Source organism: Pseudomonas sp. FP818, from assembly GCF_030687335.1.
Classification (GTDB): Bacteria; Pseudomonadota; Gammaproteobacteria; order Pseudomonadales; family Pseudomonadaceae; genus Aquipseudomonas; species Aquipseudomonas shahriarae.
The window spans coordinates 3,704,343-3,755,419 of the sequence record NZ_CP117427.1 but is presented as its reverse complement, the minus strand read 5'-3'; the positions used below and the strand labels follow the sequence as shown (position 1 = coordinate 3,755,419).

Annotated in this window: 77 protein-coding genes, 1 tRNA gene and 1 pseudogene (2 of these 79 cut by a window edge); 48 read left to right on the top strand and 31 right to left on the bottom strand. The window is 60.1% G+C overall.

What is annotated here, in order from left to right:
* The 4 genes in view from PSH80_RS16895 to PSH80_RS16880 are tightly spaced (at most 14 nt apart) and all read left to right on the top strand, a layout consistent with a single transcriptional unit that may run on beyond the window.
* Positions 1-1,536, top strand: the 3' portion of a protein-coding gene (locus PSH80_RS16895) for a type VI secretion system tip protein VgrG (protein WP_198799576.1). The gene continues 486 nt to the left of window position 1, outside the view; only the last 1,536 of its 2,022 coding nucleotides appear in the window; its start codon lies off the left edge, out of view; its stop codon occupies positions 1,534-1,536.
* Entirely contained in the window at positions 1,536-2,366 is an 831-nt protein-coding gene (locus PSH80_RS16890) for a DUF4123 domain-containing protein (protein WP_057438502.1), read from the top strand. The genes PSH80_RS16895 and PSH80_RS16890 overlap by 1 nt, the downstream gene beginning before the upstream one ends.
* Positions 2,363-3,142 (top strand): hypothetical protein, encoded by a 780-nt coding sequence (locus PSH80_RS16885; RefSeq protein ID WP_169990059.1) that lies wholly within the window; start codon positions 2,363-2,365, stop codon positions 3,140-3,142. Before PSH80_RS16890 ends, PSH80_RS16885 begins: the two co-directional genes overlap by 4 nt.
* A gap of 14 nt (positions 3,143-3,156) precedes the next feature.
* The gene (locus PSH80_RS16880; protein ID WP_305417609.1) at positions 3,157-5,307 is read left to right on the top strand and encodes a lipase family protein; all 2,151 of its coding nucleotides are present in this window, start codon (positions 3,157-3,159) and stop codon (positions 5,305-5,307) included.
* 9 nt (positions 5,308-5,316) lie between these two features.
* Here PSH80_RS16880 and codA read toward each other — a convergent pair whose 3' ends face one another.
* The 7 genes from codA to PSH80_RS16845 form a co-directional block, all read right to left on the bottom strand.
* Positions 5,317-6,552 carry a cytosine deaminase gene (gene codA / locus PSH80_RS16875; RefSeq protein ID WP_057438504.1) on the bottom strand — a complete coding sequence of 412 codons (1,236 nt, stop codon included), beginning with the start codon at positions 6,550-6,552 and terminating at the stop codon, positions 5,317-5,319.
* Between the two features lie 28 nt (positions 6,553-6,580).
* Positions 6,581-7,780, bottom strand: coding sequence for a PucR family transcriptional regulator (locus PSH80_RS16870; RefSeq protein WP_120733554.1), 1,200 nt, complete (start codon positions 7,778-7,780; stop codon positions 6,581-6,583).
* On the bottom strand, positions 7,777-9,045 hold the full coding sequence (codB, locus tag PSH80_RS16865; RefSeq protein ID WP_057959086.1) for a cytosine permease: 1,269 nt from the start codon (positions 9,043-9,045) through the stop codon (positions 7,777-7,779). Before codB ends, PSH80_RS16870 begins: the two co-directional genes overlap by 4 nt.
* Before the next feature lie 205 nt (positions 9,046-9,250).
* Entirely contained in the window at positions 9,251-9,874 is a 624-nt protein-coding gene (locus tag PSH80_RS16860; RefSeq protein WP_057959087.1) for an NUDIX hydrolase, read from the bottom strand.
* Positions 9,875-9,992: 118 nt separating this feature from the next.
* On the bottom strand, positions 9,993-10,349 hold the full coding sequence (gene queD / locus PSH80_RS16855; RefSeq protein WP_003190259.1) for a 6-carboxytetrahydropterin synthase QueD: 357 nt from the start codon (positions 10,347-10,349) through the stop codon (positions 9,993-9,995).
* 63 nt (positions 10,350-10,412) lie between these two features.
* A complete protein-coding gene (locus PSH80_RS16850) occupies positions 10,413-10,625 on the bottom strand; it encodes an AlpA family transcriptional regulator (protein WP_060772666.1) in 213 nt (70 codons plus the stop codon).
* Positions 10,622-10,849, bottom strand: a complete 228-nt coding sequence (locus PSH80_RS16845) for a hypothetical protein (protein ID WP_076964339.1) — start codon at positions 10,847-10,849, stop codon at positions 10,622-10,624. The genes PSH80_RS16850 and PSH80_RS16845 overlap by 4 nt, the downstream gene beginning before the upstream one ends.
* Positions 10,850-10,964: 115 nt before the next feature.
* Between PSH80_RS16845 and PSH80_RS16840 the strand changes: the two genes are divergently transcribed.
* Positions 10,965-11,207: a hypothetical protein gene (locus PSH80_RS16840; protein ID WP_060772936.1), complete on the top strand. Its 243-nt coding sequence runs from the start codon at positions 10,965-10,967 to the stop codon at positions 11,205-11,207.
* Positions 11,208-11,242: 35 nt separating this feature from the next.
* Here PSH80_RS16840 and PSH80_RS16835 read toward each other — a convergent pair whose 3' ends face one another.
* The 7 genes from PSH80_RS16835 to PSH80_RS16805 form a co-directional block, all read right to left on the bottom strand.
* The gene (locus PSH80_RS16835; protein ID WP_143007568.1) at positions 11,243-11,509 is read right to left on the bottom strand and encodes a hypothetical protein; all 267 of its coding nucleotides are present in this window, start codon (positions 11,507-11,509) and stop codon (positions 11,243-11,245) included.
* Positions 11,506-12,252, bottom strand: a complete 747-nt coding sequence (locus PSH80_RS16830) for a morphogenetic protein (RefSeq protein ID WP_305417602.1) — start codon at positions 12,250-12,252, stop codon at positions 11,506-11,508. The genes PSH80_RS16835 and PSH80_RS16830 overlap by 4 nt, the downstream gene beginning before the upstream one ends.
* On the bottom strand, positions 12,249-12,677 hold the full coding sequence (locus tag PSH80_RS16825; protein ID WP_305417600.1) for a hypothetical protein: 429 nt from the start codon (positions 12,675-12,677) through the stop codon (positions 12,249-12,251). The genes PSH80_RS16830 and PSH80_RS16825 overlap by 4 nt, the downstream gene beginning before the upstream one ends.
* 46 nt (positions 12,678-12,723) lie before the next feature.
* Positions 12,724-13,143, bottom strand: a complete 420-nt coding sequence (locus PSH80_RS16820) for a hypothetical protein (protein WP_305417598.1) — start codon at positions 13,141-13,143, stop codon at positions 12,724-12,726.
* 131 nt (positions 13,144-13,274) lie between these two features.
* Positions 13,275-13,586, bottom strand: a complete 312-nt coding sequence (locus PSH80_RS16815; RefSeq protein WP_154906925.1) for a DUF4406 domain-containing protein — start codon at positions 13,584-13,586, stop codon at positions 13,275-13,277.
* Complete coding sequence (locus tag PSH80_RS16810; RefSeq protein ID WP_305417596.1) at positions 13,583-14,020, bottom strand: hypothetical protein; 438 nt, start codon at positions 14,018-14,020, stop codon at positions 13,583-13,585. Before PSH80_RS16810 ends, PSH80_RS16815 begins: the two co-directional genes overlap by 4 nt.
* A gap of 45 nt (positions 14,021-14,065) precedes the next feature.
* Positions 14,066-14,878, bottom strand: coding sequence for a DNA cytosine methyltransferase (locus PSH80_RS16805; protein WP_305420613.1), 813 nt, complete (start codon positions 14,876-14,878; stop codon positions 14,066-14,068).
* A 72-nt stretch (positions 14,879-14,950) separates the two neighbouring features.
* On the opposite strand from PSH80_RS16805, the gene PSH80_RS16800 reads away from it, so the two are divergent.
* Positions 14,951-15,118 (top strand): hypothetical protein, encoded by a 168-nt coding sequence (locus PSH80_RS16800; protein WP_305420675.1) that lies wholly within the window; start codon positions 14,951-14,953, stop codon positions 15,116-15,118.
* Here PSH80_RS16800 and PSH80_RS16795 read toward each other — a convergent pair whose 3' ends face one another.
* The 14 genes from PSH80_RS16795 to PSH80_RS16730 all read right to left on the bottom strand — a co-directional run bounded on the left by PSH80_RS16795 (position 15,119) and on the right by PSH80_RS16730 (position 22,943).
* Positions 15,119-15,244, bottom strand: coding sequence for a hypothetical protein (locus tag PSH80_RS16795; protein ID WP_273507579.1), 126 nt, complete (start codon positions 15,242-15,244; stop codon positions 15,119-15,121). It lies immediately after the preceding gene.
* A 31-nt stretch (positions 15,245-15,275) separates the two neighbouring features.
* Positions 15,276-15,509, bottom strand: coding sequence for a hypothetical protein (locus PSH80_RS16790; protein WP_305417591.1), 234 nt, complete (start codon positions 15,507-15,509; stop codon positions 15,276-15,278).
* Positions 15,510-15,666: 157 nt separating this feature from the next.
* A complete protein-coding gene (locus PSH80_RS16785) occupies positions 15,667-16,926 on the bottom strand; it encodes an RNA-directed DNA polymerase (protein WP_305417589.1) in 1,260 nt (419 codons plus the stop codon).
* Positions 16,927-17,137: 211 nt separating this feature from the next.
* The gene (locus tag PSH80_RS16780) at positions 17,138-17,494 is read right to left on the bottom strand and encodes a four helix bundle protein (protein ID WP_092235990.1); all 357 of its coding nucleotides are present in this window, start codon (positions 17,492-17,494) and stop codon (positions 17,138-17,140) included.
* Between the two features lie 54 nt (positions 17,495-17,548).
* Positions 17,549-18,169: a DUF1566 domain-containing protein gene (locus tag PSH80_RS16775; protein ID WP_305417587.1), complete on the bottom strand. Its 621-nt coding sequence runs from the start codon at positions 18,167-18,169 to the stop codon at positions 17,549-17,551.
* A gap of 79 nt (positions 18,170-18,248) precedes the next feature.
* Positions 18,249-18,860, bottom strand: a complete 612-nt coding sequence (locus tag PSH80_RS16770; protein ID WP_305417585.1) for a DUF1566 domain-containing protein — start codon at positions 18,858-18,860, stop codon at positions 18,249-18,251.
* Positions 18,861-18,917: 57 nt separating this feature from the next.
* Positions 18,918-19,247 (bottom strand): hypothetical protein, encoded by a 330-nt coding sequence (locus PSH80_RS16765; RefSeq protein ID WP_305417583.1) that lies wholly within the window; start codon positions 19,245-19,247, stop codon positions 18,918-18,920.
* Between the two features lie 69 nt (positions 19,248-19,316).
* A complete protein-coding gene (locus PSH80_RS16760; RefSeq protein ID WP_305417581.1) occupies positions 19,317-19,787 on the bottom strand; it encodes a hypothetical protein in 471 nt (156 codons plus the stop codon).
* Positions 19,784-20,332, bottom strand: a complete 549-nt coding sequence (locus PSH80_RS16755; RefSeq protein ID WP_305417579.1) for a hypothetical protein — start codon at positions 20,330-20,332, stop codon at positions 19,784-19,786. The genes PSH80_RS16760 and PSH80_RS16755 overlap by 4 nt, the downstream gene beginning before the upstream one ends.
* Entirely contained in the window at positions 20,329-21,195 is an 867-nt protein-coding gene (locus PSH80_RS16750; protein ID WP_305417577.1) for an ATP-binding protein, read from the bottom strand. Before PSH80_RS16750 ends, PSH80_RS16755 begins: the two co-directional genes overlap by 4 nt.
* Positions 21,196-21,205: 10 nt before the next feature.
* Complete coding sequence (locus PSH80_RS16745) at positions 21,206-21,352, bottom strand: hypothetical protein (RefSeq protein WP_305417576.1); 147 nt, start codon at positions 21,350-21,352, stop codon at positions 21,206-21,208.
* A gap of 8 nt (positions 21,353-21,360) precedes the next feature.
* The gene (locus tag PSH80_RS16740; RefSeq protein WP_305417574.1) at positions 21,361-22,437 is read right to left on the bottom strand and encodes a hypothetical protein; all 1,077 of its coding nucleotides are present in this window, start codon (positions 22,435-22,437) and stop codon (positions 21,361-21,363) included.
* A 51-nt stretch (positions 22,438-22,488) separates the two neighbouring features.
* Positions 22,489-22,716: a hypothetical protein gene (locus tag PSH80_RS16735; protein ID WP_305417572.1), complete on the bottom strand. Its 228-nt coding sequence runs from the start codon at positions 22,714-22,716 to the stop codon at positions 22,489-22,491.
* A complete protein-coding gene (locus PSH80_RS16730) occupies positions 22,716-22,943 on the bottom strand; it encodes a hypothetical protein (protein WP_305417570.1) in 228 nt (75 codons plus the stop codon). The genes PSH80_RS16735 and PSH80_RS16730 overlap by 1 nt, the downstream gene beginning before the upstream one ends.
* Between PSH80_RS16730 and PSH80_RS16725 the strand changes: the two genes are divergently transcribed.
* Entirely contained in the window at positions 22,942-23,169 is a 228-nt protein-coding gene (locus PSH80_RS16725; RefSeq protein WP_305417569.1) for a hypothetical protein, read from the top strand. The two genes, PSH80_RS16730 and PSH80_RS16725, sit on opposite strands and share 2 nt — an antisense overlap.
* 416 nt (positions 23,170-23,585) lie before the next feature.
* Here the strand turns inward: PSH80_RS16725 and PSH80_RS16720 are convergent, their stop codons facing one another.
* The 3 genes from PSH80_RS16720 to PSH80_RS16710 all read right to left on the bottom strand — a co-directional run bounded on the left by PSH80_RS16720 (position 23,586) and on the right by PSH80_RS16710 (position 25,778).
* Positions 23,586-23,828 (bottom strand): hypothetical protein, encoded by a 243-nt coding sequence (locus PSH80_RS16720; protein ID WP_305417568.1) that lies wholly within the window; start codon positions 23,826-23,828, stop codon positions 23,586-23,588.
* Positions 23,829-24,057: 229 nt separating this feature from the next.
* Positions 24,058-24,297, bottom strand: a complete 240-nt coding sequence (locus PSH80_RS16715) for a hypothetical protein (RefSeq protein ID WP_305417567.1) — start codon at positions 24,295-24,297, stop codon at positions 24,058-24,060.
* Positions 24,298-25,052: 755 nt separating this feature from the next.
* Complete coding sequence (locus PSH80_RS16710; RefSeq protein ID WP_305417566.1) at positions 25,053-25,778, bottom strand: S24 family peptidase; 726 nt, start codon at positions 25,776-25,778, stop codon at positions 25,053-25,055.
* A gap of 109 nt (positions 25,779-25,887) precedes the next feature.
* Here PSH80_RS16710 and PSH80_RS16705 point away from each other — a divergent pair, with 109 nt between their 5' ends.
* The 41 genes and pseudogenes from PSH80_RS16705 to PSH80_RS16505 form a co-directional block, all read left to right on the top strand.
* Complete coding sequence (locus tag PSH80_RS16705; protein ID WP_198865701.1) at positions 25,888-26,115, top strand: helix-turn-helix transcriptional regulator; 228 nt, start codon at positions 25,888-25,890, stop codon at positions 26,113-26,115.
* A gap of 29 nt (positions 26,116-26,144) precedes the next feature.
* Complete coding sequence (locus PSH80_RS16700; protein ID WP_040267807.1) at positions 26,145-26,339, top strand: hypothetical protein; 195 nt, start codon at positions 26,145-26,147, stop codon at positions 26,337-26,339.
* Positions 26,340-26,358: 19 nt separating this feature from the next.
* On the top strand, positions 26,359-26,604 hold the full coding sequence (locus PSH80_RS16695; protein ID WP_305417565.1) for a hypothetical protein: 246 nt from the start codon (positions 26,359-26,361) through the stop codon (positions 26,602-26,604).
* A complete protein-coding gene (locus tag PSH80_RS16690) occupies positions 26,601-27,359 on the top strand; it encodes a GIY-YIG nuclease family protein (protein ID WP_305417564.1) in 759 nt (252 codons plus the stop codon). The genes PSH80_RS16695 and PSH80_RS16690 overlap by 4 nt, the downstream gene beginning before the upstream one ends.
* Positions 27,359-28,279, top strand: coding sequence for a hypothetical protein (locus PSH80_RS16685; RefSeq protein WP_305417563.1), 921 nt, complete (start codon positions 27,359-27,361; stop codon positions 28,277-28,279). The genes PSH80_RS16690 and PSH80_RS16685 overlap by 1 nt, the downstream gene beginning before the upstream one ends.
* Positions 28,254-29,030 carry a hypothetical protein gene (locus PSH80_RS16680; protein ID WP_305417562.1) on the top strand — a complete coding sequence of 259 codons (777 nt, stop codon included), beginning with the start codon at positions 28,254-28,256 and terminating at the stop codon, positions 29,028-29,030. Before PSH80_RS16685 ends, PSH80_RS16680 begins: the two co-directional genes overlap by 26 nt.
* Positions 29,027-29,491, top strand: coding sequence for a hypothetical protein (locus PSH80_RS16675; protein ID WP_305417561.1), 465 nt, complete (start codon positions 29,027-29,029; stop codon positions 29,489-29,491). The genes PSH80_RS16680 and PSH80_RS16675 overlap by 4 nt, the downstream gene beginning before the upstream one ends.
* Entirely contained in the window at positions 29,488-29,724 is a 237-nt protein-coding gene (locus PSH80_RS16670) for a hypothetical protein (RefSeq protein ID WP_305417560.1), read from the top strand. The genes PSH80_RS16675 and PSH80_RS16670 overlap by 4 nt, the downstream gene beginning before the upstream one ends.
* Positions 29,721-30,137 (top strand): recombination protein NinB, encoded by a 417-nt coding sequence (locus tag PSH80_RS16665; protein WP_305417559.1) that lies wholly within the window; start codon positions 29,721-29,723, stop codon positions 30,135-30,137. The genes PSH80_RS16670 and PSH80_RS16665 overlap by 4 nt, the downstream gene beginning before the upstream one ends.
* Positions 30,137-30,388 carry a hypothetical protein gene (locus PSH80_RS16660; RefSeq protein ID WP_060765658.1) on the top strand — a complete coding sequence of 84 codons (252 nt, stop codon included), beginning with the start codon at positions 30,137-30,139 and terminating at the stop codon, positions 30,386-30,388. The genes PSH80_RS16665 and PSH80_RS16660 overlap by 1 nt, the downstream gene beginning before the upstream one ends.
* Complete coding sequence (locus tag PSH80_RS16655) at positions 30,385-30,975, top strand: recombination protein NinG (protein ID WP_305417558.1); 591 nt, start codon at positions 30,385-30,387, stop codon at positions 30,973-30,975. Before PSH80_RS16660 ends, PSH80_RS16655 begins: the two co-directional genes overlap by 4 nt.
* Positions 30,972-31,574: a hypothetical protein gene (locus tag PSH80_RS16650; RefSeq protein WP_262381556.1), complete on the top strand. Its 603-nt coding sequence runs from the start codon at positions 30,972-30,974 to the stop codon at positions 31,572-31,574. Before PSH80_RS16655 ends, PSH80_RS16650 begins: the two co-directional genes overlap by 4 nt.
* Before the next feature lie 108 nt (positions 31,575-31,682).
* Positions 31,683-31,768 (top strand) — tRNA-Ser (locus PSH80_RS16645).
* A 348-nt stretch (positions 31,769-32,116) separates the two neighbouring features.
* Complete coding sequence (locus PSH80_RS16640) at positions 32,117-32,635, top strand: hypothetical protein (RefSeq protein WP_170060539.1); 519 nt, start codon at positions 32,117-32,119, stop codon at positions 32,633-32,635.
* A 145-nt stretch (positions 32,636-32,780) separates the two neighbouring features.
* A complete protein-coding gene (locus PSH80_RS16635) occupies positions 32,781-33,113 on the top strand; it encodes a phage holin, lambda family (protein ID WP_054898887.1) in 333 nt (110 codons plus the stop codon).
* Positions 33,114-33,166: 53 nt separating this feature from the next.
* Entirely contained in the window at positions 33,167-33,430 is a 264-nt protein-coding gene (locus tag PSH80_RS16630) for a hypothetical protein (RefSeq protein ID WP_170045026.1), read from the top strand.
* On the top strand, positions 33,427-33,642 hold the full coding sequence (locus tag PSH80_RS16625; RefSeq protein WP_170045027.1) for a hypothetical protein: 216 nt from the start codon (positions 33,427-33,429) through the stop codon (positions 33,640-33,642). Before PSH80_RS16630 ends, PSH80_RS16625 begins: the two co-directional genes overlap by 4 nt.
* Positions 33,643-33,700: 58 nt before the next feature.
* A pseudogene (locus PSH80_RS16620) lies at positions 33,701-33,784 on the top strand (hypothetical protein); the annotation flags it as partial.
* A 114-nt stretch (positions 33,785-33,898) separates the two neighbouring features.
* The gene (locus tag PSH80_RS16615) at positions 33,899-34,282 is read left to right on the top strand and encodes a hypothetical protein (RefSeq protein WP_233092167.1); all 384 of its coding nucleotides are present in this window, start codon (positions 33,899-33,901) and stop codon (positions 34,280-34,282) included.
* Positions 34,257-35,537, top strand: a complete 1,281-nt coding sequence (locus PSH80_RS16610) for a terminase large subunit domain-containing protein (protein ID WP_170045029.1) — start codon at positions 34,257-34,259, stop codon at positions 35,535-35,537. The genes PSH80_RS16615 and PSH80_RS16610 overlap by 26 nt, the downstream gene beginning before the upstream one ends.
* Entirely contained in the window at positions 35,534-37,339 is a 1,806-nt protein-coding gene (locus PSH80_RS16605; protein ID WP_305417557.1) for an anti-CBASS protein Acb1 family protein, read from the top strand. The genes PSH80_RS16610 and PSH80_RS16605 overlap by 4 nt, the downstream gene beginning before the upstream one ends.
* A complete protein-coding gene (locus tag PSH80_RS16600; protein WP_305417556.1) occupies positions 37,336-38,466 on the top strand; it encodes a DUF2213 domain-containing protein in 1,131 nt (376 codons plus the stop codon). Before PSH80_RS16605 ends, PSH80_RS16600 begins: the two co-directional genes overlap by 4 nt.
* A gap of 13 nt (positions 38,467-38,479) precedes the next feature.
* Complete coding sequence (locus PSH80_RS16595; protein ID WP_305417554.1) at positions 38,480-38,959, top strand: hypothetical protein; 480 nt, start codon at positions 38,480-38,482, stop codon at positions 38,957-38,959.
* A 1-nt stretch (position 38,960) separates the two neighbouring features.
* Positions 38,961-39,923 (top strand): DUF2184 domain-containing protein, encoded by a 963-nt coding sequence (locus PSH80_RS16590; protein WP_305417553.1) that lies wholly within the window; start codon positions 38,961-38,963, stop codon positions 39,921-39,923.
* Positions 39,924-39,935: 12 nt separating this feature from the next.
* A complete protein-coding gene (locus PSH80_RS16585) occupies positions 39,936-40,322 on the top strand; it encodes a hypothetical protein (RefSeq protein ID WP_305417552.1) in 387 nt (128 codons plus the stop codon).
* Between the two features lie 49 nt (positions 40,323-40,371).
* Positions 40,372-40,893 (top strand): DnaT-like ssDNA-binding protein, encoded by a 522-nt coding sequence (locus PSH80_RS16580; RefSeq protein WP_305417551.1) that lies wholly within the window; start codon positions 40,372-40,374, stop codon positions 40,891-40,893.
* Positions 40,890-41,945 carry a hypothetical protein gene (locus PSH80_RS16575; protein WP_169956924.1) on the top strand — a complete coding sequence of 352 codons (1,056 nt, stop codon included), beginning with the start codon at positions 40,890-40,892 and terminating at the stop codon, positions 41,943-41,945. The genes PSH80_RS16580 and PSH80_RS16575 overlap by 4 nt, the downstream gene beginning before the upstream one ends.
* The gene (locus PSH80_RS16570) at positions 41,945-42,331 is read left to right on the top strand and encodes a hypothetical protein (protein ID WP_170045036.1); all 387 of its coding nucleotides are present in this window, start codon (positions 41,945-41,947) and stop codon (positions 42,329-42,331) included. Before PSH80_RS16575 ends, PSH80_RS16570 begins: the two co-directional genes overlap by 1 nt.
* 11 nt (positions 42,332-42,342) lie before the next feature.
* Positions 42,343-42,768, top strand: a complete 426-nt coding sequence (locus tag PSH80_RS16565) for an HK97 gp10 family phage protein (RefSeq protein ID WP_169956939.1) — start codon at positions 42,343-42,345, stop codon at positions 42,766-42,768.
* A complete protein-coding gene (locus PSH80_RS16560) occupies positions 42,765-43,181 on the top strand; it encodes a phage tail terminator-like protein (RefSeq protein ID WP_169956926.1) in 417 nt (138 codons plus the stop codon). The genes PSH80_RS16565 and PSH80_RS16560 overlap by 4 nt, the downstream gene beginning before the upstream one ends.
* A 71-nt stretch (positions 43,182-43,252) precedes the next feature.
* Complete coding sequence (locus PSH80_RS16555) at positions 43,253-43,909, top strand: phage tail protein (RefSeq protein WP_305417550.1); 657 nt, start codon at positions 43,253-43,255, stop codon at positions 43,907-43,909.
* Between the two features lie 3 nt (positions 43,910-43,912).
* Positions 43,913-44,296, top strand: coding sequence for a phage tail assembly chaperone (locus PSH80_RS16550; protein ID WP_169956928.1), 384 nt, complete (start codon positions 43,913-43,915; stop codon positions 44,294-44,296).
* 62 nt (positions 44,297-44,358) lie between these two features.
* Positions 44,359-44,610, top strand: coding sequence for a DUF1799 domain-containing protein (locus tag PSH80_RS16545; protein WP_198831183.1), 252 nt, complete (start codon positions 44,359-44,361; stop codon positions 44,608-44,610).
* 87 nt (positions 44,611-44,697) lie between these two features.
* On the top strand, positions 44,698-45,120 hold the full coding sequence (locus PSH80_RS16540) for a hypothetical protein (protein ID WP_198831184.1): 423 nt from the start codon (positions 44,698-44,700) through the stop codon (positions 45,118-45,120).
* Positions 45,121-45,141: 21 nt separating this feature from the next.
* The gene (locus PSH80_RS16535; RefSeq protein ID WP_198831185.1) at positions 45,142-45,471 is read left to right on the top strand and encodes a hypothetical protein; all 330 of its coding nucleotides are present in this window, start codon (positions 45,142-45,144) and stop codon (positions 45,469-45,471) included.
* 57 nt (positions 45,472-45,528) lie between these two features.
* The gene (locus tag PSH80_RS16530) at positions 45,529-48,462 is read left to right on the top strand and encodes a phage tail tape measure protein (protein WP_305417549.1); all 2,934 of its coding nucleotides are present in this window, start codon (positions 45,529-45,531) and stop codon (positions 48,460-48,462) included.
* Between the two features lie 2 nt (positions 48,463-48,464).
* A complete protein-coding gene (locus PSH80_RS16525) occupies positions 48,465-48,803 on the top strand; it encodes a phage tail protein (RefSeq protein ID WP_170045043.1) in 339 nt (112 codons plus the stop codon).
* A gap of 10 nt (positions 48,804-48,813) precedes the next feature.
* A complete protein-coding gene (locus PSH80_RS16520) occupies positions 48,814-49,563 on the top strand; it encodes a phage minor tail protein L (protein WP_181125181.1) in 750 nt (249 codons plus the stop codon).
* A 2-nt stretch (positions 49,564-49,565) separates the two neighbouring features.
* Positions 49,566-50,321, top strand: coding sequence for a C40 family peptidase (locus PSH80_RS16515; protein WP_181125180.1), 756 nt, complete (start codon positions 49,566-49,568; stop codon positions 50,319-50,321).
* Positions 50,318-50,896, top strand: a complete 579-nt coding sequence (locus PSH80_RS16510; protein ID WP_181125179.1) for a tail assembly protein — start codon at positions 50,318-50,320, stop codon at positions 50,894-50,896. Before PSH80_RS16515 ends, PSH80_RS16510 begins: the two co-directional genes overlap by 4 nt.
* Positions 50,897-50,953: 57 nt before the next feature.
* Positions 50,954-51,077: the 5' portion of a phage tail protein gene (locus PSH80_RS16505; protein WP_305417542.1), read on the top strand. It continues 3,551 nt past the right edge of the window; 124 of the gene's 3,675 nt are visible here — the first part of the coding sequence; its start codon is at positions 50,954-50,956; the stop codon falls past the right edge of the window.

The window sequence follows — 51,077 nt, the reverse complement described above, 5'->3', positions numbered from 1 at the left end:
GAGGAGGAGGGGATTCACTACCACTTTCGCCACAGCCCGGACGCCCATGTATTGGTGTTTGGGGATGACCAGACGGTGTTCCGTCGCCTGCCTGCACAGCGTTATCGCCCTGCCAACGGGCCGGCCGCCGAGGCACGGGTGATCCAGCGTTTCGATGTGCGCCTGGCGACGCGCAGCCGCCAGGCAGTGCGCCGTGATCACGACTTCGAGCATCCTTCACGGCGTTTGCAGGAACACGCCGGGGCTGCATCGGTGCTGCCTCTTGAGGACTACCATTACCCCGCCGGGTTTACCGGCCATGCGCGGGGTGTGCAATTGGCGCGTCGCAGCCTGGAGCGCCATCAGCGCGACCGTCACCGGGCCTTGGGCAAGAGTGATCAACCGGCGTTGTGCAGTGGTCATTTCCTGCCGTTGCACGATCACCCGCAGCCTGCCTGCAATGACTTGTGGCTGCTTACGTCGGTGCGTCACGAGGGGTATCAACCCCAGGCGCTGGAGGAGGCGATGCCCGCTGGCGACAGGTTCCAGGGCTATCGCAACCGCTTCAACGCCACGCCCTGGCGTGCGATCCACCGCCCGGCGCTCAAGCATCCCAAGCCAACCATTACCGGCAGCCAGACAGCCACTGTGACGGGCCCGGTGGGCGAGGAGGTGCATTGCGATGCCTACGGCCGGGTGAAGGTGCGTTTTCACTGGGATCGCCTGGACAAGGCCAGTGATAAAAGCAGTTGTTGGGTACGGGTGGCCTCCGGCTGGGCGGGCGACGGTTTTGGCGCGATCATGACGCCCCGGGTCGGCATGGAGGTGCTGGTGACCTTCCTGGAGGGCGACCCGGACCGGCCATTGATCAACGGTTGTCTGCCCAATGCGCGGCACATGCCGCCTTATCCACTGCCGCAACACAAGACCTGCAGCGTATTGCGCAGTCGCAGTTCCCCCGGTGGTGCGGGCGGCAACGAACTGCACCTGGAGGACCGCCTGGGTGAAGAGCTTATCTACCTGCGGGCCCAGCGGGACTGGCAGCAGCAGGTAGGCCGTGACAGCCACCTGGAAGTCGGCGGGGAGCGGCGGGAAACCATTCGCGGCCCGAGCACGGTGCGCCTGGAAAGCGCCGAACAGCGACATGTCAGTGGTGATCGCAAGGTGGTCCTGGGGGCGAGCGATCACCTCCAGGTGCAGGGCGATAGCCTGGCCTATATCGGCCAGGCCCTGGTGATCGAGGCAGGGCAACAGGTGCATCTCAAGGCGGGTGCCAGCCTGGTGATCGACGCTGGCGCGCAGTTGAGCCTCAAGGCCGGAGGCGAGCATGTGCTGATCCAGGCCGGTGGGATCTTCAGCAGCCGCCCGATTACCCAGGGTGGCCAACCGGCCGTTGCGCGCTCGGCCAGCCCTGCGGGTGCGGCCGTCAGCGGTGCGGAAATTTCAGCGGCCCAGGCTGTCGTCATGAGCATGGCCCGGCAACTGGATGCGGACTTCTGCCCGGTATGTGAACGCTGCCGCGAAGGCGTGTGCGACATCCGCGGGAGGGCGGCCTGATGCTGCGTACACCGGGCCAATGGATGACCCAACAGCAGCAGGCAGGACGCCGGCTGTGTTTGATTCTTGAGGGAAACAGCAACGCCCGTCAGCCGCTGATGGCGCCTCGCAACCTGGGGCAATGTTGCAGCCTTTACGGTGGCAGTGCAGTGGCGGCACTGGCGGCTGACGGGCCGGTGATCCTGCTTGTGGAGCAGTTCGATGAGCCTGCGCTTGTGGGGTTGCTCGAGCACCCTGAGATGAACTGGGGCTGGCTGGGCAGCTTGCCCGACGCGGACCTGGGCGACGTCATCGAGCATTGGCAGGCGCGGATGCTGGTGGGGCCACCGGGCAATCAGGCCCTGTACCGTTTCCACGACAACCGCACCCTGGGGCGTGCGCTGACCAGCGTGCCGGTAGCGCAATGGCCGGCCTATCTCGGGCCACTGATCAGCGTCTGCTACTGGCACGAAGAGCAATGGTGCTGCGCCAACAACCCAGCGCCCGGAAAGTACCCGATACCCGACCCCGCTCCTTGGCTCAACATCCCCAACCCCCAGGCCTCGGCCATTTTGCAGGCGAATATCCTGCGCTACCTGCTGGCCGAACACAGCGAAAGCCTTGCGGCGTTGGTCGAGTTCCAGGATCCAGGGGGATGGCTGGCCCAGGTACTGGACGAGGCCCGCAGTTGGCAATGGTACGGCGCTCTGCAACTGGAGTTTTTGGTGGTGCGGCGTTTGGCAGAGGCAACCGGGCCCAGGGTGATTCAGTGGCAGCCGCTGAAGGGGGAGGCGCCGGAGGAACACTTCAGGCGGGTGGCTGAGCAGTGGCGCACGTTGGGGCAAGCATGAGTAACCAGGCGTGTGGAGTTCTGCTGGTGCTGGGTATGGCCTGGACATCGGGGTGTGCGGTGGTGCCCGTTGATCGCTTTACCTTGGAGGTGGATTTGCCAGCCAATTTCCGCGTTAAAAGCGCCGCTAACTACAGCCCCGCAGCAGGTGAACGTTGCACCTTGCCTTGGCGTCGAGGCAAAAGGCCCGAGCGGAAGATTTTTAGTGTTCCCTACAGCCCGGTAGCCAGCCGCGTGACCCAGGCGCTGCCCCTGACTGAAACAGTCGAGGGCTGCCCGTTGGTATTGCGCAGCGTGGAGTTTGATTTTTATGCGCGGTGGGGCGCGCGCGATACGGATGTTGGCGGAGATATTGCGGCTATCCATATTCAGGATCGTTTAGACGCGGATGGGCCGGGGAGGCCTGAGTCGGGGGTGCTGGAGTTGCAAGCACGATGCAGGTGGTTCTTTCGCACAGTGGGGCCGGTGCATGCGATCAGGAAAATCCTCATGTGCAGATCAGTGGACGCAAATGGGCTTTCAAGTAAAGCGTCGGCAGGCGGCGCTGTGCAACGAGATCGACTGGCGGGGCAAAAACTCAGGCTGGTGTTGAACCTGTCTGACGAAGAGCTACCTGCCTTTGACGATAACTGGGTAGCTGTTCCAAACGGCTGGAGGCGGTGCCAGGGTGAGAGTTTCGAAGATATGTTCGCGTACTGCCGGGGCAATACGACCGACTTCAAACCTATAAAAATGCCTGATGGACGTATCTGTGATGTTTATCCAACGTGTAACTAACAGGGAGTGAAGTCATGGAGTTGGAGGCATGGAAGCAGGAGTTTTTCAGTGACAAGATGCCGGCGTGCCCACGGCGAGGGCACTGGGTGAGTTTTTGTTTGATCGATGAAACCGGCAATGGCAAGAATTATGGGGGGCTGCCGTACTCGTTCCATGACAGTGCCGGGCAACAATACAGCGGTAGATTGAATGGAGAGGGCTTCGCCAAAATAACGGATTTTTATTGTGGTCCTGTGGTGCTTACGTTGGATGAGCCCTATGCCGGGACAGAAGCACCGTATCACCGACTGGCGACGCGCCTGACTTACAAACTACCCATCACCGAACTTCAGGTTCGCGCCGAACGAAGCGAGTTTTCTACCGGGGATGGCCAGCGTCTTGAGGGCAACCCAGCAAGGCGACAAGCCGATCGGTTCTACCAGGTCGAAGTGCGCGATCTGGTTCGCCATGTTGGCCACCTGCCACCGCTGGCGCCACGGTCTCACGGCCCCCAGCCACATGCCCTGAAAATGATGGCCGACCTTGGGTTTGGCCCACCCCAGCCCGAGTTGTCGGGCGTGGTGCTGTTCCCCAACCAGCACACGGCGCTGGAAGTCCGACCCCTGCGGGCACTGCGCCCGATGCTGTCGAGGGACGACGAATTCTGTGCCTTGAACCTGTACCAACTGGCATTGATGGCGACCTTGAGTTACTGCCGTTTTGGCCAGGAGCCGGCCACTCACCCGCAAGATGAAGTCCATTTTCCTCTGGACCCCAGCATCGGCCATCTATTTGCTGAAAAACTCGCGGGGTATCAGCAGGCCTGGAGGGTCGATGCCGAGCAAGTCCGGCGTTTTTACCCGCTGTATGAGGATGTCCCATACTCGCGGCGTTTCGAGATCCTGCCCTTCGACCCTCAGTTGTATCCGCAGAACAGTCCGCAGCTGGAGGCGAGGCAGGAGCATCCGGCACGCCTGCATTTTTTCGATGACGAAGAGCAGGGTACGGATACCCAGGCCTTTATCAGCCATCACGATGAAGTGGTGCTGATTGCGGTGCGGGGCACGGCCAGTGCGGCGGATGGCCTGCGTGACGCGAATGCCCACCAGGTACCTTTCGCGGACGGCATCGGTAAGGTCCATGAAGGCTTTTACCAGGCGTACCGTGCCTTGCGTGACTTTGTATTGCGCTATCTGGATCAGTTCTACAGCGGCCAACGCATCGTGATTTGTGGCCACAGCCTGGGTGGGGCCATCGCTTTGTTGCTGGCCGAGGGACTGCGCCGGGTCAAGGATGCCGGCTACAACGTGCTGCTGTACACCTACGGTGCCCCGCGCGCCGCCGATGCTGAATTCACAGGGGGAGCGGCTGCCCTGGTTCACCATCGTATAGTCAACCACAATGATCCGGTCCCCAGCGTGCCGGCGACCTGGATGAACACCACGGCCAAGCTATGGGTGCCGGGCGCCGTGACCTTATTCGGCGCGCCCGCGCCGGGAGGCCTGTTGTTTGCTGCGGGGCTGGTGCGGCTCGGTGGCCAGCCCTATCGGCATCACGGCGAGCAGCAACACTTCATGCCGATCATCCTGGCGGACGGCACACAGTCCTCGGTGCTGTGGCAGCCCGGTTGTGCGTCGGTGCAGGAGGCGGCGTGTAATCACGCTTTGCGTTTGCACGGCGATATGCCCGAGCGTGACAACCTGCTCAAGCAACTGTTCCAGGCCAGCCAGCACTTCATGGTCGCCAGCTACGTGCCGGCGGCGTGGGCCACGTTACGCCGCTGGCAACAGACACTGGATACCCGCGGCTCCCTGGTGACGGCACGGGAATACGCATTGATCGACCACGCGCTGAGCACCCTGCGCCGACAACTGCAGGACAAACGGCTTGAGCTGCACCGTCGCAGCCCGGCGAACGGACGCGGCCATGAGCATTACGATGCCTTGACCGCTGAAATCGACCGATTGCAAACCAGTCGCCAGCGTCTGGAAAGCCTGCGCTGGCGCCGTGTGGAAGGGCGCGATGTATACGGCAGTCACGCTTCATCCTCAAACCTGCAACCCAGCCTGGCTCGTTGGTTCAGCCACCCGGAAAACCATGAGTTGCCCCAGGTGGCAAGCATCCCGCCGGCCTTCGAGGGCGATCGGGACAAGGGCCAGACACTGGACCTGGACTCGATCGTTTAGCCTCGCGGGTTACAAAAATGTCACCTGCGCTGGCTGGCGTTTCATCAACACTTTGCCGTTGCGGATCGAATACAGCGCCAGGCCCTGGCTGCGAATGACTTCATAGTCGCTGTTTGCCGACAGGATCAGCAGGTTCGCCGGTCGCCCGGGCTCCAGGCCGTAGCGGTCGCCCAGGGCCATGGCTTTGGCGCTGTTGTCGGTGACCAGGTCCAAGGCCCTTTGCAGGTTGCTGTAGCCGAGCATATGGCAGATATGCAGCCCGGCCTCGAGCACCCGCAGGATATTGCCGTTGCCCAGTGGATACCAGGGATCGACGATGGAGTCCTGGCCAAAGCAGACGTTCATGCCGGCCTCCAACAGTTCGTTGACCCGGGTCACACCCCGGCGTTTCGGGAAGTTGTCGAAGCGGCCTTGCAGGTGAATGCTTTCGGTGGGGCAGGAAACAAAACTGATGCCCGAGTGGCCCAGCAGGCGGAACAGCTTGGCGCAGTAGGCATTGTCGTAGGAACCCATGGCCGTGGTGTGGCTGGCGGTGACCCGGCTGCCCATATCGCGACTGCGGGCTTCTTCGGCCAGCACTTCGAGGAAGCGCGAGTGCGGGTCGTCGGTTTCATCGCAATGCACGTCGACCAGGCAGCCGGTGCGTTCGGCCAGGTCCATAAGGAACTTGACCGAGCTGACCCCTTGGTCGCGGGTGTACTCGAAATGGGGAATGCCGCCCACCACATCGGCGCCCAGGCGAATGGCTTCTTCCATCAGTTCGCGGCCATTGCGGTAGGACTCGATGCCTTCCTGGGGAAACGCCACGATCTGCAGGTCGATCAGGTGGCCGCTCTCCTGGCGGACTTCGAGCATGGCCTTGAGTGCGGTCAAGTCCGGGTCGGTGACATCCACGTGGGTGCGCACATGCTGGATACCATGGGCCGCCAGGGCCTGGATGGTCTGCTTGGCGCGGGTCTTGGTGTCCTCCTGGGTGATGGTGGCCTTGCGCTCGCCCCAGCATTCGATCCCTTCAAACAGCGTCCCGCTCATATTCCAGCGCGGCTCGCCGGCGGTGAGGGTGGCGTCGAGGTGGATATGCGGCTCGACAAATGGCGGTACCACCAGGTTGCCAGCGGCGTCCAAGTCGTCCGGCCCCAGGGTCGGCGCGGCGGTTTGTGGGGTAATGCTGGCGATCCGGCCATGTTCCAGGTGCAGATCATGCAGGCCTTCACGGTTGCGCAGGCGGGCGTTGATGATATGCATGGGCAAGTTCCTCTTGGGCAAAAAGCAATCAGGCAGACAGCCGCCAGATCATCAGCGCGACGCCGATGTCCAGACGGTCATTGGGGTTGTCCAGCGACAGCCCGCACAGGGCCTCGATGCGCTGGACGCGATGGGTCAGGGTGTTGCGGTGGACCGCCAACCGCAGGGCAGCAGCCACAAGGTTACCATTGTCCAGGAACCACGCTTGCAGGGTCGGCATCAGGCTCGGGCCGTGACGTTGATCATGGCGCAGCAGGGGCCCCAGGCGTTCCTGGAGAAACTGGTCGAGCAACCCGCGATCGCGCACTGCGCTCAGTAGCTTCAGCACCCCGAGTTCATCGTAGACACAGATACCGGCATGTTCACCAAAGCGCCGGGCGACCGCCAGCGCCTGGCGCGCTTCATCCAGGGCCTGGGCCAGGCCGGCTGGCGGATGTTTTGCCGCGCTCAAGCCGATGCACAGCTTCAGCGGGGCCAGGCGCAGGTTCAGGGGCTTGAGCCAGTTTGCCAGGCGTTGCCGGTTGTCACCGGCGGGCAGCAGCAAGGTCCACTGCCCAGCCCTGCCGAGCACGGGCAGACGCGAAGGATGCTCGGCGGCGAACTGGCGCAATCGGCGAGTAATGCCATCGTGCTGGCGGGCCAACTGAGCTTCGGCGTCCGCGGCCACGGTTTGCGCAAATAGCGCCTCGCCACCGTCCAGTTGCAACTGCACCACCTGCCAATCCCCGTCCAGCGGCATGCCCAGCTGGCTGGCGCGATGCAGCAGCAGGTCGAGGGACTGATAGTCGCCCGCCAACAGGCGCTCCAGCACCTCATGCCGTGAGCGTCCGAGTTGCTCGGCCTCGATCAGCGCGGAGCCGATGGCCTGGGTCACCAGGACCATCTTCAGGGAATAAGGCTGTTCGATCAGCGGCATGCCGACGGCGTCGGCAGCTTCCAGCAGTCCAGGGGGGATTGCCTGGATGTAAGCCGGCCCGGTCAGGATTACCAGGCCGGCGACTTGCCGCGCGCAGGCTTCGTCGAGCAAGCGCAAAAGGTTGGCCTCGTCACGGGGATGGTTGATGCCGGTGACGAACACCAGTTCGCCGCCCAGCACCCACTCGGCAATACCGCTGTTCTCGGCTACATAAGGCCAGCGCACGCCATTATCCAGGCCTGCGCTACCCGCCCGCAGGCTCATGCACTCCAGCCCCGGCAGGGCCAGTACATCCGCCACCGTCAGGCTCATGCCTGGGCGTCAGCCGATGGCACCCGCACCCGCAGGACGGCGGTGAGCGCGATGTAGGTAGCGGCCGCAGCGATAATCCCCACCAGTGGCGCGACCCACGGCGAGCTGAAGGCCAGCACCGTACCCACGGCATAGGCAATCAGCCCCGGCCAATTGAAGGCCGGCAATCGCACATCTGCCAGCCGTGGATAGTGGCCGCGGTAGCGATAGAAAAAGTCGGCCATGATCACCCCGCCAATCGGTGGGATCACTGTGCCCAGCAAAATCAGGTAGGGCACCAGCATGTCGTACATGCCCAGCAAGGCAAGCAGGGTGCCTATCACCGCGCCGACCAGGGTCACGGTCTTGCGGCGCCTGGTGCGCAGCAGGTTGCAGCCGGCGACGGCAAAGTTGTAGATGGTGTTGTCCTGGGTACTCCAGATATTGAGCAGCAGCATGGCCATCGCCGCCATGGCGAAACCTTGCAGCAGCAACACCTCCACCACATCCGGTTGCTGATAGACGATGGCGCCGTAGGCACCGATCAGCACCATCAGGCCGTTGCCGACAAAAAAGCCGATCAGGCTGGCCAGCACCGCCACCTTGGCCGAGCGGGAAAAGCGCGTCCAGTTGGTGGCCTGGGTGGCACCGCTGACAAAGGTGCCAAACACCAGGGTAATGGCCGTGGACAAATCCAACTCACTGCTGGGCACCACGGCGAGCAAACCTTCCAGCCCGCCGACTTTTACCGTGGCCACCCACATCGACAGCAACAACAGCAGGCCCATGGCCGGGACTGCAATGTAAGAGAGAATTTCCAGCCCCCGATAGCCCACGTAGGCCGTGGCGCAGAACGCCAGGCCGAACAACACCATCAGTGCCAGTACGCTGCCTTGGCTCAACTCGAAATACTTGCCCAGCACCACGGCCGCCGTGGCGGTGCCCCAGGCGTACCAGCCAATCTGGGTGAAACCCAGGATCAGGTCACTCAACTTGCTGCCCACTTCGCCAAAGCAGAAACGCCCCATCAGCACCGAGTTCAAGCCGCTCTTGAAGGCGATGTACCCCAGGCCTGCGGCGTAGATACCCAACAGCAGGTTACCCAGGGCCACGACCCCGAGCATCTGGGTAAAACTGAAGGCCACCCCCAGCTTGCCGCCAGCAAACATGGTCGCGGTAAAAAAGGTGAAGCCCAGCAACACCATGGCCGTGGAGCCAAGGCCCTTGCGTGCATGCATGGGCACTTCGCTGAGAGGGTAATCGTTGCCCGGTTCGTTCTGCGTCATGTGCCGTTCCCCTGTGAGTGACGCAGGGCCTGTTGCAGCGCCCGTGCCAACTGTCGGGCAGTGATGGGTGCACGGTGAGCACTGTGCAGGTTGCACAATATTTGGGGGTGGGTAGGGCAGGGAGGCGGAATGGCTTGTGGGTTGTGCCCAGCCCGGCACTAAAGTGGTGCGGCGGTGATACAAATGGGATCACCGGTCCAGGGTGTCAGTCGAACAGGGTCTGGGTGATTTCCCCACGGTGAAAGGCGAAGGCTGCTTCAAGATCACTTTCGATGGTGCGGCCGCGTGACAGGGGCGGCAGGTTGTCGAGGCTGAAGAAGCCGACGTCGGTGGTTTCAAAGCCTGCCACGGGGGCGGCCTGGTCGGTGCGTTCGCAAAGGAAGTACAACTTGTAGAAGTCGCGTACGTCAGGCCGATACAGGCCCTTGGCTTTGTGGGTCACGCTGTACAGCGCCCGTGCGGTAACGCTCAACCCGGCCTCTTCGCGAAGTTCCTTGATGATGTTTTCCGCAGCGGATAACCCGATATCGGCGTAGCCACCCGGCAATGCCCAGCAGCCATCCGTTGCTTCGCGCACCAGTAGGATCCGGTCGCCTTCAATCAGCGCGCCACGTACATCAATCATCGGCGTTGAATAACGCTGGGCGAAGTCCGAAACCAGGCCGGTAATGCGCTCCAGAGGCACTTGCCCCAATTGCGCGAGCATGCTGTGGGCAATATGGGCGATCTCTTCCAGGCGTTCGCGCTCGAAGTCATCCGTGCAAAAGTGCAGCCCGGTAGAGGCCAGTGCCTGCAAACGCTTGGCCTGTGCCAGCCAGGTGGATTCCATGGTGTGGTTCCTTGGTTTGCTTCAAAACCTGGTTTTATTCGCTGCTATCGTCGAGGGCAAGCCAGGGATGGAGCAATCCATGGCGAGGGAGGTGTCCCCTCGGTTTTGTAGAGGTGCTTTATTCACCGCGATAAATACAGCCACTGGTGCAGGTCTCATGGATACGAATGGCGCTGAGTTCCGGCAACAACGGCTTCAGCTCATTCCAGATCCACTTGGCCAGTACTTCGCTGGTAGGGTTTTCCAGGCCGGGGATGTCGTTGAGGTAGTTGTGGTCGAGGCGCTCATAGAGCGGCTTGAAAATCGCCTTGATCTCCGAGAAATCACGGATCCAGCCGGTATGCGGATCGAGGTCGCCGCTCAGGTGGATGGCCACCTTGAAGGAGTGGCCGTGCAGGCGCCCGCATTTGTGGCCTTCGGGGACGTGGGGCAGGCGGTGGGCGGACTCGAATGTAAACTCTTTGAAAATTTCCACGGTATGACCTGTAAGGCTTGATTTTGGCGGGGTGTATGAGGGTTTCGGTTGCTGGTGTACTGATCAATGTACTGATTGGTCTTCGCTGGGGGTTGTTGCAGCCATCCATTCAGCAATGACTGACTGGCGCCAGGCGACCGAGTTTGGGCCTATTCTAACCTGTTTTGGGAAGGTGCCCTCCCTGATCCTTCTATAAACAGTATTGCGGCCCAGGCCGGTTGTGTGAAGCACCTCATCGAGGCGTAGGAAGCGATCAATGTTTTCTGCTCTGTTCATGACTCTCTCCTTGCGCCCGCTGTAGGCCGCGCTGTCTTGATGATGTGGATGATGAAACCGAAGGTGAGCAGCATCCAGGCGATGGTGCCGGCGAATGCTGCGATCAGGTGTTGGTCGGTACCGGTGGAGAGCAGCTCCGGCACCTGCCAGAAAAACCAGAACGTGGACCCCGCCACGTACAACACGATGGCCGTCAGGAGCAGGGTGAGTTTCGTTGCGTACATGGGGTGTCCTTGCCGCTCTGGGCAGCAGAAGTTGATAGCGAAGTGCCTCGATGGCGACGGGTGCGAAAAAGAGCTACAAATACTGTTCAACTTGCTCATGTGTCAGGGAGGGCGCGTGTCACACAATCTCGATGTTCCAGTTGTTCACGCCTATCGAGGGCATACGTTGTTTCTCAAGTTCGAATGGAGGCGACCAAACGATGACGTACCCGCATTTGCGAGAATCATCGAGCCGGCAGCCGTTGCTGGGTTGGGGGAAGTCGCCGCCGAGCTGACGGGTCCATGGCCTGATTATCCGGCGGCACTGGGTGATGCGATGGCAGCTGCGGAACGATGGATCGACAGCCAGTTACCCTGAGTTCGCTCACCGGCAGGCATTTAGGGGGATTGGGGTTAGGCTTGTTTGATGCGAAGGAAACGTCGGCACTGGCATTGCGTATCGTCGCAATGGAGCTCGCCAACCCATTCCGGGAATTGATCGCCTTCGCAGCGCTCAATGCGGGAGTGGTTGAGCCCGCTTCGCTTCACATCTTTCACAAAGCGCTGCAGGTCTTTGGCGTTGTCATCGCGATCCGGGCTATCCCATCGACTCATTACCAAGAGGCCGCAATCTGTCTTTCCGTGGTCCATCCAGCCGAGACTCTTCGGGGAATCGCTCATGGCGTCACCCGCTTGAACTCGACCACCCAGACCCAAGGGTTGGCGTTCCACGACTCGGCGCCGTTGATACCCACCCACAATTCGCGCCAGGCGTCGAAAGGATCAGTCCAACTGCCTGGGCCAGGCTCGGATTTGAATGGGTGGAAAGCGTAATCACCGTCGCCCTGATGGATTCGGTTGATGCCTTCGGCGATGTAGCGGCTTTCGAAGGCTGTCTCGCCTTCGCCGTCCTGCAACCGCTCGACGCGCACGTCGGTGATCTCCAGCAGGATGCGGCTGGCCCAGCGGGGCATGTGGATGCTGGGGCGCCATGCGCCGTCATACTCCATGGCTTCAGTATCTGGCTTCCATTCCGCCTTCGCTGGGATCTGATTAAGCCCGTAGTCGCCCGTCGGACAGCTTGCCCGGTAGATCCGTGCCGCGCCGCGCTCGTCGCCTTTGACCAAGTTGTCTTGCCAGTCGATACAGCAGCCGTCTTCGTTGCCGAGCAAGGCGAAGGTCTCGCGCACCCACAGCCGGTCGCCGGGCTTGCCATAGGGGCAGCAGCCGTTGACGAAGTGCTTGGTCACAGGTTTGCCGTAACCGTCCTGGCCGTAGTTGGAGCTGCCTACGCAGAAATTGCCACTGGCATCGATATGCGGCTGAACCTTGATTGCCCGCCGCGTCACCGTCTTCCGGCCTTCCAGGATGGCGCGCACCATCGGCGCCGAGAACAGGATGGGGCGTTCTTTGATCTGGCTCACGGCGTCACCTCCCTGCGCGCCCACTGAACATACGGGCCGTCATCCGTATCGAAGATCCCCATCAAGAACCACTCAGGCCCTGGCGATTTGGGAATCCAGGCGGTGCACGCTGCATCCTCGTCAGGTAGATCCTCGATCTCGTCGCCAGAGTGCCAGCCTTTCAGCTCCAGCCCCTGTTCCTTGACCCAGGAAATGTAGGGCGCCGGGTCCTCGCCCTCGCCAAAGCTCGGAATGTTCGGGTGATACCACCAGCCATCCGCATCGCGCTTCACCTCGACCGGTCCGAACGGCTTGCTGCCGCTGTGCGCCTCGCAGGGAGTGACGTAAACCACGTCGGAGTAGTGCCCGCCGCCAGAGCTGAATTCCATATTGCAGCCGCACTTGGCTGGCTCGCTGTTGACGAACGTAATCTTTTGTTCAGGCATGACTTCGTCCTTGCCGCTATAGCGGCTGACTTTGAAGGGGGAGGGGTTACAGAGAGGGGTTGAGGATTTGTGCGGCGAGTTTCTTGCTGATCACCAAGGTTCCGTCAGCGCCTTTGTTCGAATCGAAGATCCAGCGCAGTTCGGTCATCGCCTGACTATTCACCGCTACCGGCGCGGGCTGTTCTATGACGGCAGACATTTCACCGATAGCCAAGGTCGCAATTTCAAATGGCCTTTCGTACATAGCTGAGGCCTTGACCACCTCATTGAGGGCGTCCACGGCGTAGGCCAGCTGCGCTTCCAGATCTCGAACCCGCTTCGTGCGCCGGGAAACAGCTGCGCTGAGATCATCAATGGTTTGATCTGCCGTGTTCAGGCTTAACTGAAGGCCATCACGCTCCCTGACCGCGATCGAGTGCTTGCCACGCCAGTGCAGCACTGCGTCCAGTTCTTCGGCGGCGGTCACCTTCAGCGCCGGAGTGGTGGCTGGCACTGGAGTCCGTGTCTTGCCTGCGCCGGATCGACCAGGGCAGTCTGGGGCATGTCGCTCAGGGGCAGCGGAGAAGCCAGCAGGGCAGTTACAAAAACAGAATCGGCTCATACAGCCTCCCTCGTTACCAGATCATGGGCATTCACAACCGTCATGCCGAGGTGCTGGGCAATCAGGACTTCGAGCTGGGCGCCTTTCGATTCTTGCCAGCCGGGCAGGGTGGCCACGGTGTCGCAGTCCATCAGGGCTGCAATGTCGCGGCGCATGCAGTCGTTCCAGGTGCCGCCGTCTGGGTTCAGTTCGGCGGGGTTGGTGACGGTGTGTCCGCCGGCGCGCAGGTTGGTGGTCATGGAGTGGAAGGCGGCGAAGTTGAGGCCGGGCAGGCCGGTCATGGGGCCGCTGAGGTAGATGCGCTTCATGCGGCCTCCTTTTGCTCTTCCGGCTTGCGGATCAAGCCAAGGCGCACGCCTTCATCGCGAACAATCAATATGTCGTCGCCATAGCCCCACGGATTCTCGAAACCGTTATCCATCACGGGTTGGAAATACCCGTATCGCATCGTCTTGCCAGTGAGTACGAACGCACCGATAGACCCGGCCAGGCTCTTCAGTGTGCCGCCGTGCGAGAAGCCATCCCACGGGCCTTCTCTCGTAACGTTGATGCGGGCCCCGGTGTAGTCATCGAACAGCCAGACGATGTTGCGGCGGCCATTGAGAGCGAGGTATGCATCGTGCCCAGCGCCCTTGTTACGAAAGAAGCACCGGCCGCAGTTGGCGATCACCCTGAGGAATTCATTCGCAGCGATGATCCGGTCCAGGCGCTGCTGGCCGATGGTTTTGTTTACTGTAGGCATGGGGAGTCCTTGCCGGGCCATGCCCGGGCGGTGGAGTGTGGGGGGTTATGTTTCGAGGTAGGCAGCTATGAATTGCGTCGCCGCTTCAACATTGATGGCGTTTCCGTAGGCGCGCAGGCGTCCCACTCGGCCGGATATCCCATGAGCCAGCGGGGATGTTCCGGGCTCAACTGGCCGCCACTTTCCATCCCGGCAGAAGAGCCAGTCAGAATCTGCCCATAAACCGTTAACCGGGCCGGGCCCGCGATCGCCGCTACATCCTGAAGCCTCTTCTGAACCTTGTGGCCGCTCGGCCGGTGAGACCTCAAAGCCTCCGCAGCGCTCGCCCCCCGGTTGCAGTCCGCCATTGGCGTTGGCCAGCCCGATAAACAAACTACTGCCGCCAGATCCGGTCCGTGGTTGCGCATCGCCTCCCGAATCCCTCCCTCCGACGATCTGACTCCCTTGCTGGCAAGGCTTGCCGTGGGTGTTGGCCATCCGCACAGGTAAGCCTGTCTTGGTAGCTGGTCGTTGCGATCGGCCCCGTCCCTCTGGGCCACCATTCCCGGGGTGTCCTTGTGATCCCTCGTGGTCGGTGTGACCCAACCAGTACACACGGTCTCTGATGTGCGGCGCGCCGACGCCCGCAGACGGAAACGCGATGGCCCCAAAGGCGTAACCCATGGCTTCCATATCAGCGTGTACAAGGTCGACCCAAGGCTCGACAATCTTGCTCGCAACCTGCTCTCCAGTAACAACTGGAGGCTTGCGCTGTTTGATGAGCCAAGAGAAAGACGGCCACAGGTGCCTTGGGTCCTCAAACCCAGCTCCAGCGCCTGTCGCGCTGAAAGGTTGGCAAGGACAGGAACCGGTCCAAATAGGTCGATCATCTGGCCAGCCGGCACGCCGAAGCGCAATTGACCAGCCGCCGAGCCCTGCAAAGAAGTGGCATTGAGTGAAGCCGCGCAGGTCGCTTGGGTGGACATCTTCGATGCTCCTTTCGTCAACGATGCCTGGCGCAATGTGGCCGGCCTCAATAAGGTTTCGCAGCCACTGGGCGGCGTATGGGTCAAACTCGTTGTAGTAAGCGGACATTGCTTCTCCAGCCGGCCGGCATAACTAAGCGGCCTGGTCTTGCTGCTTCGGCGGCCACTCGGAAAACCCCACACGGGGCGCCTTTGTTTTCGGGTTGATGATTGGTTTGCCCTTGGCATCCACCAGCACGGCCTTGGCCCTGATCTGCATGTCGCGGCATCTCAGCGTCTTGCGGGCCAGCTCAATGAACTGTTCGGCGTACTGCGGGGCGTCGAAGAGCGGTGAGAGCTGGCGAACCGTACCCCCCCCCCATAATCTTCTCGGTGCGCTTGGCGACCAGCTCTAGCCATTCAGCTTCAGGGATAGGCTCGACGCCGCCCGGCGCCTTAACGTTCTTGCGGGTGCCAGCCGTCTTCTTGCGGGCCTCGGTCTTGGCGACATCGAGGGTCATTCCAAACACTGCAAAGGTGCTCATGGGTTATCTCCAAGCGTGGGCCTGCCTCGCCGGCTGGCGTGATTCGTTAATTTGGTCTATTGATTTCCACTCGGCACAAACCAAGCGGTGGCAGCTATGAGTGCGGAAGTTGATGTGGAAGCGGTACGCCTGATAGGCGATGAGGTGGTTCGGCTACTCAGCCTCCCCGAGGAAAGGCTTGAGGTTGAGGTGCGCCTGGGGCTAAAGCTGATTGCTGACCTTGCGCGGTGGCGTGATCTCGCCTACGGGCCGGAGCATCGCACTTCTGGCAAGTCTTCGTCAGCGCTGCGTTGACCGTATTGCCGCGCTTCAGCACGACGTTTGCCAGTGCTGCGCGGTCTTTCTCGCTGTGGCTGGCCTGGCTGAGTAGGCCGAAGTAGCTGTTGGCGGTCTCGCGCAGATCCTCTGCCGGTGCTGCGGCCGTTCGCTTCAGTGCTTGAGCCAGTGACCGCTTGCGGGTGGTGCGCCGCCAGGGCTTGATCACATGCCCGACGAAGTCCACGCCGCGATCCACGGGTTGCAGGATGGTCTTGGTCGGGTTGAGCTTGGCGCCGAGCCTGGGCAAGAACGCTTCCACCTCGGCCAGCCACTGGTTGAGCTGCTGCGGCGACTCATGCAGGAACACGAAGTCGTCGACGTACCGGATGTAGTGCTTGGCCCGCAGCTGGTGCTTGGCGAACTGGTCGAGAGCGTCCAGGTAGACGTTTGCAAAGAACTGCGATGATAGGTTGCCGATCGGCAGGCCGAGGTGCGCGGGCTGCGCAACCAGCCGCTTGTGTTGCGGCACCCGGTTGAACAGGTGGGCTGGGCTGCGCGTCTCGTAGTTCTCTCGTGGGTCGTGCATGAGGATATGCGTGGCCAGGGCCAGCCACCACGGTTCCGTGATCTTGGCAGCCAGTTGCTTGCGCAGCACCGCCTTGTCAATGGCTACAAAGAAGTTGGCCAGGTCGCACTTGAGGTAGAAGATCGGCTTTGACCAGTTTTCGCTGGCGCTGCGGATCTTCGACTCAAGCCGGGTTGCGGCGTACAGCGTGCCGCGCCCTGGAATGCATGCACAACTGTCCGCTATGAAGCTGGCGTAGAAGCGCGGGGCCACATGGTTGTACAGCAGGTGGTGGACGACGCGGTCCCGAAAGTCTGCCGCCCAGACTTCCCGGGCTTTCGGTCGGGTGACCACGAAACAGATGGATCGGCCTGGCCGGTATGTGCCGGCAATCAGGTCGTCGTGCAGTTGGATCAGGTTCCGCTCCAGGTCTATCTCGAAAGCCAGCGCGCTGTCGCTGTTGCGCTTGGTACGCCGGCAGTCGTAGTAAGCCTGGACCAGATCCTGAAACGGGTAGGGGCCCAAAGTCGAATCTGCGGACGGGGCGGACACGGAGCTCGTTGTTCTTGTCGTTGTTGTTCTGATTGCCATCATCGAAGTTCATGTTGAATGCGTTGTTGGCTGAGCGCTGCGACCTATCGTGCTATCTACGTCGCCAGGCCGAAGGCAGAGCCGATCAGCAAGGAAACTGCGCAAGACCTGCCCGGACGCTTTAGACCGGCGGTATCTCTTGTGCGCATGGCGGTGACCCAGGGGTCAGCGGCACGACCAGATTCAATTCGCACAGACCAGAAAGCCGTAACCTTCAGGTAGCGGGCGCGGTTGGGGTGGAGCGTTTCCAGGCGTTTGCTTGCTTGCCTATTGAGGCCGTTACCTCAATTGCCTGGGCGTGTTGCGGGATGCTGATGAAGCGGTTGTCTTTGAAGAGTCGCATCAGGAACTCGACCACTTGCACTTTCTCGACCAGCAGGGTCAGGTGTGGCCGCTTGTCCTGAGTTGCGTTGGCACGGGCAATCAGCATCAGCACTTCGATGCATTCGTCGATCACTCGCTTGCCGAGTGACTGCTTCAGGTCGCGGGGGATGTTCCGGGTCATCGTTGTGGCCATGTGCAGCAGCCCCATTGAAGCCTTGTAGATCGCAAGTTCCGTATGCATTGCCATGTGGCTCGCTCTCCAAGAGCAACCGGCCGCAAGCGGCCGGATTAAATAAGCGAATTAATCAATAAATTCGCTGCGGACGGGGCGGACACGGAGCTCGTTGAACTTGCCGAGGCTGGTCTGACCGCCATCATCGAAGAGCATGAAGAATGCGCTGAGGGCTGAGCGCTGCGAACTCGACCAGTACCAGGTGTCGCGGAACGCTTCAGCGCCGCCTTCCTGGAACGCGGTGTGGATGGTCTGCACCGGTTCTTCTTCACTGTACAGCAGGCCTACAGGCTCGCTGTTTGGGTTGTCGCCATTGCGCGAATTCGCCCAGTTCTCTTCGGTGGTCGGCTTGAAGTGGCGGTACTGCAGCTCCTGCACATCGCGCGCCGGGATCGCCCAGTCGCTGTAACCGCCAATGCTCAGGGACTGCATCTTCGCTGCAAGCTCGCTGCCCGCCGCCGCCATTGCCTGGGTGTTGGCCAGGCTATCGGTGAAGCTGTCGGCACCTTCGATCTTGACGCCGTACTCGCCCCACTTGCCGACCAGTTCATGTTCGGCGCCGGCGGTGATGTGCAGGGAGCGCTTGCCGGTGGCCGGGTCGCGGGTAATGCCGGTGACGAAACCGCCGCCGTAGGCCTGACCGATTGCGGGGGTGGTTACTGCTGGTGCTGCTTTCTCAACTGCGGACATGATGCTTCCTCTTTTCGAAGGCAACAAAAAAGGCGCTGTGCGCCCTGGTGTGCCGGATCAAGAACGAATGGTTAAAGGATCAAATAAACAATCTGCGGACGGGGCGGACACGGAGCTCGTCGTCCTTGGCGTCGTAGTCCTGATTGCCACCATCGAAGTACATGTAGAAGGCGTAGTAGGCTGAGCGCTGCGAACTCGACCAGTAGTAGCAATCCTGGGCGAACACCTCAGGGCAGTTCAGCCAGCCCTGATACAGCTCTGCGGCGGCCGGCAAGTAGAAGTCATGATGACCATCAGCCTGGTACTCGGCGCAGGCATCGGCAGCGGGATGTTTTCGCTCGTCGTCGTTTCCGATCAGCACTTGGGTGTTGATGTAGCCGTCAGTCTTGCTGAGGCCTTTCACCTCGACTCCACGACCGCCCCACTCGTGGTCGCCAACGTCCTTGGCGGCGATGATCAGGTAGTGCTCTGGCACGTCACCGCGGGCATGAACGAAACCGCCATTGAGCCCGCCCTGGCCAGGCCACGGTTGGCCGATTTCCGGAATAGTGGAAGGCGCTACCGGTTGAACGTTCGCCGCCGGCGGAAGCACCTGGGCGAACACGCTGGCAATCGCCAGTTTTGCCAGGGCACTGGATGGCATCTTGATAGACACGTCGCCGTGCTTCAGGGTGATCATTTCGGTTTTCATGCGGTTACCTCAGATAGGCGCCGCCCTCCGGTTACCGGATGCAGCGAGTAGGGTTGGTTACGCGGGCTCGATGATCTCGTCGCCCGGGTCTTTCTGGATGGCGAGCAGGCTTTTATTGCGGAATTCCCGCGCCACGTTTTGCGATATCTCGATTTCGTGGCGCGGAGGATTCAGCAACGGCTGGCACTTCGCAGAGCCCATGGCGTGCAGGTGATGAATCATCAGAGTCATCGCCTCGCCCTGCTCAGTAATGCCTGACCACTCCATCAGATCGGCCAGGGCCTGCCGAGTGCCGGGGCGAACCCTGAGCCTCAACTCTTCTTCGGCAAGTGCCACACGCTTCCTGGCAGACTTGGCCGAGCGTTCTTTCTGCGTTACTGCTGCCATGGCCTACCTCTTCTATTCCGCTGGCCGGCAGTGCGAGCCAGGTTTGACGTTTGCGTTGCTGGGTGCGGGCTATGCGGCGCATGAATCGACCTTTACCTGATGCCAGGCGCCGACGGCTTCAAAGATCCGCGCGGCGTGCGCCTCATCCATCGAAATCGCTTCGGGTATGGCGATCCAGCCCGAAGCCACCATCTGGCTTTGATTGGCCTCAGCGCGCAGCTTCATGTAGCAATGCTCGATCACGTCTTCCAGATGGTCGGAGAGGTAGACGCCATCGGGCGCCAGCTCCACCGACTTGCTGTAGCGGTCGCCGCGGGCGTCAATGCACATGGCGCTCATGTAGATCGTCCAGCGGTGGGGAATACCGCACACGGCCTGGCCGATCTTCCCCGGCGCGATGTTCTTGAGAGACTTGTAGTTGATCATGCCCTGGCGTCCGCTGGGATCGATGTTCACCACTGCGACGTGGTTTGAGGTCAGCAGGGACCGGCATGACCGGGCAATGCGCGCCTGGAGGTTATGGGGCTTGCGCTTGCTCATGATTCCTCCGAAGGCTTTGGTTTGGTCCAGCGCTTTGGATAGACAAAGTCGTAATCCGTCTCAAGCCGACCAAGTAGTTTTGCGGATATTTCTACCTGAATACATGCCATTCGCCTGGACAATCCGACATCCCGAAGCGCTGAAAGACGCTCTATCAGCTTCAAGTCGTTTTCGCGATCAATACACCTACTCTGGAATACGAACTCGCCCTCGAAAGAGGCGCGGCGCATAGTTGATTCAGACCTACCAGTAGCTGCCATGGCTTGATCGATGCTCATCGTTTTGGCCATTTCCCTGATAGACGATACGAACTCCATCCGCTCGTTGAATTGTTCGTAGTAGAAGGATGATTTGCTTTTGTGGCTCTTTACTGGATCATCCTTCAGTCTTGGCGGTGGCTCATGCCGCGCTGGTGGCGGCTTAAAGTTCGGCCCCTCCAGCACCTGAATAGTCCCTCCACTGCTCAAGAAGGCTTCGCGCTGCATTGCCAGTTCGTTGGATGCGCCACGCAGGCGCTCTACTTCGTTATGGAGGATGCTGATCATGCTGACTCCTTTGCTCTGCTGAGCTCAGCCTTGCGGATCTCCTTTGCAGAGACCAATGCAGGCTTAAGGTTGTCGAAGCTGTGGACGATTACGCGCCCAGCGTTGTATGCGGACTCCAGTGCCGCCATGTCGGCTGCCTGCCTGATGTCGGCGATCGCATCAACCAGCAGCTCCTTGGCGCGATCTTCCGGACTTATTCCGGAGTTCAACCAGTTCAGTAGGCGCTTGCCTGTGTCCTCACTGATCAGCTCAGGCTGGTCGAACAGCTTCGTTCTGTCCTTGCTTGCCGTAGCCGTGTGCCCGTCGTGGGTCAGGTCCAGAACCACGGTGAATTCGTAGTCGGTGCCGTCGCGCTGCTCGGACTTCATGCCCAACTTTAGGATCTTTTTTCCCTCGCCCTGAACCGTCTCCGTCTTGCTGCGCATCGTGCAGATGATGTGCATCGAGCTCGTGAGGATTTTGTCCGTCAGCTTCCGGTGGCGCGGCGTGGTCTCGTTCCACGCCGCCCAGGTGTTGCCCCGAAACTTCTGGTGGGCCACTGTCTCGTTCTGCTCCAGGCAGCCCCCTGAGCCTGTCCACTCATGCGAATAGCTGTCAATGATCAGCGTGTCGTAGCCGGCCTGTTCGGCTGCCACGATCGCCTCGATGTAACGCTCAGGCGAGTACGGCGCGTGCAGCTCCATCGCGTCGAAGTCGACCAAGTCGGCGTACAGCGATGCACTGCCGTGTTCGGTGTCGATCACGGCGATACGCCCGCCAAGACCCTGAGCCAGGAGCAGAGCGGAGTATGTTTTGCCAGATCCAGATGGCCCAGCAAGTGCCAGCCGTAGCTTGGCCTGCTTGCGTTCGGCTTTCTTGAACATTTGAGTTTCCTCAGATTGGTTGGTTGTCCCACTGCCGCTGGATGCGGCGGGCTTCGTCTTCGTACTCTTTACGCTGCTCGCCAGTGAACTGATCAGGCGAGAAGGCACCGACCATCCTCCAGTCGAGCTGGGCGGCCAATTTTGGTGATGTGGTCATGGCTGGCCTCAGTAGGCGATGGATACTGATGGGATCTTGCGTTGCGCGATCAGCGTGACTGCCTGCTTGGCGCAAGCCTCGGGCATTCCTCCAGCAATGAATGCTTCCAAAGCAGCTCGATTGATCTTTGCTTGATGAGCCTTGTCAGCCTCGCGGGCTGCTGCCTGGCGCAGGATATCGTCGGCAGCAGCGTCGGCGCGTGCCTGCTCGGCAATGCGTGCCTGCTCTACCGCCTCCTCCTGGCGCTTAATGGCTGCGATGCGCTCTTGCTCGGCGCGCTGTTCAGCGGCAACACGGCTTGCTTCTGCCTGGGCTGCTGCTGTTCGTGCTTGTTCTGCCTGCAGTTCCAGTTGCAGGCGCTGGCGTTCTGCTGCGTCACGCTCTGCTTGTGCGCGCTCTTCTGCCTGGCGCTGGGCCTGCTCAGCCGCTACCCGCGCAATCTCTGTGTCGCGGTCGCGCTGGGCCTGAGCCTCTGCCTCGGCACGCAGGCGGACCAGTTCGGCCTGCTCGGCTTCATACTGTGCGCGCTCGGCCAGTAGGGCGCGCAGCTTTGCCAGCGTCTCGTCCTTCACCTGGGCGGCCTCTGGCAAGAACTCTTCCCATGTATCGTTGATCTCTACGGCTTCAAGATCGGCAATGAATTGGGCGACATGGGCGGCAGTCGGGGTTGCCTCGAAAACGGTCATATCCTTGATAGCCTGGATGCCGTCAACGTGCTTATCTTTGCGTGCCTGCTCGGCGGCTTCCCAGTCAGTCAGCGGCTTGCGAACTTCCTCTTGCCACGCGCTCAGCAGCTCACGAACGCGCTTGCGCTCGGCGTCGATCTTCTTCGGGATATCCTTCAGCTCTGCAACAAGCTCTTTGCCCAGGCTGTCGAGTTTCGTTTTTGATCCCGCCAGGCTGTAAGCAATTGAGCGATACGCGTCTTGGCCCTTTTTTGTTTTAACGTCAGGTGCCGAGGCGTTGAACTTGTCGATCTCTTCCCGGACGCTTTGTAGGTACGGGTCGAGGCCGTTGGTGGCGCTGAATACCGCCAGGGCTACTTCTTTAGCTGGCAGGATCGCCAGTTGCTGTTCTGCGGACATGGGGATTCCTTGCCGCGATGCTCGCAGCGATTGAAAAGTAATGGTCAGGGTTTATGCGGCAGTGGTTCTGGATGCGTTGTAGCTGGCGTAGATCTTGTCGATGCGCGCTTGGTAGTGCCGATGCTCGGCTTCATCAATGGCTCGCAGCATGAATGCCAAAGTGATGGAGGACCGAGCTGCTGAGCTGGCTCCTGGCTTTCCAAGATCGCGAATCATGTTTTCGATCTCGGAGTCTATCCAGCCCACGGCCATCTGGTGGTCTCGCTGAGCAACGTTCACTATGCACCTCCTACTGTCGGGCAGATCAACTCCATCTGCGCCATGGCGGCCCCTATGCGCAGTTTTAAGCTGGCGCGCTCCTTGATCCGCCGCGCCTCACGCTCAGCAATTTCGTCTGTCGTGTATTCGTGGAACAGATCGACGTGCTGGTACTTGCCGAAGTTTGGCAAATCCCAGCACCTGTCGGATTCCCGGGCCTGGGCGCTATCCGCATAACTGGTTTGCATGACGATTCTCCAGGCGACGGGCAAGGGCACAGGCTTCGTTGTGATCTCGGCGGAACCCCACGACCTTGTCGGTCTTGCTGTCCACCACATGGAAGAAGTCACGGCCCGCAGGCTTCACTGCCATTCGGAAGGCGACCACTGGTTCAGGCCGACCAATCAGTCGGTAGAAATCAGCAGTGGCGAGACGGGAACGCTGATGCAGACCGTCGACGATGTCGCGGCGTGATTGGATGTCAGGGTGCATGGTCGCCTCCAGGGTGGCGTTATTCGGTGGCTGGTGCTGGCCGTGGCCATCTGGGCGCTTACTCACTTCACCGGCCACGATTCCCGCGATCCATCAGGTCTTACACTTGCTCATCAGCCTGGGCATTCATCTGCATCGGGGTGTGATCTGCGCGGAAGGCAAGCCCCGCTTTGCGCCTACGAGTGCGCCCCCTCAAGCCACGCTCCGGTGATTTCTCACTGCCTGGTCGTGGTCTCGCTTTCTTCCCGAGGTTGCGAACCCTCGTGTCTCGGCTATTTGCCAGCGCCTTAATGTCTGCTGGCGGTTCAGATCACACTCCGATGCAGCCTCTCCCTATACGAGTCTCCCCAAGGAAAGGATCGGGCCAATTTTCGTCTGGCTGACGTGCAAGGAGAGGGTTAGGCCGGCTCGTAAGTCGCGGCGAAAATGTCAGGCTTGCAAGGGTAAAATTCACCCTTTACGCCTTTGATGATCCAGTCCCCCTGCTGAGCGGTCATCACGCCCTCCAGGGTTTCAATCTCCAGCGTGTTGCTACCCAGATCCTGCGAGCAGCTCGGGATCAGCATCCCCTCTACAGAGGCGAAGGTGCCATCAAACTGAACGGCTTCGATTACGACTGGCTTCTTGCGGAACATTGGCATTGGTCTATCTCCGGATGGGCTTCCAAATACCTCCAGGGGGTCTAGAGGCATTTGTGAAACCAGATGGCTACCTGAATCAGCAGGGAGCCATCTGCGCACGATCCAGCTACTGGCTACGGATCGTGGTAGGTCTTCATAGGTGATTGATGCAGGGGGCGGCGTTGCGCCGTGTGGACTCATCCGCATCCCGCTGCGCACTCTGTGAATGCGCAGAAGCGATGCTGGTTTTTTAGATCATCCAGTTGGCAGCCTTGTTGTCTGGATCAAGCCAATAGAATGCATACTTCAGCCGACACCTGATTTGATTGGCTCTGGCATTGAGCGAGGCCAGAAGCTTGTTTTCATAGGATTGATAAATCCCGCAGCGATCTTGAAACACCCAATCGGATTCAATTGATCTGAACTGATCCTTGATAACTTCGAGCTCTCGTTTGAGGTCGTCGGCACCCATCTCTTTAATCTGTTGCATCGCCCTATCTCCGCGTTTATTTCCCGGATGACCCTGTCGCCAAGGTCATCGAGGAAATCTGTGGGGCCCAGGCCCGCTACTGGCGACGGCCTGGGTTTGTTGCGTCATCAGTGTTGGCCCGTTGCCCGCTGCTGATTGCAGGGCTGGCCGTTCGTCTTCGTAGGTTGGCGGTGAGCTTCCTCCCCAAGGCTTCAATCAGCATCTGTTCGCCTTGGATCACAGGTCCCTACAACATGCACGCTGCAGCTCGTTTGCCCGGTTAGGTGGGCAGGGTGCATGAGGTCCGGCGGTCCCAGCCGAAGCTATCGGGCCCGCTAATTCTTGAATTCGGTGCCTCTCCCTTCTGCCGCTGGGATTCGCGGGGCGCATTGCTTGCCGGGTCACTCACTCGGTTCTGGCGTTTCACCATCGAGCAGCCGTACAAGGTTTTCCCTGTCGTTGGCAGGCTTTCGGGCCTGTCTGCTCGCCGGTCGCCGGTAGAGGCAATGCGGTCTGTTGTTTGTTGCGCTGGCTGTTAAAGAGCGTTCGGCGTCTGCCTGGCATCGCTGCCTGTGTTGCGTCGGGTCTTGGTAGGCCCTGGCGAGTCCCTGTTGGGCGACTCGATGTAGTGAACATTACGCGCTGTAATAATCATCGTCAATACTCGATGTAATAAATTTTTGAGCTTCTGTAATAAATTACGCCAAGGCCGGGTGCCGGCCGAATTGCGGGCACAAAAAAGCCCGCTCGGTGGCGGGCCTTGTTGGCGGGTTGGGCTACTTCTTTTTCGGGGATCTGCGGACGGTTGACCACCAGAATACGCGACCAAGCATTTTGACCTCATGCCGGTATTGCTCAGCGCTCATTATCTCATCCGGGAACTCATCGGTGTTCTCGCTGCGAATGCGGATGGCGCCGCCCGGCAGCCGGTACAGATACTTCACGCGCAACATGCCCTCATGGTTGAAGGCGTAGATCTCGCCGTCGATGACTGATGTGTCAGCGCGGTCGAAGCCTATGGCGGCGCCGTCCAATATCAGCTTTTCCATGCTTTTGCCGCGAATCCTGGCCACGGCTGCGTTCTCGCACTCAACGCCTGCAGCTCGCAAGGTGGCATTGCTGAAGCGAAGCGTCCTGTCTGCGACCTCCATCACAACCGTCATACCGTCTCCGCCGGCAAATTCGACTTCTGCATAGTAGGGGATCGCGCACTCATCCTCTTCCAGAGGATCGCCATCACTCCATACCACCATATCACCCATGTGCTCAGCGTTCGCCTCAATCGGGCGCTGCTCGGGCGGGATGGCGCCGTTCTCGCGGAACATAGAGGAAAGCCCCAGGTATTCCAAAAGGGCGCTGATCTTTTCAAGTGACGGCTCACGCCGACCACCAAGCCAATGAGCGACCGCCCCCTGAGTGACGCCCATCTGCTCGGCGACCTGGTCCTGGGTTATGTCGAGTTCTTTCATTCTGGCCTTTGCCAGTTCGTACCATTTCTTCATCTACCAATCATTACGCCCTGTATACGTTCGCACCAGTCACAGTGCGTAATGCCGCTTGCGCAATAAAATTACAGAAAGTAATATCTGCGCAAGAACACGGAGAAAACCTATGTCCAACATGAAGACGATTCGCGAAAAGGTCGGTGTCACCCAGGCCGCACTGGCCAAAACGGTAGGCCTGACCCAAGGCGCTATCGCTCATTACGAGAACGAGCGCCGCAAGCCAGGCCTTGAAGAGTGCCGACGCATTGTCGACGCCCTCAATTCCAGCGGCGCCGCCGTGACCCTGGATGACGTTTTCCCGCCAATGCCTATTCCGACCCTTGAGGTCGCTTAACCCTTTCGAACAACCAAGGAGCCTCACCAATGGCATATGACGACACCCGCCACCTGAAAGACCGGGAGATCAAGTCCCGTTATGACGATGAGACGTACGAAGCGTTAAAGGCTGTTGCACGCCTGCACAAACTGCAACTGGCCGTATTTGTACGCATGTGCGTTGAGGAGAAGTTGGAAAGCATCGTCGAGCCGAATGCTACCGGTAAACACATGCAGGCCTGAAGGCCCTGAAGGAGGCTATGTGCCCGAAACCACGATCTGCCATGGGATCGATGGACGCCTCTACGAGAAGCTTGAACGTTTGGCGAAGGATGCGGGCATGACGCCCGACGAATACGCCGCAAAGCTTGGAGCAGAGCGTTTTTTCGAGAAGACCAGGCCAAGAGGCGCCGGAAAGATCCGGCATTTGCCAACAACAAGGCGAGAACCGCCGAAGCCCGGAATAGGGCCTGAAAAAGGAGGGGCTGATGAAGACCTCAACCAATGAACCCAAATCGCAGGCACAAAAAAGCCGGGGCGCAATCCCGGCTTTCTGTGCAGCACATAGCAAAAAAATCTGTGAGGCCGATTATGCATACCTCTAACACCGATGTACAGGCCCTCAATAATCCCGCGCCACATTTTTCGATATCTGAAAACGTGGCGCGCAAAGAAATCATCTCAGAAGAAATTCTCGCGATACAAGCAGGTACGGCCACGATGGCTGTTGCATACGAGTGGGCGTTTAAGTTCATGTCCCTCGCGAGCCAGAAGGTCGGATCGATTGATTTGGGTGATCTGGATCATATGGACAGAGAGCAGGCCAGGGCTGCGCTCGACGAAATAGAAACTGGTCGAGATAACTTGAGAGGCATTGCTCCGCTCTTTGAAAAATATCCATACATCGCCCAGGCCATGCGGTTTCATTGCAGTGCGCTGTTTTACGCAGAGGCAACTCTCATCCCGTTTTACATCCAGTGCAACAGGTCGTTCCTGGACCAGAAAGCATCTTCTACAAAGACGTATATCGTCCGCCATCCAATTACGGGAATGATCAAGATCGGCCGCACGAGCGATGTTCAAGGCCGAATCAAGTCTTTGCAAACTGGCGCCGGAGCCATTCTCGCAACCCTGGCAGTAATCCCAACAGATGTTGAGCAAGAGCTTCACAAGCGCTTTGACTCTCTTCGTCGCCATGGCGAATGGTTTGAGGATGTAGACGGCCTGATCAGTTCTTTTGCAAAGACACAGGAGGCTGTGTAATGGCCCGTGCTCGCAATATAAAACCCGCTCTGTTTACCAATGAGATCCTCGGCGTAGGCCATCCCCTGTGCACACTCCTGTTCCAGGGTCTTTGGCTGCTGGCAGATAAAGAGGGGCGCCTTGAGGATCGCCCTTTGCGAATCAAGGCCGAAATCTTCCCTTATCGTGAAGCTGATGTTGACGCGATGCTGCACTGGTTGGCGCACAAAGGTTTCATCGTTCGCTACAACGCTTGTGGGAAGGCGTTCATCGAGGTGTGTAACTTCACCAAGCACCAGAACCCTCACAAGAACGAGAAGGAGTCAGAAATTCCTTCTATATCAGAAGGTTGTATCACTTCCGATATCCTCGGTACTCGTTCCGAAATTATCGGTACGACTCGGGCTGATTCCCTCTCTTCTGATTCTGATCTTCTGATTCCTGATTCACTGATTCCTGATGTCCTGAACCCGGATTCAAAAACCTTGCCGGTCGCCGAAGCTCCGGCGCCGTCGAACGTCAAAGTGCTGAAGCCCAAGCCAAAGCAAAAGACCGAAGCGCAAACCGCCAACGCGAATACCTGGGACGCTTACACCATTGCCTACCTGGAGCGTTATGGCGTTGAACCTGTGCGCAACGGCAAGGTGAATGGTCAAGTCGCCCAGCTTGTGCAGCGCCTTGGAGCAGAGGAGGCCCCGGGTGTCGCCGCGTTCTACGTATCCATCAACGATTCGTTCTTCATTCGCGCCTCACATGAGTTCGGATTGCTGGTCGCGCGCGCCGAGGGAATCCGTACCCAGTGGCTCACCGGGCGCCAGGTTAACGCCGTGACGGCCCGCCAGATGGAAAACACCCAGGCGAATATCAGTGCCGCCCAGGAAGCAAGCCGCAGCATTTTGGAAGGAGGACAGGCCAATGCTTTCCTACGCCGAAACCGCTGAGCTGAGCATGGCCATCTGTGCCACCGCTGAAACCCTTGGGCAAACGCTTAGCGCTCCTGCCGCCAAGCTGATGGCCGAAGATCTTGCCGAACACGACATGGGCGTGATTGCCAATGCGCTTTGGTCCTGCCGTCGCGAGCTGACTGGCAAGCTGACATTGGCTTCGATCCTCCAGCGCGTCCAGGCCGCCGACGGTCGACCAGGCAAGGATGAGGCCTGGGCTATCGCCGTGACCACCAACGACGAATACGAAACCGTTGTCCTGACCGATGAAATCCAGCTTGCTCTGGCCGCAGCTAAACCAATCCTCGACGCCGGCGACAAGATTGGCGCCAGGATGGCCTTCATTGGTGCCTACGAGCGGTTTGTCGCTCAATCCCGAGAGGATGCCAAGCCAGTGAACTGGCACGTCTCTGTGGGCTTTGACGCAGGCCGCAGGATCCAGGCTGTAACCAAGGCCATGGAACTCAAGCGCATCCCCCGCGAACACGGCCAGAAGTACCTGGCAGACCTGAGCGTCGAGCCGGTAACCGAGGACGGCCGCGCCATTGCCGGCTTGCTGACTGGCAGCGTCACTCAGCCAGCGCCAGTGCTGCGCAAAAAGCTGGAGTTGGTCAAGAACTCGATGATGGAAATGCGGATGGCCAGCGCCGAGCGGAAGACAGAAATGCGGATTGCCGCAGCCAACGAATTGGCAGATCGCCGCGCACTGCTGATCAAGCAGGCCCAGGAATTGGAGCAGCGGACATGAGCGAAATCACCAGAGGCGCAATCGGAATGCCTTTCGAGATGGCAATGGAAAGCGAGTTGTCCCGCCGACAGTTCCACTCCATTGCCCAGGCGCTGCTGATCGAGCGCGACCGTCTCCGCGCCGAAGTCGCCGGCCTACGCACCGGCTACGAAGCCTACGAGCAGGTGAATGCTGAGCTGAAGGCTGAGGTGGGGAAGTTGCGCAATGCCGCGGCGCCGCTTGGCCCAGTAAATGGCGATCAACTTCCGGCGATCAATAGCAAGGTGCTGATCCATCTGAGCAGCTGCGATGCATGGGTCGAGCATACCGTTGTCGGCTACTACGCCTGGGAGGATCTTGGCGCCAATGAGTACCTGCACCGGGTGTTCGTCCGCGTTCGCGATGCTGACGGCTACATCAATGCGCGATTGTTGAAGGACGTGCGCAGTGCCGCCGCCCTGGGCCAGGGAGAGCAGTCATGAGCGGTATGGCAAAGAGCGTGTTCAACATGCTGGAAAAGGTGTTTGCGGCTGAAATTGAAAACCGCCTCCCATACCAGACCAAATCCAAGCTTGCCGTGGAGATGGAAGAGTTCGGCTATCTGGAACTCGGTAGCGAGCGCAAAGGCATCGTCACCGTATCGGGTTACTACCTGACGCACGCCGGGCGCCTTGCCTACTGCGAAGAGTGCCGCGACGTGGAGATTGATCAATGACCAGCCTCCAGATCCGCAACGAATCAGACCGCAGCAAGGCCATGGGCTACATCGCCGGCCTGGACCTGGCCAAGCCCAAGAAGCTGGCCATCACCGAAGTTGACCGCAGCGGGGAGCAAAACAAGGCCCTGCACGCGGCCCTGGCCGATATTGCCGCCCAGGTCGAACACGCCGGGAAGAAGTGGGACGTCCTGATCTGGAAGCGCCTGCTGACGGCCGCCTGGCTGCGCGAGTCGGGAGACCAGCCGCAAATGATACCTGCGGTGGACGGCAACGGCTTCGATGTCATCTACGAGCGCACAAGCAAGCTCACCGTCAAGCAGTGCGGCGAGTTGATCGAATGGGTTTTCGCTTTTGGCGCCGAGCACCAGGTGCGGTGGACGCAGAAGGACAACTGGGGAGGGCGGTACTGATGAGCGAAGGAATCGGAATCACCACAGAAACAAGCGTCTTCCTGTCTGTCGACAAGATCGTCAAGGAAATGGACGCAGAAGACATCGGAAGTTTTTGCAGTGCAGTCGCCCAGCGCCTGGATGGCGAATATGCGAATCGGGCCGATGCCGCAAGTGAGTTCGCCAGCGGACTGTCTGAGTTCGGTTGCCGCTTCCTCGCCGAAGTGGTGGCGAACTTCTACATGCGCGAGAAGCGGGGTGACCGCCGGTGATCGCCAAACAGCCCAAGCCCAAGACCTGCAAGAACCCAGCATGCAGGGCCTCCTTTGTCCCGCAGCGCCTCGGTCAGGCGGTGTGCAGCCCTAAGTGTGCGCTGGCCGCGGTAGAGGTGCAGAAGGCCAAGGAGAAAAAGTCGCTTGCCCAGGCCGGTCGCCGGGATATCAAGGTGCGCAAGGAGGCCCTGAAAAGTCGCGGCGATCACATGCGCGAGGCTCAGCAGGCGTTCAACGAATACATCCGCACCCGTGACCAGGCCGCCGGCCACTTCTGCATCTCCAGCGGCAAGCCTTTGGACTGGAGCGGAAACGCAGTAGATGCAGGGCATTACCGCAGCGTCGGCTCCGCGCCGCACCTGCGCTTCGATGAGCGTAACTGTCATGCCCAGAGCAAGCAGGACAACCGATTCCTCTCCGGCAACGCCGTGGACTACCGGATCGGCCTGATAGCTCGCATTGGCCAGGAGGCCGTCGATGCCCTGGAATCCGACCAGAGCGTGCGCAAGTACACCGTGGATGAGATCAAGGCCATCAAGGCTGCGTACCGGGCAAAGACCAGAGAACTGAAGAGGGCTGCAGCATGATGAAACTCAACTCGGCACGTCTGGCTTGGCATGACGCCCTCTACACGCCGTGGGATAGCCAGGGCTCGCACGTCGAGCAGATCGGCTTGCTCGGATGCTCAGTGCAGAAGACCGAAAAGTCCGTGAACAGCCGGCATGCCATGCAGCAGGCGATATCGGCGCGGATACAAAACGCCATTGCATCTCTGCCTGACGACCTGCGCGCCTTCGGCAACCACATGTACAGCCCCATCGCCACTGATGACGAGAAGGACGAGGCGGAAGACCTGTTGTTCGCCACGGCCTACCAGAACGCATCTCGAACAGGCGTGATGACGGCGGCGAAGATGATGCGCGCCAGGTATGTTTGCGCTTCAACGCTGCATCGGTACCGGCGTATCAACCAGGGTGGACAAGGGGAGGGAGACGATCCGCTGCCCACGGTTTTCAAGTTGCGGGTGTGGATATACGACACCTACGGCGTGGAGCTACCAGGTGATCAGTGGGCAAGGGATTGGGCGCCATTCGTGGAGCATTGTTTCGACGCCTGCAACTGGCTGGACAAGGAAGCACTGGTGCCGCTTTCCGGCGCAATAAAAATTATGAAAGAGGCTGCTTGACGCCAAGTCGGCGTTTTGGCATTATTTCGCCACTGTTAGAGTTTTGCCTACGGCAACTAACTAAATGATCCAATGAAACCCGGCCATCGCGCCGGGTTTTTCGTTTCTGGAAGGTGGCGCCCAGTGGTGGGCAATCCGGTTTGAACCCGGAGCTATCGGAAACGGTAAGAGTTCGACTCTTTCACCTTCCGCCAAATTACGCTGACTGAATGTGCGCTGGGACGCACACGGGACTGTAAATCCTGCGCCGAGGCTATGTGGTTCGATTCCATCAGGCAGCACCAGTTTCACCTGTAGCCAGGACAGCCCTCGGGAACCCCTGGACGCGGTATCGCCGGTAGTCACGCGTCACGAAAGAACACCGGCAGCCCACGCGCTCTGTTCACACCTGACTTCCAGAGCGGCGCGAGACCGGATCAGCGAGATCGATGCATTGGGGCGTCGACGCCGGGAAGGTCTTTGGCTGGCAGCGTGGGAAGACACGCGCACCTATTCAGGGCCTCAGCATTCGCTGGGGCTTTTCTCGTTATGAGGCACAGCAAATGTCCGAACAAGTAGAACGCGCTACCCAGGCAGTGGTTGATTCATTGATCAGTGGAAGCCTAAGCAGCCTTTCGAGTGCGCTCGTCCGACTCGCACTGGTGAGTCCTTCCGCGTTCCTAAACGTCACTATTGGGCTGCTGAATACCGATCAGCCCAGGACTGTAAGCTCGTTCGTGATCGGGCTGTGCGGTCAGGGCTCCGGCGACTTCTATCATGCCGATGGGCGCGTATTCGGTGCCGTATACACCGACCACATGCTGCTTTGTAAGAAGGCCCATCCATCGGGCGTCGGCATTCCGCTTGAGGATGTTCGCGTCGCTGTGGCGAAGGCCCGCGGCGAGCACGAAGAACTGATCCTGAAGAAAGTCCAAGCGCTGGAAGGCATTTTCCAGGAGATCGACAACTTGGTCGCGGGTCACTCTTTCGCTGACTCCAAGTTGCTGAGCCTCGCTCATGTGGACTTGGTCAGGGGCAAGGCGTTGCTTTGGGCAGCCCTGAATCCTCCCAAGATCATCTGAAAATAATGGCCCGCCACGTTGCGGACCTTCTCGTTTTCGGCTCCACCACACCCATTGCTCCGAGCTGGGAGTGCCGTGTGAGCCGATTCAATTCCGCAGGTCATGGCCTGTCGTATCCCTAACTCCCTGACGGGGAGGAACCGAGATGTCCAACATGCCAGACAAACCAGACACCTGGGCGATAGCGCTTGCGTGGTTGAGCCAGCATTCGCCAATCCTCTATGCGGCTGCGTTGTCCTGTGCGATGGCTGTCCTGCGAATCACATACGGTGGCGGTACACGGCGCCAGATGATCGTTGAAGGCGCTATCTGTGGTGGCTTGGCCCTGACAATCATTAGCGGGCTTGAGTTCTTCTCGCTCCCACAGAGCATGGCTACCTTTGTAGGTGGCTGGGTTGGCTTCTTAGGTGTGGAGAAGATCAGGTCCATTGCTGACCGGGTGACTGACTTCAAGTTGCCAGGTCGCAAGGTCGATTAATCCGCGCCACGTTTTCGAATGCGCCAAATCGTGGCGCGCAATTGGGGAAAGATATGAGTATCTGGACCTGGATCAAGCATTGGGCTGAGCGCCAAGAGCGCAAAGCCTGGCTGAATCGCTACTACTGCGATCAGCGGTGCCCTAAGTGCGATACGTGGCAGGCAAACTGCGGCGGATGGCGTCACGTCGAGCTGGATGGCCCGGCACCGTTCCACGATGTATGTACTTGCGGCAAGTGCGGGCAGAAGACCACTTTGTTCGACTTCGGCATGGGCTACATCGAGGTTGACCCAATCACCCTGGAGCGTCTTGCATGAGCGACCAATCAGGCGAACACGTCCACTACTGGGATGATGGTCGAGGCCGGCGCGAGGTGATCATCGACGGGCAGCGCGTTGACGGCGTGACCTACTGCGACACCAAGGCAGGTATCGCCGTTGTTCTGGATGCCCCGCTTAAGTCCACGGATGGTGAGCATGTCGATTTCCACCCAGTGTGGGGTGAGATCAAGGTTATAGGCATCGAATGATCATTGAATGACGTTCGAATGCATTGAATGAATCGTTCTGCGAAAACCAACCCCATGAATGAGGCTGACTATGGCCCTATGCGGCGCATCCAAGCGCGGCAACGGGGAACCATGCAAGCGTCACGCGATACCGGGTTCCTCTCGCTGCAAGCTACACGGCGGCAAGAGTTCAGGCCCTAAGGAACAGAGGGGCAACAAGAACGCTGCGAAGCCCGGCTCGATCTACAGCCGATTCCTGACTGACGAAGAGAACGACATGCTTGCCGGCATAGAGCTGGGGCGCGTGGATGATGAATTACGACTGACGCGAGTGCGCTTGATGCGTGCCCTAGCCAGGGAGAGCGAATTCGGCAACACGCTGGAGGTGGAGTCGGAGAAGGAAGAGCCGATCCTGGTCGGCGGCAAGGAGACCTCGCTCACCTCGATCACGACTACGAGCAAGGTTCGCGACTATTCCAGCCTGATCGACCGCCTCACTGCCCGTGTCGAGAGCCTTGAGCGGACGAAGGAAGACCTGGAGACGCGGCGACTCACCAATGAGAAGCTGCGACGCGAACTGGAAGACCCGAACAAGGGCCTGCCCGAGCCCAAGCAAGTAATCATCGGGGTAGAAGATGCAAGCGACCCTGAAGCTGAATAGGCCCCAGTTCGAGTTCATCAGCCACCCCAAGAAGTTTTCAGCGTTCGTCGGCGGCTACCGTAGCGGTAAGACTTTCGTGGGGTGCGTGCGGCTTTGTATCAATGCGCTGGAGAACCCTGGCATACCCCAGGGCTACTTCGCGCCGACTTACCCGCAGATCGCCGACATCTTCTACGACACCATGCCGGTGGTTGCTGAGGCGTTTGGCCTGTTCGCCGATATCGTGCCGAGCAAGAAGCGCGTGTACCTGCGTGACAACCGCGGGCGGTGTCTGTCCACGATCGTCTGCAAGAGCATGGAACACCCGCACCGCATCGTTGGCTTCAACATCGCGCATGCGCTGGTCGATGAGATCGACTGCATGCCGATCAAGAAGGCCGACAGCGCATGGAAGAAGATCATTGCGCGGATGTCCACGGTTTGGCCTGGCCGCGACATGAACACCATTGACGTCACCACGACGCCGGAGGGCTTCAACTGGGTGTATCGCAAGTTCGTCAAGGAGCTTGCATCGAATCCCAGCCAGCGCCCGCTGTACGGCATCGTGCACGCCTCGACGCGGCAGAACGCAAAGAACCTGCCGAAGGATTACATCAAGTCGCTGCGCGAGTCCTACCCGGCGAACCTGGTGGACGCTTACATTGATGGCTTGTTCGTCAACCTGACGTCGGGCAGCGTGTATCCAAGCTTCTGCCGCAAGCAGAACCACACCGACGCAACAATTCGCCCAGGCGAGCAGTTGCACATCGGCATGGACTTCAACATCAACCGGATGGCCGCGACGATCCATGTCATCCGTGACGGACTGCCCATGCTGCTGGAAGAGGCAACCAGCCTATTCGACACGCCGGCAATGATCGTCGAGCTGAAGCGCCGCTTCCCCGGGCACAGCATCACGGTCTATCCGGACGCCAGCGGCAAGAACCGCAAGAGCGTCAACGGCAGCGAGTCGGACCACAGCCTGCTCCGCGCCGCCGGCTTCATGGTGATGGTTAACCCATCCAACCCCATGGTGCGCGATCGGGTGCTGGCAGTGAATGCCATGTTCCTGAATATCGACCATAAGCGCCGCTACCTGGTGAACACCGATAACTGCCCGGTCACCACCCAGGTGCTGGAGCAGCAGGCCTATGACGAGCACGGCCAACCCAACAAGGACGGCACTGAAGACCCGGTCGACGCACTCGGCTACTTCATTGTCCAGCGCTTCCCGATTGCGGGCAGCTACACACTCGCAAACGTGAGCAACTCATGAGCGCATTCAGCTACCTGAAAGACAGCCTGCAGAACCTGGTCGCAGGACTGGGTACTGCGCGCGACAAGGCCTCCCACTCGCACTATGCCGTGCCGGAGATGGACGACCAGCAGCTGCTGAACGCCTTCCGTGGATCGTGGACGGCGCAGAAGGGCGTCACCATCCCTGCGGTGGACGCGTGCCGTAACTGGCGCAACTGGCAGGCTGAAAAGGACCAGATTGAGCTGATCGAGGCCGAAGAGGATCGGCTGAATGTCAAGGGCAAGATTCTTGAGGCCCTATTGAAGGCCCGCCTGTTCGGTGGTGCTGCTGTGTTCATCGGCACCGGTGAGCGGGACACGGCATCCGAGCTTAACCCTGAGGGTGTCAAGCAGGGCGGCGTAAAGTACCTAACTGTCATGACCCGCCGGCAACTCAGTGCAACCGAGATCGAGCAGGACCCGCAGAGCCCGCGCTTCGGAAAGCCCAAGGCGTACAGCCTGCCTGGTAGCGTGGTTGAGATCCACCCGTCGCGCCTGGTGATCTTCGTCGGGACGCCACACCCAGACCCTGAGCTCGCCATGGGTGCCGCCTTTGGCTGGGGTGACTCGGTCCTACTCGCCGCCATGCCGGCCGTGCGTCACTACGACGAGACAGTGGCCAACGTGGTGAGCCTGGTCTACGAGGCCAAGATCGACGTCATCAACATCCCGAACCTGATGTCGAGCATGCAGGACAAGAATTACGAGCGGCAGCTGTTGGAGCGCCTGCGCCTGGCCGCTACCGCCAAGGGTATCAACGGCACACTAATCCTCGACGGCGCCGAGACGCACAGCTCCAAGTCGGCCAGCTTCGGCAATTTGCCTGAGGTGATTGCCAAGACAGAGCAGGGCGTGTCCGGCGCGTTCGATATCCCCGGCACTCGCATGTTCGGCCAGTCCTCCACCGGCCTGGGCGCGAATGGCGAAGAGAACACCCGCAACTACTACGACAACGTCGCATCACGCCAGAAGCTGGAGATCAAGCCAGCCATGAGCGTGCTGGATGAGTGCCTGATCCGTTCGGCTCTGGGCAGTCGGCCCAGTGAGATCCACTACTCATGGGCGCCGCTGTGGCAGGCCACTGCCAAAGAGCGGGCTGACATCGGCAAGACCACGGCGGACACCATCAAGGCGCTGAAGGATTCGGCCCTGTTTCCCGAGGACGCCCTTTCTGCTGCCTCGGTGAACCTGCTGGTGGAACTGAGCGTGATGCCTGGGCTGGAAGCGGCCATCGACCAGTTCGGGGCTGAGCTTCCGGACGAAGAGGGTGGAGCAGGTGATGACGATCTTCCGGTAAGTGAAGGGGATCCTGTGGCGGACAAGAAAGGCCTGTCCGATGCCGCGCCGCGCACGCTGTACGTGTCCCGCAAGGTCACCAACGGCGCCGACATCATCGCCTGGGCCAAGTCGCAGGGGTTTGAATCCACGGTCCCGGTTGAGGATCTGCATGTCACCGTCGCCTACAGCCGCAACCTGGTCGATTGGATGAAGGTCGGCGAGTCATGGTCGGGCGATGGCAAGGGCGAGCTCAAGATTGCACCTGGTGGCGCACGGCTGATCGACAAGTTCGGCGAAGGCGCGGTGGTGCTGCTGTTCAATAGCTCCGAGCTGGCCTGGCGGCACGTAACCATTGTCGAAGCCGGTGCCTCATGGGATTGGCCGGACTATCAGCCGCACATCACCTTCACTTACGAACCCGGCACCGTCGATATCGACAAGGTCGAGCCCTACCGGGGCGCGATTGAGCTGGGCCCTGAGATCTTCGAGGAGCTCGCCCCATGATCTTCACCGACTCTGTGCCAGTCACGGGTGTACGGCGTACCGAGGACGGATACCTGGTGGCCGAAGCCCGAGTCGCACGCACCGGCATTCAGGACTACCTGGGCACCGAGATTGACCCGGACAACGAACACGGCCTGCGTGATAAGCCAATCGTGCGGGTCTACCGGCCCGAAAGCGCGGTATTCCACGCTGACGCCATGCACTCCTACGCATATCGGCCCATGACCAACGGCCACCCGGGTGGCGATGGCGTCAACTCGAAGAACTGGAAGGACGTCGCGATCGGCCAAACCGGTGGCGAAGTGGTGCGCGACGGGCAGTTCGTCAAGGTGCCGTTGGTGCTGATGGATGCCAAGGCCATTGCTGACTACGAGTCAGGAAAGCGTGAGCTCTCCATGGGCTACGGCGCCGAAGTCGTATTCCAGGATGGTGTAACCGGCGATGGCGAGCAGTACGACTGTTACCTGGGCCCCATGAAAATGAATCACCTCAGCCTTGAGCATCGAGCTCGAGGCGGCATCGATCTTCGCATCGGTGACCACAAACCAGACACCCCCAAAGGAGGCCATGACATGGCTGATGCACTGCGAAAACTCCTTGTCGATGGCATCTCCATTGATGTCACCGAGCAAGGCGCCCAGGCCATCGAGAAGCTGAACACCAAGCTTGCCGATGCTGCCACCGCCACCAAGACCCTGACCGACGCGCACGCTACTGCAATCGCGATGAAGGACGGCGAACTGGCGAAGAAAGACGCCGAGATCGACGGCCTGAAAGCCAAGCTGCTGAGCGATGCCGACATCGATAAACGCGTCACTGCCCGCGCTGACCTGCTCACCAAGGCCAAGACCATCGCCGATGCCGACTACACCGGCAAGACCGATGCCGAGATCCGCAAGGCCGTGGTCGTCGCCAAGTTGGGCGATGCGGCCGTTGCCGGCAAGCCTGACGCCTATATCGACGCGCGCTTCGACATTCTGGTCGACGATGCCGCGAAAGACCCGGCCGGCGACCCCTTCCGCAAGCACATGATTCAGCAGGACGGCAAGACCGTCGGCGATGAATCGGAAAAGGCACGTCTGCAGATGATTGTCGACATGCAAACCGCCCACCTTCCGAAGGCATAAGGAGTACCAGCTCATGGCTACTTTGCAAACCACGTACACCAGCGCTCCAGCCAAGGGCGTGCCCGGCCTGGTCGCCAACGAAGAGAAGTGCAATAAGATCAGCCGCACGGTCTCGAACGCTGAAGGCATTGTCTTCGGCGCGCCTGGCTTCCGTGTGGCTGGTGCCGGCAACGACCACAAGATCGCCGCCACTGGCACCCTGTTCCTCGGTCTGGCCGTGCTGAGCGCAGCCGTACCACCGGTAGCGACCGGCTCCACGCTGATCGACGGCTACCCGCAGGACTTCACCGGTGCATTCATGACCGACGGCCAGATGTACGTCACCGCCGGCGCCGCTGTAGTGCCTGGTGATGACGTGTACTACGTCGCCGCTACCAATCGCTACGTGACGACTGCCGCCGCTGGTGCTGTGCTGATCCCGGGCGCCTTCTTCGACACCACCGGTGCGAACGGCGACATCGTCGAAATCTCCCTCAAACATCGGAGCGCTTAACATGCCTCAAGTTTTCGAAGACGCTCAGTCGGCGTTCCCGTTCGTTCTGGCTCAAGGCCGGAACATCGAAACGCGCATCTACACGCGCCGCTACCCGACGTTTAACTACGCCGCGAGCATTCCAGTGGTCACTGAAGGCGCCCCATGGGCCATCGGCACCACGTTCTTCACCGTCGATACCGCTGGCGAGGCCAAGTTCTTGTCCGGTTCCGGCACTGATATGCCTTTCAACTCCGCAACTCACGACCAGGCATCGCACGACTTCGCCATGATCGGCTCCGGCTGGGAGTGGAACCTGGAAGAAGTGAACCAGGCGCAGCTGTACGGTATCAACCTGAGCGGCACAAAGGCCGATTCCGCGGCCGACAAGGTAGAGCGCCTGCTGAACACCATCGCCTTCACTGGCAGTGTTGAGAAGCGCTGGACCGGCCTGTTGAACGACGGCAACGTTTCGCGCGTTGACGCCGCTGCATCCGGCACTGCTGGCTCGACCTACTGGTCCGCCAAAGACGTCGACCTGATCATGGCCGACGTGAACGGCTTGCTGGGCGGCATCCGCACCAACACTGCCGAGGTCGAGTGGGCAGACACCCTGCGTATGCCGCCTGACGCATTCCGCGCGGTGGCCACCAAACGCATGGGTGCTGGCGATGGCTTCATGACGGTGCTGGAGTATATGCGCCGCAACAACATCTACACCGCAGAAACTGGCCTGCCGCTGGACATCGCGCCTTTGCGTGAGGCCCGCAATGCTTCGCAGGATGGTGGTGGTCGCCTGGTTGCGTATCGCAAGGACCCGGAAGTGGTTCGCTTCCACCTGCCAATGCCGCGCCGCGTCCTGGCTCCACGCCAGAAGTCCATTATGGGCTTCGAAACCGGGATCATCGCCCGCACCGGCGGTACCGAGATTCGTCTGCCGGGCGCCGTGGCGTACCTCGACGAAATCACCCCACCAGCAGCCTGATAGGAGGTCGACATGAAAGTGACCAATAGCTCTAAGGCGCTGCAGGGCGTGCACACCACGGATGGTGTCGTCTACATCCTGCCTGGCGAAACTAAGGAGGTCGATCTGACCCCCGAAGGCCATAAGGGCGCGTCTCGCCTTACTTTCCTGAGCGTGGAAGGCAAAGCGCCTGCCGGTGATGGCGACGAGCGAGCCGAGCTCTTCGCCAAGCTGAAAGCGCTGGGAATCGATGCCGCCGGCAACAGCAAGACCGAAACCATGCAGAAGAAGCTGGACGAAGCCTTGGCCTCCGCCGAAAAGCAGAAGGTCATGGACGAACTGACCGCGCTGAATGTGGAGTTCGACAAGGAAGCGAACCTGGAAGCCCTGCAGGCCGCACTGGCCGCCGTCAAGGCGTAACACCCCGCAAAACCGGAGCGGATGACGCTCCGCCTATTGAGATATCCCGATGCCAGACTTTTACGGAAACGTCGCAGAAGCCGACGCCTATCACGCTGCGCGCGCGAATACCGCCTGGGCTGGCGATGACGTGGCGAAGCAGGCTGCGCTGATCCGGGCGTCGGTCTACATCGACGGTCGCTACCGGAAGCTGTTGGCCTCTGGTGTGTGGCAGTCATTGTTCCCCGGCGTGAAGACCGAGGGCAGAGGGCAAGCCAGGGAATGGCCGCGCACAGGCGCCTATGACTATGAGGGCAACCCGATTCCCACTGACCAGGTGCCCGTCGAGGTTGAGCAGGCAACGTACGAAGCCGCATGGCGTGAGATCGTCGAGCCTGGAAGCCTCAGCCCTGACTTCGTGTCCGCCTCCATGGTGAAGCGCGAGAAGGTCGGCCCGCTGGAAACTGAATTCGCCGTGTCGGTGGGTGCAGACGCCGCCGGCTCTGTCCGTCCGGTGATCAGCATCATCGACGAGATGATTGCCCCTGTGCTGGTGGCTCGCTACACGCTGCCTGCGGTGTTTACGGTATGACCCCGGCGCAGATCATCCAGGCCATCGAAGGAATGGAGCCTGCGATGCAGCGGGCCTATCTGGAGCAGGTCAAAGCGGTGGTCGGCGCGGCAACGGTTGCAGAAGTCGAGCGCCTGATCGCTGAAGAGGATGAAGAGGGCCTGGTGGCGCTGCTCAGCCTGGGCGCGCTGTCGGTGTTCCTTGAGCTGGCCAGGTCGGTTTTCATTGCCGGAGCCAGGTTCGAGGTCAAGGCAATCATTATTCCGCGTGATCTTGGGCGTTTCGAATTCGATGTCCGCCAACCCGCTGCCGAAAAGTGGGTGGCCGCCAAAGCGGAAGAGATCCGCGCGAACTCGGCCATTGATGTGCGAGCAGCTATTCGCGAAGTGATCGGAAGTCGCCGTCGTGTTGTCGGTTGGGCCAGCGCACAGCCTGTTTCGGCGCAGGTCGAAGTCAGCGCTACGCCAATGGTTCGCACGCCTCGCCAGGCGGCACTTGACCTGTTGGGGCGCGTGAGCGCTCAGACCGGGGCTCGTTCCGGTGGTGTTATCGGTCTGCCCGGTAATTATGCCCAGTACGTCCTCAACGCCCGTGGGCAGCTGCTGGGCGGAAATCCCGACGAAATGCGCAAGTACTTGCAGCGCAAGCGCCGGGACCGCCGTTTCGACGGGATCGTGAACCGCGCCATCAAGGCAGGTACACCCGTTGCTCAGGCTGACGTGGACAAGATCGCTGGTCGCTACGCTGATCGCCTGATGAAGACATATGCCGAGATGCTGTCCAAGGCTGAGGCGCTGGAGTCGTTCGGTGCCGGTCGTGACCAGGTTTACGAGCAGCTCATTGCGCAGGGCCTGGATCGCGATTCGGTCACGAAGACCTGGCGCGACCGAGGCGATAAGAAGGTCCGCCACACGCACTCCGTGATGGGTGGCCAAGAGGTGCAGAAGGATCAGCCATTCCAGAGCCCCACCGGTGCGCTGCTTCGATATCCGGGCGATACCAGCCTGGGGGCCGGGTGGAGTGAGCGGGCCAACTGCAGATGCTCGGCCATCTACAAAATAAGGCGCAAGTGATGCCAGATATCTATGATCGCGCAAAGGCCCTGGCCACGCGGATGCTTGCGCCGCGCAGCAAGGGCGGGAAGGGCCTGGAACTGGTCCTGCGCCGCGAGACATTGGGCGAGTACGACCCGGATGCACCTCAGGCGCCCAGCGAACTGGTATTGAACGGTTCCGGCTTTCGTGAGGAATACGACAACAAGTACATCGATGACACGCTGATCGTTCGCGGCGACGTCAAGTTGCTGGTGTCGCCGGTGCAGCTCAGCGGCGCGGATATGCCGACCCCGTTGAGCAATGACCGTATCCAATTCGATGGCACCACCTACACCGTCATCGCCGTCGGCCCATGGAACTACGCCGGCCTGGCGGTTGGGTTTGAGCTGCAGGTGCGCAAGTAATGGCAAATCACATGACCAGCCGCTACGGCGGACAGCAAGGGAGTTTTGCCGAGAGCCTGGCGGCATTCGCCGAGCAGACCAAGGAAGCCATCGACGATGTGTTCCGCGATGTGGTGATCGAGATCGGCACTTCGGTTATCCGGCTGTCACCGGTGGACACTGGGCGATTCAAAGGCAACTGGCAGTTCACTGTGGGTGCGCCTTCGAACCAGAGCATCGACACCTTCGACAAGGCAGGGCACGAAACCATTGCGACTCTGGTGGCCGAGGTCAGCAAGCTTGAGGCCGGACAGGTCGCATACATCGTCAACAACCTGGTGTACGGCGTGCCGCTCGAATACGGGCATTCCGACCAGGCGCCGGCCGGCATGGTGCAAATCACGCTCGCACGCTTCCAGCAGATCGTCGAAGAAGCCATCAGGAATAACCAGGTATGAGCCATAACATCATCGCCGCGGCTTTCGAGTCGCGCCTGCTGGCCTGGGCCAAGGCTCGAGCCAAGCCACTGAAGGTGGTGGTCGAGAACGAGACATACACGCCGGCCTCTGGCGAGACGTACCTGCGGGCCTTTACGCTTCCTGCGGTAAGCGCCAGCAACACACTGGGCGGCGACCACCACCTGTACGTCGGCGTATTCCAGGTCAACATTGTTGCCCCCTCCGGCAAGTACCGGACCGAGGCCAGCGGCATCGTCGACGAACTGGCCGCACTGTTCCCGGTAAACCTGCGCATCCCGCGCGCCGGACTGGTCGCCATCGTGCTGACGCCGGTCGGGCCAGGCCCAGGCATTCCTGACGGAACCACATACACCATACCGGCCTCGTTCCAGTACCGCGCTGACACCAACTAATTCGCCCGCTGGGCAAACCCAGAACCCGCCACTGAGCGGGTTTTGTCATTTCTGCAAAGAGGAAAATACACATGGGCTTTCGACTCCCCAACGGCGCGACCCTGCAAATCGCTTCGACCTACGGCCCGGCGATCCCGGTAACCGCGCTGAGCAACGCCAACCCGGCGGTGGCCACTTCTGCGGCCCACGGCCTGAGTGATGGCGACATCATCGCAGTGACCTCCGGCTGGACTCGCCTGAACGACCGCGCCGCGCGCGTGGCCAACAGCCTCACCGGAACTTTCGCCCTCGAAAACGTCAACACCACCAACCTCCAGCCATACCCGGCCGGCTCGGGCCTGGGCTCGGTGCGCGAAGTAACCGGTTTCGTTGAGATCTCGCAGATCACCGACGTGGTTACCACCGGCGGCGACCAGCAGTTCCTGACCTTCGGCTTCCTGGCTGACGATGACGACCGCCAGATCCCGACCACCAAGAACCCGATCAGCATGTCGTTCACTGTCGCAGACGATCCGGCACTGCCATACGTGCCAGTGGTTGAAACTGCCGACGAAGACAAGGTCACCCGTGTACTGCGCCTGAACCTGCCGAACGGCGACAGCATCCTCTACAACGCGTATGTGACCATCACGTCGACCCCGGCCCTGTCTCGCAACAACCTGATGACCCGCGTCATCACTCTGTCGCTGGCTGGCCGTCCGACCCGTTACTCGGCAGTGGTGGTGTAACCCATGGCCAAGATCAAGATCGCCCCAAACCCAACGTTCAAGGCCAAGGTGCAGATCCCCCGCGTGGGTGGTGATGCTGTGGCCGTGGACTTCGAGTTCAAGTACCTGGATCGAATTGCGCTCTCGGCGCTGTTCGACCGCTGGAACACTGCGCGCGATGCGCACGCCACCAAGGTGCAAGACGAGGGCATGTCCTGGCAGGACGCCACGGCTTCGGAAATCGCGCTGCAGGTCGAACAGCTCAAGGACATCGTCAGCGGCTGGGGCTTCGATGAGAAGCTATCCGACGAGGCCATGACTGCGCTGGTCACCACCTGCGTGGGTGCGCCCCAGGCAGTGCTGGCCGCGTACCAAGCCGCGTATCAGCCCGCCCGCCTGGGAAACTGACCGGCGTCGCCCGCATCCTGTACGAGCAAGGGCCGTCAGAGGCTGACCTGGCGGCCTTCGGCATGACCAAGGCCGACATCCCCGATGAAGAGTACGAGGTCTGGCCAGATAACTGGCCGGCCTTCCTGCTGTTCGAGGCGATGTCCACGCAGTGGCGTGTGGGTATGGGCGGCGCCGTGGGCCTGGACTACAACGCACTCAAGCCGGTGGCCAGCATGATCGGCCTCAAGCGTACTGAGCTGTCACAGGCTTTTCCTGATCTGCGGATGATGGAGGCCGAAGCGCTGCTGGTGATGAGCGAGAGCCGGAGCTGAACAAAACCACAGGGACTCACTACCCCGGCGTTCATGTTGCTTTCTCGTTGATGATAAAGTCCTGTGATATCTCAACGAGGGAACGACATGAAATTAATACTGGGTGCGCTGGTAGCGGCGTTGATAACGGGATGTGCGACATCACCCGTACCTTCTGACAAGGCGCGTCAGGCGCCATCTGAAAGGGTGATCGGTTACCAGAAGCCAGTGCCTGGTGGAGGTTCGTTGATTGTGACGAGAGACACCGGATTTCAAGGTGGGGGATGTTTTGCAACGATTTTCCTCAATGGTGCTCCTGTGGCGAAGCTGGACACTGGCGAGAAGGCTGTCTTCGAGGTGCCTTCAGGCGAGTGGTTGCTAGGTGCCGCTCTGGACGGCTCAGCACTTTGCGCAGCGAATCCCGAACGAATGGAAACGTCAGTGGTTTTGAAGCAGGGCCAGCAAAAGAAATTTAGGGTTTTTATACCCGCAGGCGGTGGTTCGGTAGCTGTCCAACCGACCAGTTTCTAAGTGCCTCAAGGAGTGGTCGAGATGAAAATTCTGGTTGCAGCTTTAGCGATCGTAACGCTGGCAGGGTGTGGAAACAGCGATGTGCAGAAAGCGCGGGACGAAGTGAAACGAAACCTAAACGACTCGGCGTCAGCTGAGTTCAGGGGTGAGAAGGTTTATCGCCTCCGTGACAATACGGTTGTATGTGGCGAAGTAAACGCCAAGAACAGCTACGGTGGATACGCAGGGTTCTCGAAGTACGTAGTCGAGGGCGTAGGAACCAGGCCGGTGGCCAAGTTCGGGGAAGGCATGCAAACAGACATAAGCATTACCTGCCAGTTTGCGGAAACGAATTCAAAGCTGAATAAATAGATTAAGTGAACCCAATAGCCCGCCACTGAGCGGGCTTTTTTGTGCCTGGAGAAAAGTATGACGTCGATTGCTGAGCTCGGCATTAAGGTCGATTCGACGGATGCTGCGCAGGCAAGCACCGATCTAGACAAGCTTACTGCGGCCGGGGGGCGTGCGGAGAAGGCAGCCGAAGGCTTAGCGCGCGGGGCTGATAAGGCGACTGCTTCGATGAAGAAGCAGAAGGACGAGCTATCAGATCTGCTCGGCGAGATTGACCCAACGGTCAAGGCTCTTGGTCGCTTAGACGACCTTGAAACGAAACTGGCCAAGCAAAAAAAACTGGGAGCGCTGGACGCGTCAACGTTCAGTGAGTACCAGGGCAAGATCGACCAGTCGCGGGCGAACCTGGGAAGATTCGACGACAGCCTTACTCGGACCGGAAACACGGCGAAGCAGACCGCTGCAGCGCTGCGCGGCGTGCCAGCCCAGTTCACTGACATTGCCGTCTCTCTCCAGGGTGGACAGGCGCCGCTGACAGTTCTGCTGCAGCAGGGCGGCCAGCTCAAAGATATGTTCGGCGGGATTGCGCCGGCGGCGAAGGCGCTGGGTGGTTACGTACTTGGCCTGATAAATCCGTTTACGCTTGCTGCAGCCGCCGTGGCTGCGTTAGGCCTGGCGTATTACAAGGGCAGTGAAGAGGCAGATGCTTACAATGAGGCGCTGATTCTCAGCGGTAATGTGGCCGGCACGAGCGCAAGTCAACTGAGCGATATGGCCCGACAGGTCAGCGCCACAGTTGGAACGACAGGTGCTGCCGCTGAAGTGCTGGCAAAGCTCGCCGGTAACGGAAAGATCGCCAGTGATAGCTTTGGCCAGATCACCGAAGCCGCCTTGCAGATGGAAAAGGCTACAGGGCGCGCTATTGACGAGACAATCGCCGAGTTCGCGAAAATTGCGAAAGACCCTGTCGCCGCCGCAAAAGAACTAAACGATCAATACCACTTTTTGACAGCGTCGATTTACTCGCAGATTGTCGCGCTTAAGGAGCAAGGCGATACAGTTGGTGCTGCTAAATTACTGACGGACTCATACGCCAGCACGATCGAAACTCGCACCGGAGAGATAACGCAGAACCTGGGGATCATAGAGCGCGGCTGGAATGCAGTAAGGGACGCTGCGAAAGGCGCTCTGGACGCCACCAAGGAGATCGGACGTACTCAAAGCCTGGAGCAGCAAGCCGAAGTAATCCGCCAGAGGCTGAAGACTGGACAGGGTCGGGGTGGCCGGGCTGCTGCGATGGGTATCGAGACGCGTGATACTGCGAGAGACACCAGGGATCTTGCGTTCCTTGAGCTCCAGATAGAAGCAGAGAAAACGCGTACAAAATACCTCGGTGACCGCCAAAAGGTCCAGGACAAGGGCATCGAGGCCGAGCGGGAGCTCGAGCGAATCCGGGTTGCGTCCTACAGCAACAAGCAGAAGCGCGACAAGGAAGAGGAAGCCTACCTTCGGAAAGTCGCCAACCTGCGCGAGGCGAATCCAAACAGCCCGCTACTTGATCAGAAGAACATTGATCGCGACCTGAAGAACATCCGCGACAAGTACAAGGACCCGAAGGGTACGACCACCGCGGTCGACCTGTCCTCGTTCAAAGACTCGAAGAATCAGCTCAATGCGGTGCTCAGCTACTACAAGAGCGCCGATAAGGAACTGGAGGCAGCGCAGAAAGCCGGGATCATCTCTCAGGAGAGCTACACGGCCCAGCGCGTGGCACTGCTCCAGCAGCAGGCGTCAGAGGTCAAGTCCTCGTATGAGGCCGAGATATCGGCGCTTGAGGCTGCGAAGGGCAAGGCCGGCACTTCGGCAGCCCAGCGCATCCAGCTTGACCAGAAGATTTCCGATGCCCGGGCCAATATGGTCAAGGCTCAGCAGGAGTCGGACAGCGAGCTGGCGGTGATCGCGACCAATGAGCAGGGACGGCTCAAGAAGCAGGAACTGGCCATCAAGTCATACACCGATGCGCTGGACCAGCAGAACGCTGCATTACAGCGGGCAGGGAGCAGGGCGGCACAAGGCGTGGGCCAGGGAGACCGTCAGAACGCCATCAACGGCGACCTGAACGGTATTTCAGACCGTGCCAACCAGCAGCGCCTGGATCTGGCACGTGATAAGGCCGACGCGTCTCGCAACATGAGCGCCGAGGAATACCAGTCAAAGCTTGAGGCGATCAACCGCAGCGAGCGGGACCTGACTCAGACCACGCTCAGCAACTATGAGCAGATGTCCGTGGCTCAAAGTGACTGGCGCAATGGGGCCACTTCGGCCTTCAGCAACTATCTGGACTCGGCTCGCGACGTAGCAGGACAAACCCGCAGCCTGTTCACCAACGCCTTCAGTTCCATGGAAGACGCGGTGGCCAGCTTCGCCACAAACGGTAAGTTCTCGTTTGCTGACTTTACCAAGTCGATCATCGCCGATATGGCGCGGATCGCTACTCGGCAGGCGGCGTCCGGATTGCTGTCGAGCCTGGCCGGTAGTGCGCTGGGCGCGTACTTCGGTGGCGGAGCGGCTGCTGGCTCCACCAGCTTCGGGTCTGACATTGGTGGTGCTATCACGGCAAACGCCAAGGGCGGCGTGTACGACTCGCCGAGCTTGTCCAGCTTCAGCAACCAGGTGCACGACAAACCCCAGATGTTCGCGTTCGCCAAGGGAGCGGGCATCTTCGCTGAAGCCGGGCCGGAGGCAATCATGCCGCTGACCAGGACGGCCGGTGGCGAGCTGGGTGTGCGCGCGCTCGGAGGTGGCGGTGGCGGTGGAGGCGGTGGCAACACCTACAACTTCCCCGTCTCGGTATCCGTGCAAACGGCAGGCGACGGCGGAAACGCAACGCAGGAAGACACCACTCAGCTGGGCAAGGGCATACAGCAGGCGGCTAAAACCGAGGCTGAAACTGCAATTGCCAAGGGGTTGCAGCCTGGTGGCTCAATCTGGCGCCTGATCAATGGGAGGTAACCATGGCGATTGAAACTTTCACCTGGGACACCCAGCACGGGGAGGCGCCGACATTTGAATATAGGACCAGGGAATCACGCTTTGGCGGGGGCTATAAGCAAGTTGTCGGCGATGGTCCAAACAATAAAGAAGATGCATACCCGATAACCCACACCGGCACCACCTCGGCAGCAAAGGCCATGATGGCCTTCTTTGACCGCCACAAGGGCGCAAAGGCCTTTCTCTGGACTACACCGCTGGGGGAGTTGGGCTTATTCACATGCAAGAACCCAACCCCGACCCCTATGGGTGGGGGCGTATTCAAAGTGACGGCGACATTTGAGCGCGCCTTCCACCCGTAAAGGTCAATCCATGTCGCTGATCAATGCTATCCAGACTCTTGAGCCTGGGAATGAAGTCATGCTGTTCGAACTGGACGGCAGCGACTACGGCGCCGATGTTCTGCGCTTCCATGGCCACGCTATACCGCATACGCCTGCAGAACTGATCGCCGCCGGCGGCAATGCTGACCAGTTGCCGGCCAAGTCGATTTGGTGGAAGGGCGAAGAGTACGGCGCCTGGCCCATGCAGTATGAGGGCAGCGAGGCGAATGGTGACGGCACCGCGGTACGGCCCAAGTTGTCGGTCGGCAACGTGAATGCCCGCATCACGGCGCTATGCCTGGCCTTCGAGGATCTGCTCGAGTTCAAGCTGACCATTCGCAACACGCTGGCCGAGTTTCTCGACGCCGTGAACTTCGAAGGTGGCAACCCCACGGCCGATCCCACCCAGGAATCTATCGAGGTCTGGTATGTCGATCAGAAAACCAACGAGGACGGCGAGTCGGTTACCTGGGATCTGGCCAGCCCGGGCGATGTCGGCGGCGAGACGATCGGTCGCCAGATGACGACATTATGTCACTGGTGCCTAACGGGGGGTTACAGAGGCCCCAACTGTGGCTACACCGGCCCCTACGTCACCAAAGACGGGGTTGTCACGGATGACCCCGAACTCGACGAGTGCGATGGCACGCTCGGCAAGGGCTGCGACCCACGCTTCGGCGTGGGAAACCCCGCCTCGTTCGGTGGTTTCCCCGCTGTTTCCTTGATCGCCCGGAGCTGAATATGCGCAAACACATCATTGCGGCCATCCAGGCGCATGCTGCGGCCGAGTACCCGAAAGAGTGCTGCGGGCTGGTGCTGGCCGTGGGCCGGGCGCAGAAGTACTTCCCGTGCCGGAACATCGCCACGGAGCCAAACGAAGAGTTCCGGCTCGACCCAGAGGACTACGCCGCGGCGGAAGACCAGGGTCAGGTCATCGGTATCGTGCACTCGCACCCGGACGCCACCAGTCGGCCGTCATCGCGAGACCTTGCTATGTGCGAGGCCACGGACTTGCCCTGGCACATTCTGTCATGGCCCGAGGGAGACCTGCGCACGATCACGCCTACCGGCAGCACGCCGCTGCTCAAGCGCCCTTTCGTGCACGGGGCCTGGGACTGCTGGCAGGTCTGCGCAGACTGGTATCAGCGGGAGTGGGGGCTTGAATTTGAAGACTTCCAGCGCGCCGATGGCTGGTGGGAACTTGCAGACAGCACCAGCCTCTACGAGGCGAACTATGCTGCCGCCGGATTTGAGCGGGTCGACAGTCCGAAGCGCGGCGACATGATCGTGATGGAGGTAGGCCGTACCGCTCACCCGAACCATGCCGGTATCTACCTGGGGACTGACCCGGCGCTGCCCGGCGAAGACGTCAGCATTTTCGGACCTGGGCCGTTTGTCCTGCACCACCTGTATGGTCGTCCGTCCGAGGTGTTCGTCTACGGTGGCCCGTGGCTCCAGCGCACCCGTTTAATTCTTCGACACAAGGAGGCCCGATGAACGCCATCGTTTATTCGCCGATGACCACTATCAAGCTGTCCGGCTCGCTTGCCCAAAAGTTCGGCAGGCTGCACCGGCGCCAGGTTGCTTCGGGCGACACTTGGGAAGTTTTCCGGGCACTGAAGGCCACCATTGAAGGATTCGAGGCCGAGATTCGCCGTCTTGATCGCCTCGGCCTTCGCTTCGCCATCTTCCGTAACCGTAAAAACGTCGGGGCCGATGAGTTCGGCATGGGCGGGGCCAGGGAAATCAGGATTGTGCCTGTGATCGAAGGCAGCAAGCGCGGCGGGATTTTGCAGATTGTGCTCGGCGTTGTGCTGATTGCGGCCAGTTACTTCGGTGCACCGACAGCGCCTGCAGGTATCGCGCTGCTGGCCGGCGGCGTGATTCAGATGCTCAGCCCTCAGGCCGCGGGCCTCAAGCAGAGCGCATCGCCAGAAAACATGCCTAGCTACGCATTCGGCAGCGCCAAGAACACCACGGCCAGCGGCAACCCTGTCCCCATCTGCATTGGTGAGCGCCGATGGGGCGGCGCAATCATTTCGGCATCGATCTACGCCGAAGACAAGACATAGACGAACCGAAGTGAACAGGCCGCCCAAGAGGCGGTTTTTTATTGCCTGGAGGAAAGCATGGGCGCAGCACAGAAGCTGGATATTCACGGCGCCAAAGGTGGCGAGAGTAAGCCGAAGTCGCCAGTAGAGGCACCCGACAGCCTGCGCTCCACCAACGTGGCCAAGATCCTGATCGCCGTGG

Bases quoted from the DNA above. Each gene is read 5' to 3' on its own strand.
- PSH80_RS16890 (WP_057438502.1), top strand. From the start codon at position 1,536: ATGCTGCGTACACCGGGCCAATGGATGACCCAACAGCAGCAGGCAGGA.
- PSH80_RS16885 (WP_169990059.1), top strand. From the start codon at position 2,363: ATGAGTAACCAGGCGTGTGGAGTTCTGCTGGTGCTGGGTATGGCCTGG.
- PSH80_RS16880 (WP_305417609.1), top strand. From the start codon at position 3,157: ATGGAGTTGGAGGCATGGAAGCAGGAGTTTTTCAGTGACAAGATGCCG.
- codA (WP_057438504.1), bottom strand. From the start codon at position 6,552: ATGCATATCATCAACGCCCGCCTGCGCAACCGTGAAGGCCTGCATGAT.
- PSH80_RS16870 (WP_120733554.1), bottom strand. From the start codon at position 7,780: ATGAGCCTGACGGTGGCGGATGTACTGGCCCTGCCGGGGCTGGAGTGC.
- codB (WP_057959086.1), bottom strand. From the start codon at position 9,045: ATGACGCAGAACGAACCGGGCAACGATTACCCTCTCAGCGAAGTGCCC.
- PSH80_RS16860 (WP_057959087.1), bottom strand. From the start codon at position 9,874: ATGGAATCCACCTGGCTGGCACAGGCCAAGCGTTTGCAGGCACTGGCC.
- PSH80_RS16850 (WP_060772666.1), bottom strand. From the start codon at position 10,625: ATGAACAGAGCAGAAAACATTGATCGCTTCCTACGCCTCGATGAGGTG.
- PSH80_RS16845 (WP_076964339.1), bottom strand. From the start codon at position 10,849: ATGTACGCAACGAAACTCACCCTGCTCCTGACGGCCATCGTGTTGTAC.
- PSH80_RS16835 (WP_143007568.1), bottom strand. From the start codon at position 11,509: ATGAGCGATTCCCCGAAGAGTCTCGGCTGGATGGACCACGGAAAGACA.
- PSH80_RS16825 (WP_305417600.1), bottom strand. From the start codon at position 12,677: ATGCCTGAACAAAAGATTACGTTCGTCAACAGCGAGCCAGCCAAGTGC.
- PSH80_RS16815 (WP_154906925.1), bottom strand. From the start codon at position 13,586: ATGAAGCGCATCTACCTCAGCGGCCCCATGACCGGCCTGCCCGGCCTC.
- PSH80_RS16810 (WP_305417596.1), bottom strand. From the start codon at position 14,020: ATGCCTACAGTAAACAAAACCATCGGCCAGCAGCGCCTGGACCGGATC.
- PSH80_RS16795 (WP_273507579.1), bottom strand. From the start codon at position 15,244: ATGCAGATCAGGGCCAAGGCCGTGCTGGTGGATGCCAAGGGCAAACCA.
- PSH80_RS16790 (WP_305417591.1), bottom strand. From the start codon at position 15,509: ATGAGCACCTTTGCAGTGTTTGGAATGACCCTCGATGTCGCCAAGACC.
- PSH80_RS16785 (WP_305417589.1), bottom strand. From the start codon at position 16,926: ATGATGGCAATCAGAACAACAACGACAAGAACAACGAGCTCCGTGTCC.
- PSH80_RS16780 (WP_092235990.1), bottom strand. From the start codon at position 17,494: ATGGCAATGCATACGGAACTTGCGATCTACAAGGCTTCAATGGGGCTG.
- PSH80_RS16775 (WP_305417587.1), bottom strand. From the start codon at position 18,169: ATGTCCGCAGTTGAGAAAGCAGCACCAGCAGTAACCACCCCCGCAATC.
- PSH80_RS16770 (WP_305417585.1), bottom strand. From the start codon at position 18,860: ATGAAAACCGAAATGATCACCCTGAAGCACGGCGACGTGTCTATCAAG.
- PSH80_RS16765 (WP_305417583.1), bottom strand. From the start codon at position 19,247: ATGGCAGCAGTAACGCAGAAAGAACGCTCGGCCAAGTCTGCCAGGAAG.
- PSH80_RS16760 (WP_305417581.1), bottom strand. From the start codon at position 19,787: ATGAGCAAGCGCAAGCCCCATAACCTCCAGGCGCGCATTGCCCGGTCA.
- PSH80_RS16755 (WP_305417579.1), bottom strand. From the start codon at position 20,332: ATGATCAGCATCCTCCATAACGAAGTAGAGCGCCTGCGTGGCGCATCC.
- PSH80_RS16750 (WP_305417577.1), bottom strand. From the start codon at position 21,195: ATGTTCAAGAAAGCCGAACGCAAGCAGGCCAAGCTACGGCTGGCACTT.
- PSH80_RS16745 (WP_305417576.1), bottom strand. From the start codon at position 21,352: ATGACCACATCACCAAAATTGGCCGCCCAGCTCGACTGGAGGATGGTC.
- PSH80_RS16740 (WP_305417574.1), bottom strand. From the start codon at position 22,437: ATGTCCGCAGAACAGCAACTGGCGATCCTGCCAGCTAAAGAAGTAGCC.
- PSH80_RS16725 (WP_305417569.1), top strand. From the start codon at position 22,942: ATGACGATTCTCCAGGCGACGGGCAAGGGCACAGGCTTCGTTGTGATC.
- PSH80_RS16730 (WP_305417570.1), bottom strand. From the start codon at position 22,943: ATGCAAACCAGTTATGCGGATAGCGCCCAGGCCCGGGAATCCGACAGG.
- PSH80_RS16720 (WP_305417568.1), bottom strand. From the start codon at position 23,828: ATGCCAATGTTCCGCAAGAAGCCAGTCGTAATCGAAGCCGTTCAGTTT.
- PSH80_RS16715 (WP_305417567.1), bottom strand. From the start codon at position 24,297: ATGCAACAGATTAAAGAGATGGGTGCCGACGACCTCAAACGAGAGCTC.
- PSH80_RS16710 (WP_305417566.1), bottom strand. From the start codon at position 25,778: ATGAAGAAATGGTACGAACTGGCAAAGGCCAGAATGAAAGAACTCGAC.
- PSH80_RS16705 (WP_198865701.1), top strand. From the start codon at position 25,888: ATGTCCAACATGAAGACGATTCGCGAAAAGGTCGGTGTCACCCAGGCC.
- PSH80_RS16700 (WP_040267807.1), top strand. From the start codon at position 26,145: ATGGCATATGACGACACCCGCCACCTGAAAGACCGGGAGATCAAGTCC.
- PSH80_RS16690 (WP_305417564.1), top strand. From the start codon at position 26,601: ATGAACCCAAATCGCAGGCACAAAAAAGCCGGGGCGCAATCCCGGCTT.
- PSH80_RS16685 (WP_305417563.1), top strand. From the start codon at position 27,359: ATGGCCCGTGCTCGCAATATAAAACCCGCTCTGTTTACCAATGAGATC.
- PSH80_RS16680 (WP_305417562.1), top strand. From the start codon at position 28,254: ATGCTTTCCTACGCCGAAACCGCTGAGCTGAGCATGGCCATCTGTGCC.
- PSH80_RS16675 (WP_305417561.1), top strand. From the start codon at position 29,027: ATGAGCGAAATCACCAGAGGCGCAATCGGAATGCCTTTCGAGATGGCA.
- PSH80_RS16670 (WP_305417560.1), top strand. From the start codon at position 29,488: ATGAGCGGTATGGCAAAGAGCGTGTTCAACATGCTGGAAAAGGTGTTT.
- PSH80_RS16665 (WP_305417559.1), top strand. From the start codon at position 29,721: ATGACCAGCCTCCAGATCCGCAACGAATCAGACCGCAGCAAGGCCATG.
- PSH80_RS16660 (WP_060765658.1), top strand. From the start codon at position 30,137: ATGAGCGAAGGAATCGGAATCACCACAGAAACAAGCGTCTTCCTGTCT.
- PSH80_RS16650 (WP_262381556.1), top strand. From the start codon at position 30,972: ATGATGAAACTCAACTCGGCACGTCTGGCTTGGCATGACGCCCTCTAC.
- PSH80_RS16640 (WP_170060539.1), top strand. From the start codon at position 32,117: ATGTCCGAACAAGTAGAACGCGCTACCCAGGCAGTGGTTGATTCATTG.
- PSH80_RS16635 (WP_054898887.1), top strand. From the start codon at position 32,781: ATGTCCAACATGCCAGACAAACCAGACACCTGGGCGATAGCGCTTGCG.
- PSH80_RS16630 (WP_170045026.1), top strand. From the start codon at position 33,167: ATGAGTATCTGGACCTGGATCAAGCATTGGGCTGAGCGCCAAGAGCGC.
- PSH80_RS16625 (WP_170045027.1), top strand. From the start codon at position 33,427: ATGAGCGACCAATCAGGCGAACACGTCCACTACTGGGATGATGGTCGA.
- PSH80_RS16615 (WP_233092167.1), top strand. From the start codon at position 33,899: ATGCTTGCCGGCATAGAGCTGGGGCGCGTGGATGATGAATTACGACTG.
- PSH80_RS16610 (WP_170045029.1), top strand. From the start codon at position 34,257: ATGCAAGCGACCCTGAAGCTGAATAGGCCCCAGTTCGAGTTCATCAGC.
- PSH80_RS16605 (WP_305417557.1), top strand. From the start codon at position 35,534: ATGAGCGCATTCAGCTACCTGAAAGACAGCCTGCAGAACCTGGTCGCA.
- PSH80_RS16600 (WP_305417556.1), top strand. From the start codon at position 37,336: ATGATCTTCACCGACTCTGTGCCAGTCACGGGTGTACGGCGTACCGAG.
- PSH80_RS16595 (WP_305417554.1), top strand. From the start codon at position 38,480: ATGGCTACTTTGCAAACCACGTACACCAGCGCTCCAGCCAAGGGCGTG.
- PSH80_RS16590 (WP_305417553.1), top strand. From the start codon at position 38,961: ATGCCTCAAGTTTTCGAAGACGCTCAGTCGGCGTTCCCGTTCGTTCTG.
- PSH80_RS16585 (WP_305417552.1), top strand. From the start codon at position 39,936: ATGAAAGTGACCAATAGCTCTAAGGCGCTGCAGGGCGTGCACACCACG.
- PSH80_RS16580 (WP_305417551.1), top strand. From the start codon at position 40,372: ATGCCAGACTTTTACGGAAACGTCGCAGAAGCCGACGCCTATCACGCT.
- PSH80_RS16575 (WP_169956924.1), top strand. From the start codon at position 40,890: ATGACCCCGGCGCAGATCATCCAGGCCATCGAAGGAATGGAGCCTGCG.
- PSH80_RS16570 (WP_170045036.1), top strand. From the start codon at position 41,945: ATGCCAGATATCTATGATCGCGCAAAGGCCCTGGCCACGCGGATGCTT.
- PSH80_RS16565 (WP_169956939.1), top strand. From the start codon at position 42,343: ATGACCAGCCGCTACGGCGGACAGCAAGGGAGTTTTGCCGAGAGCCTG.
- PSH80_RS16560 (WP_169956926.1), top strand. From the start codon at position 42,765: ATGAGCCATAACATCATCGCCGCGGCTTTCGAGTCGCGCCTGCTGGCC.
- PSH80_RS16555 (WP_305417550.1), top strand. From the start codon at position 43,253: ATGGGCTTTCGACTCCCCAACGGCGCGACCCTGCAAATCGCTTCGACC.
- PSH80_RS16550 (WP_169956928.1), top strand. From the start codon at position 43,913: ATGGCCAAGATCAAGATCGCCCCAAACCCAACGTTCAAGGCCAAGGTG.
- PSH80_RS16545 (WP_198831183.1), top strand. From the start codon at position 44,359: ATGACCAAGGCCGACATCCCCGATGAAGAGTACGAGGTCTGGCCAGAT.
- PSH80_RS16540 (WP_198831184.1), top strand. From the start codon at position 44,698: ATGAAATTAATACTGGGTGCGCTGGTAGCGGCGTTGATAACGGGATGT.
- PSH80_RS16535 (WP_198831185.1), top strand. From the start codon at position 45,142: ATGAAAATTCTGGTTGCAGCTTTAGCGATCGTAACGCTGGCAGGGTGT.
- PSH80_RS16530 (WP_305417549.1), top strand. From the start codon at position 45,529: ATGACGTCGATTGCTGAGCTCGGCATTAAGGTCGATTCGACGGATGCT.
- PSH80_RS16525 (WP_170045043.1), top strand. From the start codon at position 48,465: ATGGCGATTGAAACTTTCACCTGGGACACCCAGCACGGGGAGGCGCCG.
- PSH80_RS16520 (WP_181125181.1), top strand. From the start codon at position 48,814: ATGTCGCTGATCAATGCTATCCAGACTCTTGAGCCTGGGAATGAAGTC.
- PSH80_RS16515 (WP_181125180.1), top strand. From the start codon at position 49,566: ATGCGCAAACACATCATTGCGGCCATCCAGGCGCATGCTGCGGCCGAG.
- PSH80_RS16510 (WP_181125179.1), top strand. From the start codon at position 50,318: ATGAACGCCATCGTTTATTCGCCGATGACCACTATCAAGCTGTCCGGC.